This window comes from Spirillospora sp. CA-108201, from assembly GCF_050936235.1.
Taxonomy (GTDB): domain Bacteria; phylum Actinomycetota; class Actinomycetes; order Streptosporangiales; family Streptosporangiaceae; genus Spirillospora.
Window position 1 is genome coordinate 7,744,587 of sequence record NZ_JBNJNE010000001.1, and the last position, 54,166, is coordinate 7,798,752.

56 protein-coding genes, 1 tRNA gene, 1 pseudogene and 2 riboswitches (2 of these 60 only partly in view) are annotated in these 54,166 nt (G+C 72.9%); of the genes and pseudogenes, 31 read left to right on the forward strand and 27 right to left on the reverse strand.

Annotated elements, in window-relative coordinates:
* The 3 genes from ACQEU6_RS37235 to ACQEU6_RS37245 form a co-directional block, all read left to right on the forward strand.
* Positions 1-317: the 3' portion of an MBL fold metallo-hydrolase gene (locus ACQEU6_RS37235; protein ID WP_499338385.1), read on the forward strand. 433 nt of this gene lie to the left of the window's left edge; the window shows 317 of its 750 coding nt (coding positions 434-750); its start codon lies beyond the left edge, outside the window; its stop codon occupies positions 315-317.
* Between the two features lie 81 nt (positions 318-398).
* Positions 399-2,219, forward strand: coding sequence for a prenyltransferase/squalene oxidase repeat-containing protein (locus tag ACQEU6_RS37240; RefSeq protein ID WP_499338386.1), 1,821 nt, complete (start codon positions 399-401; stop codon positions 2,217-2,219).
* Positions 2,216-3,037 carry an inositol monophosphatase family protein gene (locus ACQEU6_RS37245; protein ID WP_499338387.1) on the forward strand — a complete coding sequence of 274 codons (822 nt, stop codon included), beginning with the start codon at positions 2,216-2,218 and terminating at the stop codon, positions 3,035-3,037. Before ACQEU6_RS37240 ends, ACQEU6_RS37245 begins: the two co-directional genes overlap by 4 nt.
* On the opposite strand, the gene ACQEU6_RS37250 is transcribed toward ACQEU6_RS37245, so the two are convergent.
* Both ACQEU6_RS37250 and ACQEU6_RS37255 read right to left on the reverse strand, forming a co-directional pair.
* Positions 3,038-3,754 carry a hypothetical protein gene (locus ACQEU6_RS37250; RefSeq protein WP_499338388.1) on the reverse strand — a complete coding sequence of 239 codons (717 nt, stop codon included), beginning with the start codon at positions 3,752-3,754 and terminating at the stop codon, positions 3,038-3,040.
* A 29-nt stretch (positions 3,755-3,783) separates the two neighbouring features.
* A complete protein-coding gene (locus tag ACQEU6_RS37255; RefSeq protein WP_499338389.1) occupies positions 3,784-4,272 on the reverse strand; it encodes a hypothetical protein in 489 nt (162 codons plus the stop codon).
* A 115-nt stretch (positions 4,273-4,387) separates the two neighbouring features.
* Here ACQEU6_RS37255 and rph point away from each other — a divergent pair, with 115 nt between their 5' ends.
* Complete coding sequence (gene rph / locus ACQEU6_RS37260) at positions 4,388-5,107, forward strand: ribonuclease PH (protein ID WP_499338390.1); 720 nt, start codon at positions 4,388-4,390, stop codon at positions 5,105-5,107.
* Entirely contained in the window at positions 5,104-5,718 is a 615-nt protein-coding gene (gene rdgB / locus ACQEU6_RS37265; protein ID WP_499338391.1) for an RdgB/HAM1 family non-canonical purine NTP pyrophosphatase, read from the forward strand. Before rph ends, rdgB begins: the two co-directional genes overlap by 4 nt.
* A gap of 34 nt (positions 5,719-5,752) precedes the next feature.
* Here the strand turns inward: rdgB and ACQEU6_RS37270 are convergent, their stop codons facing one another.
* The 3 genes from ACQEU6_RS37270 to ACQEU6_RS37280 form a co-directional block, all read right to left on the reverse strand.
* Positions 5,753-6,673 carry an anti-sigma factor RsbA family regulatory protein gene (locus ACQEU6_RS37270; RefSeq protein WP_499338392.1) on the reverse strand — a complete coding sequence of 307 codons (921 nt, stop codon included), beginning with the start codon at positions 6,671-6,673 and terminating at the stop codon, positions 5,753-5,755.
* Positions 6,673-7,578: an MEDS domain-containing protein gene (locus ACQEU6_RS37275; RefSeq protein WP_499338393.1), complete on the reverse strand. Its 906-nt coding sequence runs from the start codon at positions 7,576-7,578 to the stop codon at positions 6,673-6,675. Before ACQEU6_RS37275 ends, ACQEU6_RS37270 begins: the two co-directional genes overlap by 1 nt.
* A gap of 213 nt (positions 7,579-7,791) precedes the next feature.
* Positions 7,792-8,406 carry a TetR/AcrR family transcriptional regulator gene (locus ACQEU6_RS37280; RefSeq protein ID WP_499338394.1) on the reverse strand — a complete coding sequence of 205 codons (615 nt, stop codon included), beginning with the start codon at positions 8,404-8,406 and terminating at the stop codon, positions 7,792-7,794.
* A 40-nt stretch (positions 8,407-8,446) separates the two neighbouring features.
* Between ACQEU6_RS37280 and ACQEU6_RS37285 the strand changes: the two genes are divergently transcribed.
* Together ACQEU6_RS37285 and ACQEU6_RS37290 are read left to right on the forward strand one after the other, a co-directional pair.
* Positions 8,447-10,048: an MFS transporter gene (locus ACQEU6_RS37285; RefSeq protein WP_499338395.1), complete on the forward strand. Its 1,602-nt coding sequence runs from the start codon at positions 8,447-8,449 to the stop codon at positions 10,046-10,048.
* A tRNA-Leu gene (locus tag ACQEU6_RS37290) sits at positions 10,011-10,095 on the forward strand. Before ACQEU6_RS37285 ends, ACQEU6_RS37290 begins: the two co-directional genes overlap by 38 nt.
* Before the next feature lie 45 nt (positions 10,096-10,140).
* Here ACQEU6_RS37290 and bcp read toward each other — a convergent pair.
* The gene (gene bcp, locus ACQEU6_RS37295; protein WP_499338396.1) at positions 10,141-10,608 is read right to left on the reverse strand and encodes a thioredoxin-dependent thiol peroxidase; all 468 of its coding nucleotides are present in this window, start codon (positions 10,606-10,608) and stop codon (positions 10,141-10,143) included.
* Between the two features lie 153 nt (positions 10,609-10,761).
* Between bcp and ACQEU6_RS37300 the strand changes: the two genes are divergently transcribed.
* Positions 10,762-11,070 carry a DUF3618 domain-containing protein gene (locus ACQEU6_RS37300; RefSeq protein ID WP_499338397.1) on the forward strand — a complete coding sequence of 103 codons (309 nt, stop codon included), beginning with the start codon at positions 10,762-10,764 and terminating at the stop codon, positions 11,068-11,070.
* Here the strand turns inward: ACQEU6_RS37300 and ACQEU6_RS37305 are convergent.
* The 4 genes from ACQEU6_RS37305 to ACQEU6_RS37320 are packed head-to-tail and all read right to left on the reverse strand — an operon-like array spanning position 11,021 to position 14,313.
* Positions 11,021-11,380, reverse strand: coding sequence for a zf-HC2 domain-containing protein (locus ACQEU6_RS37305; protein WP_499338398.1), 360 nt, complete (start codon positions 11,378-11,380; stop codon positions 11,021-11,023). The genes ACQEU6_RS37300 and ACQEU6_RS37305 overlap by 50 nt on opposite strands.
* A 50-nt stretch (positions 11,381-11,430) precedes the next feature.
* A complete protein-coding gene (locus tag ACQEU6_RS37310; RefSeq protein WP_499338399.1) occupies positions 11,431-12,102 on the reverse strand; it encodes an SIMPL domain-containing protein in 672 nt (223 codons plus the stop codon).
* Between the two features lie 30 nt (positions 12,103-12,132).
* Positions 12,133-13,317: an amino acid deaminase/aldolase gene (locus ACQEU6_RS37315; RefSeq protein ID WP_499340485.1), complete on the reverse strand. Its 1,185-nt coding sequence runs from the start codon at positions 13,315-13,317 to the stop codon at positions 12,133-12,135.
* 42 nt (positions 13,318-13,359) lie between these two features.
* Entirely contained in the window at positions 13,360-14,313 is a 954-nt protein-coding gene (locus tag ACQEU6_RS37320; RefSeq protein ID WP_499338400.1) for a CE1 family esterase, read from the reverse strand.
* A 178-nt stretch (positions 14,314-14,491) separates the two neighbouring features.
* Here ACQEU6_RS37320 and purU point away from each other — a divergent pair, with 178 nt between their 5' ends.
* From purU to ACQEU6_RS37335, 3 genes are all read left to right on the forward strand, one after another.
* Positions 14,492-15,361, forward strand: a complete 870-nt coding sequence (gene purU / locus ACQEU6_RS37325) for a formyltetrahydrofolate deformylase (RefSeq protein WP_499338401.1) — start codon at positions 14,492-14,494, stop codon at positions 15,359-15,361.
* Positions 15,362-15,478: 117 nt separating this feature from the next.
* Positions 15,479-16,093: a DUF6286 domain-containing protein gene (locus ACQEU6_RS37330; RefSeq protein ID WP_499338402.1), complete on the forward strand. Its 615-nt coding sequence runs from the start codon at positions 15,479-15,481 to the stop codon at positions 16,091-16,093.
* Position 16,094: 1 nt separating this feature from the next.
* Positions 16,095-16,670, forward strand: a complete 576-nt coding sequence (locus tag ACQEU6_RS37335; protein WP_499338403.1) for a hypothetical protein — start codon at positions 16,095-16,097, stop codon at positions 16,668-16,670.
* Positions 16,671-16,722: 52 nt separating this feature from the next.
* Here the strand turns inward: ACQEU6_RS37335 and ACQEU6_RS37340 are convergent, their stop codons facing one another.
* On the reverse strand, positions 16,723-18,108 hold the full coding sequence (locus ACQEU6_RS37340; protein WP_499338404.1) for a cation:dicarboxylate symporter family transporter: 1,386 nt from the start codon (positions 18,106-18,108) through the stop codon (positions 16,723-16,725).
* A 283-nt stretch (positions 18,109-18,391) separates the two neighbouring features.
* Between ACQEU6_RS37340 and ACQEU6_RS37345 the strand changes: the two genes are divergently transcribed.
* The 5 genes from ACQEU6_RS37345 (at position 18,392) to ACQEU6_RS37365 (ending at position 23,123) form a co-directional block, all read left to right on the forward strand.
* Complete coding sequence (locus tag ACQEU6_RS37345) at positions 18,392-20,059, forward strand: sensor histidine kinase (protein WP_499338405.1); 1,668 nt, start codon at positions 18,392-18,394, stop codon at positions 20,057-20,059.
* A complete protein-coding gene (locus tag ACQEU6_RS37350) occupies positions 20,056-20,727 on the forward strand; it encodes a response regulator (protein WP_499338406.1) in 672 nt (223 codons plus the stop codon). Before ACQEU6_RS37345 ends, ACQEU6_RS37350 begins: the two co-directional genes overlap by 4 nt.
* A gap of 48 nt (positions 20,728-20,775) precedes the next feature.
* On the forward strand, positions 20,776-20,937 hold the full coding sequence (locus tag ACQEU6_RS37355) for a hypothetical protein (RefSeq protein WP_499338407.1): 162 nt from the start codon (positions 20,776-20,778) through the stop codon (positions 20,935-20,937).
* A gap of 380 nt (positions 20,938-21,317) precedes the next feature.
* Positions 21,318-22,481, forward strand: a complete 1,164-nt coding sequence (locus ACQEU6_RS37360; RefSeq protein WP_499338408.1) for a thiolase family protein — start codon at positions 21,318-21,320, stop codon at positions 22,479-22,481.
* Between the two features lie 198 nt (positions 22,482-22,679).
* Entirely contained in the window at positions 22,680-23,123 is a 444-nt protein-coding gene (locus ACQEU6_RS37365; protein WP_499338409.1) for a winged helix-turn-helix transcriptional regulator, read from the forward strand.
* A 44-nt stretch (positions 23,124-23,167) separates the two neighbouring features.
* Here ACQEU6_RS37365 and ACQEU6_RS37370 read toward each other — a convergent pair whose 3' ends face one another.
* From ACQEU6_RS37370 to ACQEU6_RS37380, 3 genes are read right to left on the reverse strand one after another with little or no spacing between them, the layout of a single operon-like run.
* Positions 23,168-23,569 (reverse strand): MerR family transcriptional regulator, encoded by a 402-nt coding sequence (locus ACQEU6_RS37370; RefSeq protein WP_499338410.1) that lies wholly within the window; start codon positions 23,567-23,569, stop codon positions 23,168-23,170.
* A 49-nt stretch (positions 23,570-23,618) separates the two neighbouring features.
* Positions 23,619-24,368, reverse strand: a complete 750-nt coding sequence (locus ACQEU6_RS37375) for an SDR family NAD(P)-dependent oxidoreductase (protein WP_499338411.1) — start codon at positions 24,366-24,368, stop codon at positions 23,619-23,621.
* Between the two features lie 35 nt (positions 24,369-24,403).
* Positions 24,404-24,715: a hypothetical protein gene (locus tag ACQEU6_RS37380; protein WP_499340619.1), complete on the reverse strand. Its 312-nt coding sequence runs from the start codon at positions 24,713-24,715 to the stop codon at positions 24,404-24,406.
* Positions 24,716-24,742: 27 nt separating this feature from the next.
* On the opposite strand from ACQEU6_RS37380, the pseudogene ACQEU6_RS37385 reads away from it, so the two are divergent.
* Positions 24,743-24,955: pseudogene (locus tag ACQEU6_RS37385) on the forward strand (DUF1348 family protein); the annotation flags it as partial.
* Positions 24,956-25,018: 63 nt separating this feature from the next.
* Here ACQEU6_RS37385 and ACQEU6_RS37390 read toward each other — a convergent pair.
* The 5 genes from ACQEU6_RS37390 to ACQEU6_RS37410 form a co-directional block, all read right to left on the reverse strand.
* Positions 25,019-26,392, reverse strand: a complete 1,374-nt coding sequence (locus ACQEU6_RS37390) for an L-serine ammonia-lyase (RefSeq protein WP_499338412.1) — start codon at positions 26,390-26,392, stop codon at positions 25,019-25,021.
* 55 nt (positions 26,393-26,447) lie between these two features.
* The gene (glyA, locus tag ACQEU6_RS37395) at positions 26,448-27,704 is read right to left on the reverse strand and encodes a serine hydroxymethyltransferase (protein WP_499338413.1); all 1,257 of its coding nucleotides are present in this window, start codon (positions 27,702-27,704) and stop codon (positions 26,448-26,450) included.
* Complete coding sequence (gene gcvH, locus ACQEU6_RS37400) at positions 27,701-28,090, reverse strand: glycine cleavage system protein GcvH (RefSeq protein ID WP_499338414.1); 390 nt, start codon at positions 28,088-28,090, stop codon at positions 27,701-27,703. Before gcvH ends, glyA begins: the two co-directional genes overlap by 4 nt.
* A 73-nt stretch (positions 28,091-28,163) precedes the next feature.
* On the reverse strand, positions 28,164-29,258 hold the full coding sequence (gene gcvT, locus ACQEU6_RS37405) for a glycine cleavage system aminomethyltransferase GcvT (RefSeq protein WP_499338415.1): 1,095 nt from the start codon (positions 29,256-29,258) through the stop codon (positions 28,164-28,166).
* A 73-nt stretch (positions 29,259-29,331) separates the two neighbouring features.
* A riboswitch (glycine riboswitch) is annotated at positions 29,332-29,421 on the reverse strand.
* Between the two features lie 4 nt (positions 29,422-29,425).
* Positions 29,426-29,521: riboswitch (glycine riboswitch) on the reverse strand.
* A 336-nt stretch (positions 29,522-29,857) separates the two neighbouring features.
* Positions 29,858-30,166 (reverse strand): hypothetical protein, encoded by a 309-nt coding sequence (locus ACQEU6_RS37410; protein WP_499338416.1) that lies wholly within the window; start codon positions 30,164-30,166, stop codon positions 29,858-29,860.
* A gap of 257 nt (positions 30,167-30,423) precedes the next feature.
* Here ACQEU6_RS37410 and ACQEU6_RS37415 point away from each other — a divergent pair, with 257 nt between their 5' ends.
* The gene (locus ACQEU6_RS37415; protein ID WP_499338417.1) at positions 30,424-31,722 is read left to right on the forward strand and encodes a M50 family metallopeptidase; all 1,299 of its coding nucleotides are present in this window, start codon (positions 30,424-30,426) and stop codon (positions 31,720-31,722) included.
* On the opposite strand, the gene cds1 is transcribed toward ACQEU6_RS37415, so the two are convergent.
* A complete protein-coding gene (gene cds1, locus ACQEU6_RS37420; RefSeq protein ID WP_499338418.1) occupies positions 31,712-32,812 on the reverse strand; it encodes an L-cysteine desulfhydrase Cds1 in 1,101 nt (366 codons plus the stop codon). The genes ACQEU6_RS37415 and cds1 overlap by 11 nt on opposite strands.
* On the opposite strand from cds1, the gene ACQEU6_RS37425 reads away from it, so the two are divergent.
* Positions 32,811-34,034, forward strand: a complete 1,224-nt coding sequence (locus tag ACQEU6_RS37425) for a hypothetical protein (protein ID WP_499338419.1) — start codon at positions 32,811-32,813, stop codon at positions 34,032-34,034. The two genes, cds1 and ACQEU6_RS37425, sit on opposite strands and share 2 nt — an antisense overlap.
* Here ACQEU6_RS37425 and ACQEU6_RS37430 read toward each other — a convergent pair.
* The gene (locus tag ACQEU6_RS37430) at positions 34,024-35,583 is read right to left on the reverse strand and encodes an ATP-dependent DNA ligase (RefSeq protein ID WP_499338420.1); all 1,560 of its coding nucleotides are present in this window, start codon (positions 35,581-35,583) and stop codon (positions 34,024-34,026) included. The genes ACQEU6_RS37425 and ACQEU6_RS37430 overlap by 11 nt on opposite strands.
* Before the next feature lie 124 nt (positions 35,584-35,707).
* Here ACQEU6_RS37430 and ACQEU6_RS37435 point away from each other — a divergent pair, with 124 nt between their 5' ends.
* Positions 35,708-36,445 (forward strand): hypothetical protein, encoded by a 738-nt coding sequence (locus ACQEU6_RS37435; RefSeq protein WP_499338421.1) that lies wholly within the window; start codon positions 35,708-35,710, stop codon positions 36,443-36,445.
* A 339-nt stretch (positions 36,446-36,784) separates the two neighbouring features.
* Here the strand turns inward: ACQEU6_RS37435 and ACQEU6_RS37440 are convergent, their stop codons facing one another.
* Genes ACQEU6_RS37440 through ACQEU6_RS37450 form a run of 3 tightly spaced genes read right to left on the reverse strand, consistent with a single transcriptional unit; the run spans position 36,785 to position 39,827 of the window.
* On the reverse strand, positions 36,785-37,756 hold the full coding sequence (locus ACQEU6_RS37440; protein WP_499338422.1) for an AurF N-oxygenase family protein: 972 nt from the start codon (positions 37,754-37,756) through the stop codon (positions 36,785-36,787).
* A gap of 14 nt (positions 37,757-37,770) precedes the next feature.
* Positions 37,771-38,673, reverse strand: coding sequence for an SDR family NAD(P)-dependent oxidoreductase (locus ACQEU6_RS37445; RefSeq protein ID WP_499338423.1), 903 nt, complete (start codon positions 38,671-38,673; stop codon positions 37,771-37,773).
* 44 nt (positions 38,674-38,717) lie between these two features.
* Positions 38,718-39,827 (reverse strand): ferritin-like domain-containing protein, encoded by a 1,110-nt coding sequence (locus ACQEU6_RS37450; RefSeq protein ID WP_499338424.1) that lies wholly within the window; start codon positions 39,825-39,827, stop codon positions 38,718-38,720.
* Positions 39,828-39,948: 121 nt separating this feature from the next.
* Between ACQEU6_RS37450 and ACQEU6_RS37455 the strand changes: the two genes are divergently transcribed.
* Positions 39,949-40,623 (forward strand): TetR/AcrR family transcriptional regulator, encoded by a 675-nt coding sequence (locus ACQEU6_RS37455; RefSeq protein ID WP_499338425.1) that lies wholly within the window; start codon positions 39,949-39,951, stop codon positions 40,621-40,623.
* Here ACQEU6_RS37455 and ACQEU6_RS37460 read toward each other — a convergent pair.
* Positions 40,574-41,215 (reverse strand): TetR/AcrR family transcriptional regulator, encoded by a 642-nt coding sequence (locus ACQEU6_RS37460; protein WP_499338426.1) that lies wholly within the window; start codon positions 41,213-41,215, stop codon positions 40,574-40,576. The genes ACQEU6_RS37455 and ACQEU6_RS37460 overlap by 50 nt on opposite strands.
* 83 nt (positions 41,216-41,298) lie before the next feature.
* On the opposite strand from ACQEU6_RS37460, the gene ACQEU6_RS37465 reads away from it, so the two are divergent.
* Together ACQEU6_RS37465 and ACQEU6_RS37470 are read left to right on the forward strand one after the other, a co-directional pair.
* Complete coding sequence (locus ACQEU6_RS37465) at positions 41,299-42,762, forward strand: flavin-containing monooxygenase (protein WP_499338427.1); 1,464 nt, start codon at positions 41,299-41,301, stop codon at positions 42,760-42,762.
* Positions 42,763-42,800: 38 nt separating this feature from the next.
* The gene (locus ACQEU6_RS37470; RefSeq protein ID WP_499338428.1) at positions 42,801-43,181 is read left to right on the forward strand and encodes a nitroreductase family deazaflavin-dependent oxidoreductase; all 381 of its coding nucleotides are present in this window, start codon (positions 42,801-42,803) and stop codon (positions 43,179-43,181) included.
* Between the two features lie 41 nt (positions 43,182-43,222).
* Here ACQEU6_RS37470 and ACQEU6_RS37475 read toward each other — a convergent pair whose 3' ends face one another.
* Together ACQEU6_RS37475 and ACQEU6_RS37480 are read right to left on the reverse strand one after the other, a co-directional pair.
* Positions 43,223-43,870: a TetR/AcrR family transcriptional regulator gene (locus tag ACQEU6_RS37475; protein WP_499338429.1), complete on the reverse strand. Its 648-nt coding sequence runs from the start codon at positions 43,868-43,870 to the stop codon at positions 43,223-43,225.
* 106 nt (positions 43,871-43,976) lie between these two features.
* Positions 43,977-45,185: a PucR-like N-terminal domain-containing protein gene (locus ACQEU6_RS37480; protein WP_499338430.1), complete on the reverse strand. Its 1,209-nt coding sequence runs from the start codon at positions 45,183-45,185 to the stop codon at positions 43,977-43,979.
* Between the two features lie 473 nt (positions 45,186-45,658).
* Between ACQEU6_RS37480 and ACQEU6_RS37485 the strand changes: the two genes are divergently transcribed.
* The 8 genes from ACQEU6_RS37485 to ACQEU6_RS37520 form a co-directional block, all read left to right on the forward strand.
* Positions 45,659-46,648, forward strand: a complete 990-nt coding sequence (locus tag ACQEU6_RS37485) for an ABC transporter ATP-binding protein (RefSeq protein ID WP_499338431.1) — start codon at positions 45,659-45,661, stop codon at positions 46,646-46,648.
* A gap of 68 nt (positions 46,649-46,716) precedes the next feature.
* A complete protein-coding gene (locus tag ACQEU6_RS37490) occupies positions 46,717-47,505 on the forward strand; it encodes an MlaE family ABC transporter permease (protein ID WP_499338432.1) in 789 nt (262 codons plus the stop codon).
* A gap of 1 nt (position 47,506) precedes the next feature.
* Positions 47,507-48,343 (forward strand): MlaE family ABC transporter permease, encoded by an 837-nt coding sequence (locus ACQEU6_RS37495; RefSeq protein WP_089309978.1) that lies wholly within the window; start codon positions 47,507-47,509, stop codon positions 48,341-48,343.
* 49 nt (positions 48,344-48,392) lie between these two features.
* Positions 48,393-49,670 (forward strand): MCE family protein, encoded by a 1,278-nt coding sequence (locus ACQEU6_RS37500; RefSeq protein ID WP_499338433.1) that lies wholly within the window; start codon positions 48,393-48,395, stop codon positions 49,668-49,670.
* Complete coding sequence (locus ACQEU6_RS37505) at positions 49,667-50,725, forward strand: MCE family protein (protein ID WP_499338434.1); 1,059 nt, start codon at positions 49,667-49,669, stop codon at positions 50,723-50,725. Before ACQEU6_RS37500 ends, ACQEU6_RS37505 begins: the two co-directional genes overlap by 4 nt.
* Positions 50,722-51,849, forward strand: a complete 1,128-nt coding sequence (locus ACQEU6_RS37510) for an MCE family protein (protein WP_499338435.1) — start codon at positions 50,722-50,724, stop codon at positions 51,847-51,849. The genes ACQEU6_RS37505 and ACQEU6_RS37510 overlap by 4 nt, the downstream gene beginning before the upstream one ends.
* A 1-nt stretch (position 51,850) precedes the next feature.
* Positions 51,851-53,089: an MCE family protein gene (locus ACQEU6_RS37515; RefSeq protein WP_499338436.1), complete on the forward strand. Its 1,239-nt coding sequence runs from the start codon at positions 51,851-51,853 to the stop codon at positions 53,087-53,089.
* A protein-coding gene (locus tag ACQEU6_RS37520; protein WP_499338437.1) for an MCE family protein crosses the window boundary here: on the forward strand, positions 53,089-54,166 show its 5' portion. 215 nt of this gene lie beyond the right edge of the window; only the first 1,078 of its 1,293 coding nucleotides appear in the window; its start codon is at positions 53,089-53,091; its stop codon lies beyond the right edge, outside the window. Before ACQEU6_RS37515 ends, ACQEU6_RS37520 begins: the two co-directional genes overlap by 1 nt.

Sequence of the window (54,166 nt, forward strand, 5' to 3'; positions counted from 1 at the left end):
TGCGGATCGAGCACGAGGGCAGCGCGATGACCTACTCCGGCGACACCGGCCACAGCGACGACCTGGTGCGGCTGGCCCGCGGCTCCGACCTGTTCCTGTGCGAGGCCGGGTTCGCCGACCGGCCGGACCTGCCGCCGGACATGCACCTGACGGGACGGGAGGCGGGCGAGCACGCCGAGCGGGCGGAGGTCGGCCGGCTGGTCCTGACGCACCTGCTGCCCTGGAACGACGCGTCCCAGACGCTCTCCGAGGCGAAGTCCAGCGGTTTCCGCGGCCCGATCGAACTGGCCGAGGTCGGCGCCGTCTACGACTTCTGACCACGCCGCCATGACTGTGTACGACCACACAGTCCGACATGTCGTGGCATGAAAGCATGACCCGGAAATCTCGATGGGCACATGCCTCGCGCGCGCCGGGGCGCGAGCGCGGGGGTGGCCGTGGACGACGGGGCACGCGAGACCGGGGACCGATCCGCGCGTCCCGCCGGGCGGGATCCGTGGCTGGAGCTGGTCCTCTACGCGGAGAGCAGGGCCGGCTTCCTCGTCCGGACGGAGGGGGCGGCGATCCTGCCGCTCCGGTTGCCGGTGGACCGCGACGGCCGCGGCGAGGCGGCGGGCGACGGCCTCGGCCCGCTGGTCGTGCGCGGGGCGAAGGACCGCTTCGGCCTCGACGTCGACTACCTCGGGCTGCTCGCCGCCGAGTCCGGCGAGCCCCGGCGGCGGCTGACCGTCTGCGCGGTGGCGCGCGGCCCGCAGGAGCTCTCGGGCGCGGGCGGCAGGACCCGGATCCTGTCGATGGCCGATCTGGAGGCGCGCGGCGACGAGGTCGACCGCTCCGCGCTGTTCGCGACCGCGCTCAGCTGGTACCACGCGTCCGAGGTGGCGAGGGAGCTTCCGCTCAGGGTGCGGGAGGCCGTCGACAGGTCGCTGCTCTACCTGGAGAACCACCGCTCCATCGAAGACGGCCGATGGGGCTGGAACCTGTACATGGACGGGCACTCCCTCGGGCTCCTGTCCACGGCCGAGGGGATCCTGGCGCACGTCCACGCGGGCGTGACCGGCGACCAGCTGAGCAAGCCCGTGCAGTCGCTGGAGGGCATGCAGAACTCCGACGGCGGCTGGCAGGTCCGCAAGTCTCTCGTCGGCGCGCATTCCGACCAGTCCCTCACCGAGAGCACCTGCGCCGTCCTGTGGGCGCTGCACGGCATCGGGCGGTCCGACTCCGACCCGGTCGTCGCCGCGGGCCTGAGCTGGCTCGAATCGCTGCAGAGGGACGGCGGGTGGCCGTCCGCGCTTCCGGCCGACGGCGCCGCGCCGGACCTCCAGGTCTTCCCGACCACCTGCGCCGTGCGCGTGCTCGCCCGCTACGGGCGCAGCGACGCGGCGAAGGGGGTCGCCTGGCTCCGGGCCGCGCAGCACGAGGACGGGGGCTGGGGCGCCTTCCCCGCCGGGGCCGGGCGCACGCAGAGCTCCTCGGCCGCCTACACCGCCTACACCCTCGTCGCGCTGCTCACCGCCGGAGTCGCGGCGAGCGACCCGGCCGTCCGGCGGGCCGTCGCCTACCTGCGCGGCGCCTTCGACCCCGCCAAGGACGAGCCGTGGGAGGGCACCGCCCACACCTCGCTCATCGACCCGCGCACCTCCGCCCGCCTGGACTTCCGGCACTTCGCCACGCCCTGGGCACTCGTCGCGCTGGCGATGGCGGGCGCCGACCTGCGCGACCCGATCGTCCTCGTCGGCACCGACAGGCTGCTCAAGCTCCAGGACCCCGACGGCGCCTGGCGGTGCGCGCTGACCCCCGGGTCGCGGGTCATGTGGGCGACGCACGACGCGCTCTACGCCCTCCGCGGCGTCATGGACACCACGAGAAGCGACGTGGAGCCGGTCGTCCTGGAGCCGTACCGGTCCAAGGAGCGCGCCGCCCTGGAGAGCTGCGCGAAGGAGACGGCGACCGGAGGGGGCCGCGCGCCCGCGGGCGGCCGGCGCAGCTTCGGGCAGACGGCGTGGCTGTCGGTGCTGACCGTCGTCGTGGCGCTCGTCACCCTGAACCAGCTGGACGTCTTCGACGACCTGCTGACCTCGTCCAAGGCCGACAAGATCTGGGCGTGGCTCGCGACGCTGGCCGTCACCCTCGTCGTGGCCGTGGCGCCGAACATCGTCGGGGAGGAGTATCGGATCCGAAGGAGCGGGCGCAGGAGCCGGCGTACGGAGGCTGAGTGATCGTGTCGGAGTCGGAACCGTCCCGGACCGGCGGCTGGGAGCGGGAGGCCGCGGTCGCGCTCGCCTGCGCACGGGCGGCCGGCGACTACCTGCGGGCCCAGTTCGGCCGTCCGGCGGAGAAGAAGTACCTCGGCGACCACGACGTCAAGCTCCGCGCCGACGTCGAGGCGCAGCGCCGCATCGTGGGCGCGCTGGCCGGGGAGTTCCCCGGCCACGGGATCATCGCGGAGGAGGGGCCGGCCGCCGAATGGCCCGGCGCCGAGTCCGTCTGGGTGGTCGACCCGCTCGACGGCACCAACAACTTCGGCTACGGCATCGCGCACTGCGCGGTCGCGATCACGCTGTTCCACCGGGGCCGCCCCGTCCTGGCGCTCGTCGTCGACCCGCTGCTCGGGCGCGAGTTCGTCGCGACGGAGACGGCGCCCCGCGCCGCCGCGGCCGCGCGCCCGCCCGTCCCGCTGCGACGGGCGACCGTCTCGCTCGTCACCAACTACTCGACCGCCGGACGGGTCTGGGGCGAGCGGATGCACGGGACGCTCGGCGGGCGGTGCAAACGGCTCCTGTCCCTGTGGGCGCCCGCCCTGGACCTCGCCCTGATCTCGGCGGGGCAGCTGGACGGGATGATCTGCCACGAGGGCGGCCTGCTCGACGTCGGCGGCGGGATGCTGCTGGTCGGCGCGGCCGGCGGCCACGTCCTGGACCTGTCGGGCGCCCCGCTCACCGCGCACCGCTCCCTGCACGGCGGGCCGGTGTCGTTCGTCGCGGCCGGCAGCGCGGAGCTGGCGCGCGAGCTGCTGGAGGCCGCCAGTCCGGGGTGATCAGACGGAGAGCGGGTCGGCCAGCTCGTCGACGAGGTCCTCCAGCAGCAGCCGCAGCGCCGGGCGCGAGAACCCCGGGCGCGGGAGTGTCCGGCCCGACGGCAACCGCTGCTCCGCGTACACCAGGACGGCGGAGTCCGGCTGGTGCGGCCCCTGGAGGACGAGGCTCATGGTGAGCCGTCCCGGAGGGTTCGACACCCGGTGCAGGACGTCGGACGTGAGCGTGTAGGACGTGCCCGCCCGCAGGTGCGCGTCGAAGGAGCGGGTGAGGCCCCGGCGTCCGAGAGACTCCAGGGAGTACGAGGCGGAGCCGCGCTCGGACACGTATCCGTAGGCGTGGAAGGCGCCGCCGCCGGGGTCCGGGGTGAACTCCTGGAACCGGTATCCGCCGAGCAGGATCACCGAGGAGAAGTCCCAGCGGTGGTTGTGGATGTTCTCCGCCTCCGTCTCGCGCGGGCCCTCCCGCCACACGTGCAGGCGGAACTGGTAGCCGGCCCCCGTCATGAGCACGATCTTGTCGAAGCCGTTGTCGTGCCGGTAGGAGGCGGCCCGCACGGCGTCGAGCCACTGCTCGTCGCGCAGCGTCCCGCGCAGCAGGTCGCGGACGGCCTCCGGGGTGGCGAACGGCGCGAGCGCGGCGTGCAGCGCGGTGCCCGGGTGCGCGCCCGGCGGCCGCAGCCTCTCCCCGAGCCGCGCCGCCAGTTCGTGGCGGGTCATGTTGCCTCCAGAAGAGACCGGCCGTCCCGTCAGCCGAGCGCGATCATGGCGTTGGAGAACGCGGGCTCGGTGGTGACCTCGCGGTCGATGACGAGGAAGTCCGGCAGGGTGAACCGCTGCTCCAGGCTCTCGACCTGGAGTTCCAGCAGGTGGCAGGCGCGGCTGACGGGACGGCTGATGTCGTCGAGCTCGAAGAGCTGCCCCCGCCACGCGAAGCAGCGCCGCACCTTGGCGACGATCTCGCGGCCCGGGTCCCGGCCGGCGCGGAGCCGGTCGTACTCGGCGCGGCCGAGTTCGCGTTCCTCGACCTCCCGCACGCCGTCCGACAGCCGGTGCAGCCGCGCGAGACGGTAGGCGGCGCGGCCGTCCCGCACGCCGCGGCGGATCCGGACCTGGTCGGCGCCGTCGACCTTCAGGTACACCTGCTCGTACTCGATCACGTCGGCGTCGCGGAACGCCGGATGCGACCAGTCGGGCGCCGCGCCCAGGAGGAATTTGCGTTCGATCTCTACTGGCATCGCCTCAGGCCGTCCGCTCGCCGCGACAGGACAATGCCAGAGCAACCCATCGGGGGCCGGGGTGTCAACCGGTGGTAAGCGGGGTCTGACAAAGCCCGCCCGCTAGGGTGGGCGCATGGCTCGCCCTGACAATCGCGCATCCGACCAGCTCCGCTCCGTCCGCATCCAGCGCGGATGGCTCGACCACGCGGAGGGGTCGGTGCTGGTGGAGTTCGGTGCGACCCGGGTGCTGTGCGCCGCTTCCGTCCAGGACTCGGTGCCCCGCTGGCGGCGCGACAGCGGCCTCGGCTGGGTCACCGCCGAGTACGCGATGCTGCCGCGCGCGACCAACACCCGCAACGACCGCGAGTCCGTCAAGGGCCGGATCGGCGGGCGCACCCACGAGATCTCCCGGCTGATCGGCCGGTCGATCCGGGCGTGCCTGGACCTCAAGGCGCTCGGCGAGAACACCGTCCAGCTCGACTGCGACGTGCTCCAGGCCGACGGCGGCACCCGCACCGCCGCGATCACCGGCGCCTACGTCGCGCTGGCCGACGCGGTGAGCTGGATGCGCGAGCGCCGCCTGCTCAGGGGCGACCCGCTCATCACCTCGGTGTCGGCGGTCAGCGTCGGCGTCGTGGCCGGCGAGCCGCGCCTCGACCTGTGCTACGAGGAGGACTCCGCCGCCGGGACGGACATGAACGTCGTCTGCACCGGCGACGGACGGTTCGTCGAGGTGCAGGGCACCGCGGAGGGCGCCCCGTTCGACCGGGCCGAGCTCGACGCGCTGCTCGACCTCGGCGCCGCGGGCTGCGCCGAGCTCACCCGCATCCAGAGCGAGGCCCTCGGCCGATGAGCCGGATCGTCCTCGCCACCCACAACCAGGGCAAGGTCGCCGAGCTGCACCGGATCCTCGGCGACCTCGACGTCGTCGGGCTCGACGCCTTTCCCGGCGCCCCCGACGTGGCCGAGACCGAGGCGACCTTCGAGGGCAACGCGCTGCTGAAGGCCCGCGCGATCGCCGCGTTCACCGGCCTGCCCGCCGTCGCCGACGACTCCGGCCTGTGCGTGGACGCGCTGAACGGCATGCCCGGCGTGCTGTCGGCCCGCTGGTCGGGACGGTTCGGCGCCGGCGACCGCGACGCCGCCAACCTGCGGCTCGTCCTCGACCAGCTCGCCGACGTCGCCGACGGCCGGCGCGGCGGCTCGTTCGTGTGCGCGGCCGTGCTGGTCGTCCCGGGCGGCGCCGAGCACTGCGTCGAGGGCCGGATGCACGGCACCGTGCTCCGGGAGCCGCGCGGCGCCGGCGGCTTCGGCTACGACCCGATCTTCCTTCCGCACGGCGGGACCCGCACGACCGCGGAACTGGCACCGCAGGAGAAGGACGCCATCAGCCACCGCGGCCGGGCCTTCCGCGCCCTCGCCGAGATCGTCCCCGCCGCCCTCCGGACCGCCGGCCTCGCCTGAACGACCCCGCCCGCCCTGTCGTCCGCGCGGCCGGTCACCCGCAGCGCAGGCGGACGAAGGTGCCGTCCCAGCCGGCGCGCAGCTCCATCAGGTCGACCAGGAGGCGGACGGTCCACAGGCCGAAGCCGCGCTGGAGCGCGGAGTCGGGCGGGATGAAGCCGGTCAGCGAGTCGGGGCCGGGACGCCAGAAGCCGTGGTCGCCGATCTCGCAGACCAGGTCGGCGCCGTCCTGCCACGTCCACAGCCCGATCGGCGGAGTGCCGTGCTGGAGCGCGTTCGCGGCGACCTCGTTCGCGGCGGTGACGAGGTTCTGCGCCTTCTGCCTGACCAGGCCGTGCCTGAGGGCGCGCTCGCCGACGAACACGCGCAGCGCGTGCAGGTCGTCGCCGTCGATGGAGAAGTAGTCCGCGGCGGCCGGGCGGTCGGAGCGGAACCGGCGGTCGCAGCCGGACCCGAACCTCACCGGGTCGATGTAGTCGGCGTTCGCGCCGTCGTGGCCCGGGGCGAGCAGCAGCGGGTGGGTGTGGCGCGCCTCGTCGAGGATGCGGGCCGGCAGGTCGTCGGCGTCGTAGGGGCACAGGGCGCGCGCGCCCGAGTCGCCGAAGACGACGTTGATGAGGGACTCGTAGCGGACCCATTCCAGCGTCTGGCGCTCGTCCCATCCGTGCCAGACCGGCTCGGCGAGCGCGCAGACGGTGCGCGGGGCGCTCTGCTTCACGATGGTCTGGTAGTCGCGCAGGGTGTGCACGGGATGCTGGTAGAAGGCCGCGGAGTCGAAGTAGGCGACCGCGTCGCCGTGCGGGGCGAGCTCGTCGCGCAGGGCCGCCAGGTTTGGCTCGCGGGCGACGGCGATGACGACCTGGTCGCTCTCCACGCCTGATCGCAGGTAGGGGACGGTGACGGACAGGAAGTCCTCGGTGCCCCGGTACATGAACGCCTTGTGCTCCAGTGCCATCAGGCGATGCCCTCCGTCTCCGCGAGCCGCCGCCCGCGGGCGAGGCCGGGCAGCCGGTGCCAGCCGACCATGTCGATGACGGACTCGACGTCGGGCGACAGGTGGTCCAGGACCAGCGCGGCGTCGGCGGGCAGCCGGGTGGCGTGCCTGGCCAGCAGGTGCAGCCCGCCGAGGTCGATGAACCCGAGCCGGGACAGGTCGAGGTGGATGTTGCGGCCGGGCCGCAGCCGGCGGAGCTGCTCGGCGAACACCGAGTGCCGCGCGGCGTCCAGTTCGCCCTCGACGCGGAGCCCGTCGGGCTCGAACGTGCGCACGATCTTCAGTATCCCGTCGTCGAATTCGGGGTTCACTTCCACGAGGACCTCGTGTGTGTCGCGAAGGGCGGTGAGCTCGGCGGGCGGGCACGCGTGCCGGTCGACCTGGCAGATCGCCATCGCCACGGTGCTCGGCGAGACGGTGCCGTCGACCCGGTGCTCGCAGCCCAGCATCCGGCCGACGTCGGGTCGGCCGGGACCGTTCAGCAGCCAGCTGTGGTCGGTGGTGAGGCGCGCGGCGCGGAAGCCCTGCCCGAACGCGGCGCCGACCTCGCGGTTGACGGTGTCGGCCATCTTGGCCGGTTCGAACGCGCCGTCGCGGTCGAGGCACGCCTCCCGCAGCGTGATGACCCGCAGCTGGCGCGACCTGAGGTGGGTCTCCACGTCGACCGGCTGCCCCGGGCCGAGGCCGGGCAGCCGGTCGGCCGGGAGGTCGGTGATGTACACGACCTTCTCGGTGGTCTCCAGACCTTCCCGGACGAAAGGCTCGATGACCCGGTCGCGCTCCTCCTGGCCGCCGTAGGCCAGCCAGCCGTGATCTCCGGGACGGAGTGCGCTTACGGGGCGCTTGGCGAACCAGGATGTGTCCATGGCCTGCCCATCGGTGTGAGGCGGATCTGCTCAGCGTACGCCGGTCCGGTGCCTTTGGAAGCCCAACGCATGGAGTTCCTCACGCTCCGTCCGAGCCGCCGTGGCCTGGTGGGCGCTTCGCCGTGGTCGCGCCGTGCAGGGCGATGCGCAGCCGCACGGCGGTGCCGTTCCGGCCCGTCCGGCTCCCACCGCGCGGACGTGTCCGCTACCGGGTCACCGCGTCCGGGGGCGGCGGGACGGTCCGCGGAGGGCGGCGCGGAGGCCGGGGGCGAGGTGCCGGATCAATTCATCAGGCGTCATGGAGGCGAGGGGCTCCAGCGCGAGGATGTGCCGCGCGAAGATCAGCCCGGAGAGCTGGACGCCGAACGCCCCCGCCCGCGCGGTGGCGTCGGGGCCGCCGATGTGGCCGGCGATGCGGCCGACCACCTCGCGTTCGAGGAGTTCGCGCACCAGCCGGGTCAGGTCCGGGTCCTGGACGGCCGTGCGCACCATGAGCAGCAGCGGCCCGCCGCGCTCGGGGTCGTCCCATGCGCCGAGCATCGCGCGCAGGACGCGTTCGGGCAGCTCGGCGGGGTCGCCGGGCAGCGCCTCGGCGAGCACTTCGGGCGGGTTGGCGACGAGCCCGAGCACCGCGCCGAACAGGCCCTTCTTCGAGCCGAAGAAGTAGCTGATCAGTGCGGCGTCCACGCCCGCCTCGGCGGCGACGGACCGCATCGTGACCGGCCCGTAGCCGTCGGCCAGGAACCGCCGGCGGGCCACCGCGAGGATCGCCTCGCGGGTGTCGGATCCGCCGCGCCGCCGCCCCCGCCGGCCCCCGGATTTATTCATCACAGTTGAAATATAGTGGGGCCCGGTCCACGGTCGAGGCATGAACACCACGAAGGAAGGGCCGGGCGCCGTCCACCGAGCGGTGCTGCCGGCCGTGATGCTGTCCCTCGCCACGGTGGTGTCGGCGGTGGCGTCCCTCAACACCGCGGTGCCGTCCATCGCCCGCGACACCCGCGCCGGCCTCACCGAGCTCGCGTGGATCATCGACGCCTACGCGCTGGTCTTCGCGGCCCTGCTGCTGCTCGGCGGCGCGATCGGCGACCGCTACGGGCGGCGCCGCGCGCTCGCCGCCGGGCTCGCCGTGTTCGGCGCGGGCTCGGCCGCGGCGGCCCTCGGCGGAGACCCGGAATGGCTGATCGCGATGCGCGGCGTGCTCGGCGTCGGCGCGGCCCTGGTCATGCCCGCGACGCTGTCCACGATCACCTCGACGTTCCCCGCCGCGCAGCGCACCCGCGCGGTCGGCGCCTGGGCGGGCGTCGCCGGGGCCAGCGCGATCTTCGGCCTGCTGGTGTCGGGGACCCTGCTGGAGTTCTGGACCTGGCGGTCGGTGTTCTGGATGAACGTCGTGCTCGCCGCGGTCGCGCTGGCCGCGACGCTCGCGGTCGTCCCCGAGTCCGCCGAGCCGGACGCGCCGAGGCTCGACCTGACCGGCGCGCTGATCACCGTGGTCGGGCTCGGCGCCGGCGTCTACTCGATCATCGAGGCGCCGACGCACGGCTGGGCCTCCGCGCGGACGCTGCTCGGCCTCGCCGCCGCCCTGGCCGTCCTCACCGGGTTCGTGGCGTGGGAGCTGAGGCGGCCGAACCCGCTGCTCGACCCGCGGCTGTTCCGCATCCGGGCGTTCTCGGCCGGCTCGCTCACGATCACCGTGCAGTTCTTCGCCTCCTTCGGGTTCATCTTCATCATCCTGCAGTACCTGCAGCTGGTGAAGGGCGACAGCGCGCTCGTGGGCGCCCTCGGCCTGGTGCCCATGGCGCTCGCGATGATGCCGTCCGCCCGGGTCGTCGCGCCGAGGCTGGCCGCGAGGCTCGGCCCGCGCCGCGTCATCACGTCCGGCCTGCTCCTGGTCGGCCTCGGGATGCTGGTCTTCTCGCGGCTGGACGCGGGCAGCACCTACTGGCCGCTCCTCGCGGGCCTCGTCCCGTTCGGCGCCGGCATGGGCCTCGCCATGACCCCGTCCACCGCCTCGATCACCGACGCGCTGCCCGCCGAGAAGCAGGGCGTGGGCTCGGCGATGAACGACCTGGCCCGGGAGCTCGGCGGCGCGCTCGGCATCGCCGTCCTCGGCAGCGTCCTGCAGTCGTCCTACCGCGCGAACCTCGACCTCGGGAACCTGCCGGGCCCGGCCGCCGAGCAGGCGAGGACGTCGGTCGCGGTGGCGGTGCGGCTCGGCCCGCAGGCCGCCGACCAGGCGCGGGCGGCCTTCAGCGACGGCCTCCAGACGGCGTTCCTCACCGCTTCGGTCGCGCTCGCCGTGACCGCGGTCGTCGTCGCGGCCCTGTACCGGGCGCCCCGCGGCGAGGCCGCGCGATCCGCTCCCGCGCCCGCCGATCAGGACGCTAAGCTGAACGCGCCCTCGGACGGGAGCCCGGACGAGGGCACGGGCGGGCGTGGCGAAACCAGGTATACGCGGCAGGTTTAGGTCCTGTTGGTGGTGACACCGTGGGGGTTCGAATCCCCCCGCCCGCACCCGGCCCGCACCCGGCCCGCGCCGAGCGCGGGCCGGCGCGGCACCTACAGGCCGAGGTCGCGGCGGAGGCGCTCCACGTGGCCCGTCGCCTTCACGTTGTAGTACGCCTTCTCGATCTTTCCGTCGGCGTCGATGAGGAACGTCGACCGGATGACGCCGACGACGACCTTGCCGTACAGCTTCTTCTCCCCGTAGGCGCCGTAGGCCTGCAGGACCTGCGCGTCCGGGTCGGACAGGAGCGGGAACGTGAGCCCCTCCTTGTCCCGGAACCTGGCGAGCTTGGCCGGCTTGTCGGGGGAGACGCCGATGACGGCGACGCCGGCGGCCTCCAGCTCGGGCAGGCTTCCCTCGAAGTCGACCGACTCCTTGGTGCAGCCGGGGGTCATGGCCGCCGGGTAGAAGTAGAGGATCACGCGCTTGCCGCGCAGCGAGGCCAGCGACACCGCGGTCTCGTCGGCGTCGGGTAGCTCGAACTCGGGGGCGACATCGCCCGGCTGCAGCCGCTCGGACACCCTGTCCCGCCTTTCGCTTGGATGGTCGGTCCAACGGTACCGGCTGGGGTGCGGCGGGCATCCGCCGGGAAGACCTGCAAGACTGTGCGGATCATCGCTCGGCTCGTCACGGTCCCGGCCCGCGCGAGTACGCCCGACACGATAGGACACGGCATGGCTGACAAGAGCCGCGACCCGGAGGCGCTGGAACGGGAGATAGAGCGCAGCCGGCAGCAACTGGCCCGCACCATCGACGAGCTCGCCGAGCGGGTCAGCCCGAAGAACGTCGCGCAGCGGGGCGCGGAGCGGCTGAAGGAGGAGGCCGACCAGGTCGCCAAGGCCCTCGGCGCGATGGTGCGGCCCTCCGAGGACGACGACGGCGAGGGCGCTCAGATCGACAAGCGGCTGGTGCTCGCGGGCGTCGGCGCGGCGGTCATCGTGACCGCCCTGGTCCTGCGGCGCCGTAGGCGCAGGCGCCGCTGAGCCCCGTCCCCGAGGCGCCGGTCCGCGGTCCGCGGCCGGCGCTTCCGCGTTTCCGGGCGGCGCCCGGGCGCCGGGGAGCGGCGTCGGCTCGCGGCGCGGCGGAGCTCGCCTGCGGCGGGGCGGCGGCGTTCCACAGCCGGGCGGAGCGGGCGAGGAGCCCGGCGACGTCGCGCAGGCGGGCGAGCTCGTCCCGGCACGGCGGGCAGCCGGTCAGGTGCGCCGCCAGCGCGTCCGCCTCGGCGCCGGCGAGCCGCCCGATGGCGTGGACGCCGAGGCCGGTCCGGTACACCCCGCAGTCCGTTCCTCCCACGTCCTGGAGTACGGGCACGGCGGCCCTGCCGTTCAGTGCGGACGGGCCGTTCAGCCGAGGTCGGGGGCCGTCGCGGTGAACCGGGCCTCGACGGTGGCGCGGACGATCTGCGTCTCGGGCTCCAGGTCGATCGGCTCGGGCTCCTCGGCGGCCCCGCCCGGCGCGCGGCCGTAGGCGGCGGCGAGCGCGACCGGCCCGCCCGCGACGGTGTCGCGGCCGAGTCCCTCGTCCGACAGCTCCACCAGGCCGGTGAGGCGGGCCCCGAGCGCCTCGGCGTAGCCGCGGGCCCGCTCGACGGCCTCGTTCGCCGCCTGCCGCGCGGCCCGCCGGTACACCTCGCTGTCGCGCCGCAGCTCCCAGTCGGGCCCGGAGACGTAGGTGCGCTCCAGGTCGCCGAGCCGGGTGACCAGCTCGCCCAGCACCGCGAAGTCGCTGACCGTGATCTTGATCCAGACGGTGCCGCGGTAGGCGCGCACGTCGCCCTCGCGCCGCCGGTACTTCAGCAGCGGCGTGATCGACAGGCCGCCGGTCTCCAGCTTCTCCACGGCCTCGCCGTAGGACTTGACCAGGTCGAGGCACTGCTGGTTCCGCTCGGTGAGCCGGTCGAGGGCCGCGCGCCGGTCGGACTCCTGCGACTGGACGTGCACCGACAGCCGCGCGATCTCCGGCTCGGCCTCCAGCACCGCCTCGCCGCGCACACTGATCATGGGAGCGTCGCTCATGCCCTCCAACCTAGACGGTCGGGCGGGCGCTCACAGGAACGTGCGGCCCTCGCCCCGGTAGGTGGGGACGGTGCGGACGCGCCGGCCGTCCTCGATGAGGTGCAGGGCGTCGAAGCGTTCGCACAGCTCGCCGGCCTTGGTGTGGCGGAACCAGACGCGGTCGCCCACCGCCAGCAGGTCGGCGGCGCGTCCGAGCAGCGGCGTCTGCACCTCGCCCGCGCCCTCGTTGCCGTCGTAGGTCAGGCCCGTCGGCAGGTAGGGCTGGGGGAGGCGGACGGCGTCGGCCGGCCCGGAGGCGAGGTAGCCGCCGCCGAGGCACGTCACGACGCCGGGCGCGGGGCGCCGGACGACGGGCAGCGCGAACAGCGCGGCGGGGCGCCCGCTGAAGTTGGAGTACTGGTCGAACAGGTGCGGCTGGTAGAGGCCGGAGCCGGCCGCGACCTCGGTGACGGCGCGCTCGGCCGCCGTCTTCTCGACGCTGCCGGTGCCGCCGCCGTTGACGAACTCCAGTTCGGTCAGCTCCCGGACGGCGCGGACGATCGCCGCGCGGCGCCGGGCCAGCTCCGCCCGGGACTGCCGCTGCATGGCGCGGATGACGCGGCCCCGGCCGGGCCGGCCGGGCGGCACGTCGCCGACGCCCGCGATCTGCGACTCGTAGGCCATCAGCCCGACGAGGTCGAGCGAGGGCCGCTTGAGGACCAGTTCGGCGAACGCCCGGACGTCGGCCGCGGTGTACAGCGGTGAGCGCAGCGCGCCGATCCGGACCCGGCCGCCGAGCGTGCGGTACGAGGCGTCGATGTCGATGCAGACCCGCACGCGCCGGTCGCCCGCGGCGGACTCGATCAGGTCGAGGTGCTCGGCGGAGTCGACCATCAGCGTGACGGCGCGGGCCGCGCGGGCGTCGCCCGCGAGCGCGGCGATCGCGGTGCGGTCGGCCGTGGGGTAGGCGACGAGGATGTCGTCGCTGACGCCCTCGGCGGCCAGCCAGAGCGCCTCGGGGAGGGTGAACGCCATGATCCCGGCGAAGCCGTCCGTCGCGAGGACGTCCTCCAGGAGGGCCCGGCAGCGCACCGACTTGCTGGCGACCCGGATGGGCTTGCCCGCGGCGCGGCGCACGAGGTCGGCGGCGTTGGCGCGGAAGGCCGCGAGGTCGACGACGGCGAACGGCGCCTCCAACCCGGCGGTCGCGGCGTCATAGCGGTCCCGGAGGTTCATGCTCGTCACGATGCCACACTACCGGGAGAATATGAAAAGCTCTCATGTCCCACCGCGCGGATGCGCGGCGAAGAAGCTCCACAGCATCGGGCTCGCCTCCTTGGGCCACCGGTGCCGCCCGCCGTCGATCCTGCAGAAGGCCACGGCGACGCCCTGCCCGCCCTTGCCCGTGCTCTCGCACCGGGTGTCGGCGCTGAGCGCCTTCACCCGCTCGCGCGGCCGGGGGAGCCCCGCGAGCCTGCGCCAGAAGTCCACCGCGTCCGAGACTGGCGGGAAGGGCCGCTTGTCGTTGAAGTCGCGGTTGCCGCCCCCGTTGAAGGGCACGTTCCCGTCCGCCGTCCCGTGGAAGATCATCGCCGACACCGGGCGGCCCGGATCGCACTTGGTCACCAGGGCGCCCTCGACCACCCCGATCGCCGCCACCTTGCCCGGCTTCTCGCAGGCCATCCGGTACGCCATCCCGGCGCCGTTGGAGAACCCGGTGACGTAGACGCGCCTCGGGTCGGCCAGCCCGGCGCCGGTGAGCTCGTCGATGAGCTTGCCGAGGAACCCGACGTCGTCGACGTTTCCGACCTTCGCCGCGCCGCAGCAGTCGCCCGCGTTCCACGTCGTCATGAAGCCGTCGGGGTAGGCGACCAGGAAGCCGTGCTCGTCCGACAGCTTGTCGAAGCCGGTCAGGTCCCGCATCTTCGCCATGGTGGCCAGGCCGCCGTGCAGGGCTATGACCAGCGCGGGCTTGTCGGCCGGCTCGCCGTTCCTCCACTTCCCGTCCGCGACCTTGGACGGGACGTGCAGCAGGTACTCGCGGTGCCCGACCGTCCCCACGTCGAGCTTCTGCTTGTGCGTCCCCTCGGAGGTCGGCACGCCGCCGACCGTCGCGGGACGGCGGCCGCCCTTCCCGCCATCGCCGCCCTTCCCGCCCTTCCCGCCGGTCTTGTCGGTGCAGCCCGCCAAGGCCAGGGTGAGCGCCAGCGCCACGAGCGCGATTCGCCGCATGCGGGCAAAGGTAACCCCAAGGCGGGCCTTCGAACTACTCACCGGTAGACAAGGCGGCGGCGGACACGGCGGCGCGCGGACCCCGCCCGACCGGCCGGTAGGGCGGCGGGACGGGAACGCCGCCGCGTAAGCTCGGGAGGGACCGTCCTGAGCTGGCGCGACCCGCGCCGAGGCAAGAATGAGATCCGTGAGCGAACCCGTGAACGAGTACGTGCTGACCCTGTCCTGCCCCGACCGGCCCGGCATCGTGGCCGCCGTCTCGGGGCTGCTGGCCGAGCGCGGGTGCAACATCGTCGAGAGCCAGCAGTTCGGCGACGGCGAGACCGGCACCTACTTCATGCGGGTGCAGTTCACGGCTCTCGGCGACACCGACCCCGACGAGCTGCGCGGCGCGCTGGCGTCCCTGGCGCCCGAACTCGGGCTGGAGTGGCGGCTGCACCCGCTGGCCGAGCGCCCGCGCGTGCTGATCATGGTGTCGAAGGGCGGGCACTGCCTCAACGACCTGCTCTACCGGACGCGGTCCGGGCTGCTCGACATCGACATCGTCGCGGTCGCGTCCAACCACCCCGACCTGCGGCCGCTGACCCAGTCGTACGGGATCGACTACCACCACCTGCCGGCCGGGCCGGGCGGCAAGGCCGCGCAGGAGGCCGAGATCCTGACGCTGGTCGAGCACTACCGCGCCGACCTCGTCGTCCTCGCCCGGTACATGCAGATCCTGTCCGACGACTTCTGCGCCAAGCTGCCCGGCGCGATCATCAACATCCACCACTCCTTCCTGCCGAGCTTCAAGGGCGCCCGCCCCTACCACCAGGCGCACGCGCGCGGCGTCAAGCTGATCGGCGCCACCGCGCACTACGTCACCGCCGACCTGGACGAGGGGCCGATCATCGAGCAGGAGGTCGCGCGCGTCGACCACACCCACAGCCCGGAGGAGCTGGTGGCCGTGGGACGCGACGTGGAGTGCCTCGCGCTCGCCCGCGCCGTCCGCTGGCATGCCGAGCACCGCGTGCTGCTCAACGGCGACAGGACCGTCGTCTTCCGCTGACCTGCGGTTTCCCGGCGGCGAACGCGTGAGATGTCGGCATGGCGTGTTTCACTCCGCGTGACTTTCGCGCACCATGGGTGACGAAGGCGGATGTGCCGAGGGCTCACGGGGGTGGCTATGGCCGAGACGCTGGTCAAGGAGCTGATCGAGGAGGCGCAGGGCAGGCGGCTGGCACGCCGGCTCGCCGTCCGCGAACTGCGGCCCCGCCGCGCGCTCGCCGGACTCGCCGCGGCGCTGCTGGTGACCGCGCTCGGCGGGGCGGCCGCGATCGAGCTGCTCGCCGGGGCGCTCGGGTCGGCCGTCCACCCGGTGCCGGGCGTCGCCCCGGTCGTGGAGGCCCTGCGGCGGCACGCCTGGGACGACCCCGACGTGCTGGTGGCGTCGGGCGCGGTGGCCGCCCTCGGGATCGTCTTCTTGGCGGCCGCGCTGCCCGGGCGGCTGCGCGGGGTGCCGCTGGCGGGCGCCGATCCGCGGCTCGCGGGCGTCATCGGCCGCGCCGCGCTGCGCCGCACTCTCGCGGACGCCGCGCTGGAGGTCCCCGGCATCGAGCGCGCCCGCGTCCGGGGCCTCGGGTTCTTCCGCCGGGGCCTGCTCGTGCGGGCCGCCACCCACTACCGCAACCCGGCGAACCTCGCCGACCTCGTCCACGACGCGGTCGACGCGCGCCTGGACCGGATCGAGCCGATGCACCGGCCGCCGGTCGACGTCCGGCTCGGCTGGCGGAAGGACTGAGATGAGGATCGCGATCGCGGTGACGGGGGCGGTGCTGCTGCTGGCCGGCGCGTCCGGCCTCGCCCTCGGCCTCGGCGCCTTCGACGCGTTCGGCGCGCTGTCGGAGCGGCCGCTGCTCGACCCCGCGCTGGCGCGCTTCACCCGGGAGACCGGCTGGTTCCTGCCGGCCGCGGCGGGCGCCGCCGAGGTGCTGGCGCTCGCCGGCCAGCTGTGGCTGGTCCTCCAGGGGCGGGCCGTCGTCCACCAGTGGTGGCCCGACCTCGACCCCGAGACCCGCGCCCGCGCCCACGTGGCCGCCGACGTCCTGCACCGGGACGCGCGCGACCTGCCCGGCGTGCAGGAGGCCCGCTCGCGCCTCACCGGGACGGCCGACCGGCCCCGCCTCCGGCTGACCGTGGCCTGCGCGGGCGACGCCCTCGTGAGCGAGGTGCACGGGGAACTGGGCGCGGGCCCGGTCGAGCGGTACCGCCGCGCGGTCGGCATGCCCGACCTCCCGGTGGTGATCCGCTTCCGGCCGGTGGTCGAGCGGCCCCGGAGGCGCCCGCGCGGGCGCCGCCCGCAGCCCGAGTCCGCGTGAAACGGCCGCCCGGCGCCGGAGCGGGGACACGCGGCGCCAGGCGGCCGGGTCCCTAGGCGGGCACCCCGCCGGGCGCGGGGAGCGGGCCCTCGCCCGTCCCGGACGGCTCGGCGGTGGGGCCGTGGTCGTCCAGCAGGGCGTCCTCGTTGAACGGGTCCTCGCCCGAGAGGACGCGCCGGGCGCGCCCGGCGTCGAACTCCCCCGTCCACGTGCCGATGACCACGGTGGCGACGGCGTTGCCCGCGAAGTTCGTCAGCGCGCGGGCCTCGGACATGAACCGGTCGATGCCGACGATGAAGCCCACCCCGTCCACCAGCGCGGGCCGGTGCGACTGGAGCCCGCCCGCGAGGGTCGCGAGCCCGGCGCCGGTGACGCCCGCCGCGCCCTTCGACGCGATGATCATGAAGAGCAGCAGCGGGATCTGCGCGCCGACCGACAGCGGCCGGTCCTGCGCGGACGCGATGAACAGCGTCGCCATCGTCAGGTAGATCGCGGTGCCGTCGAGGTTGAAGGAGTACCCGGTCGGGACGGTGATGCCGACGACCGGGCGGCTCACCCCGAGGTGCTCCATCTTCGCGATCAGCCGCGGCAGCGCCGACTCCGACGACGACGTCGACAGGATCAGCAGGAACTCGCGGGCCAGGTAGCGCAGCAGGGAGAACACGCTGATCCGGCTGACCGCCCACAGCACCGCGCCGAGCACCGCGAACACGAACACCGCGCACGTCGCGTAGAAGCCCAGCATGATGACCGCGAGGCTCTTCAGCGCGTCCCAGCCGCTCGACCCGACGACCGCCGCGATCGCGCCGAACGCCCCCACCGGCGCCGCCCACATGATCATCCAGAGGATCCGGAACACCAGCCGCTGCAGGTGCTCGACGCCCCGCAGGATCGGCGCGCCCGCCGGGCCGAGCCCCTGGAGCGCGAACCCGGTGAGCAGCGCGACCAGCAGCGCCTGCAGCACCTGCCCCTGCGTCAGCGCCGACACCAGCGTGTCCGGGATGATCCCGAGCAGGAAGTCGGTGGTGCCCTCCCCGCCCTCGGCCTGCGACTTCGCCTCGGCGACCGACGACGGGTCCAGGTGCAGCCCGGCGCCCGGGTGCAGCAGGTTCCCCACCGCCAGCCCGATGGCGAGGGCCAGCGTCGACATCACCAGGAAGTAGGCGATCGTGACCAGGCCGATCCGGCCGACCTCGGCGGCCCTCGCCACCGAGCCGATGCCGAGCACGATCGTGCAGAAGATGACCGGCGAGATCATCATTTTGATCAGGTCGACGAACGCGGTGCCGACCGGCTTCAGCTCCTGCGCGAAGTCCGGCGCGACCAGCCCGACCACGGCCCCCGCCATCACGGCGGCGACGACGGCGAGGTAGAGGAGGTGCACGCGGCTCTGGGCCGGCGCGGAGGCCGCCGGGGGCGGGGAGGCGGGCGGGGGCACGGGGGACCTCCTCGGCTGAGGACCCCGGCCTCGGTGCGAGGGGCGGCGCCCGCCCGGTCCGGTCGGATCCGCGGGCGGGCCGCCGCCCCGCGGCGGCGCCCATCCTCCGGCTGGAGCCGGAGCATGCACACCGTGGGCGCCGCGCTGGAGGTGAGCTAGCAGCTCAGGCGGGGGCTCTGGGTCTGTCCACACGTGACTATGCGCGGTCGGGTGACGGGGGTCACCCTTGTGTACATTTCGTTCACGGAAAGTGCGGCGCGGTGGCGCCGGAAGGAGGGGCGGAGTGCGTCCTCGATGGGCGGCGCCGGGGCGCTGGAGCCTGGCCCGGCAGCTCCTCGTGCTCCAGGCGGCGATCGTCGGGCTCCTCGTGGCGGCCGGCGCGTCGCTGGCCTTCCTGGACTCCGGCCGCGCCGTCGACGACGGCGCGACCCAGACGGTCTCGGCGGTCGCGGCGAGCATCGCCGACGCCCCGACCGTCCGGGCCGCGCTCGCCGACCCGGCCCCGAGCCGCCTCCTCCAGCCGTACGCCGAACGCGTCCGGCACGACACCGGCGTCGACTTCATCACGATCATGAGCCCGGCCGGGATCCGCTACACGCATCCGAACCCGGCGCGCATCGGCGGGACGTTCGTCGGCAACACCGCCCCCGCGCTCGCCGGGCGGACGTTCACCGAGACCTACACCGGCACGCTCGGGCCGTCCGTGCGCACCGTCGCCCCCGTCTTCGGCGACGACCACCGCGTGGTCGCCCTGGTCGCGGTCGGCATCACGGTCAAGGCGATCTCGGCCGAGCTCCGCCGGCGCCTGCTGGCCCTCGGCGCCGTCGCCGCGGGCGTCCTCGCCGTCGGGATGGCCGGCAGCTACCTCGTCTCCGCGCGCCTCCGCCGCCAGACCCGCGGCGCCGCCCCCGACGAGCTGCGCGGCATGTTCGAGTACTACGAGGCGATCCTGCACGCCGTCCGCGAGGGCCTCCTCATCCTCGACCGCACGGGCCGCGTCGTCCTCTGCAACGACGCCGCCAGGCACCTCCTCGACCTCGACGCGCCCGAGGCCGCACCCCCGCCCCGCCGGTCGTCCGCGGGGGAGCTGCGGGGGGTGGACGTCGCGGAGCTCGGGTTGCCGGAGGAGCTGGTGGCGACGCTGGTGTCGGGCGAGCGGCGGGCGGACGAGATCCATGTGGGGGACACGCGGGTGCTCGTGGTGAACACCTCGCCCGTCCGGTCCCGGGGCCGGGTGATGGGCAACGTCGTCACGCTCCGGGACCACACCGAGCTCCAGGCGCTGACCGGCGAGCTGGACACGGTGCGCGGGTTCGCCGAGTCGCTGCGCTCGCAGGCGCACGAGGCCGCGAACCGCCTGCACACGGTGGTGTCGCTGGTGGAGCTGGGCCGTCCCGGGCAGGCCGTGGAGTTCGCGACCGCCGAGCTGGCGAGCGCGCAGCGGCTCACCGACCGGGTCGTCGGCTCGGTCGGGGAGCCGGTGCTGGCCGCGCTGCTGCTCGGCAAGTCCGCCGAGGCGGCGGAGCGCGGCGTGGAGCTCGTGATCGGCGAGGACACCGTCATCGGGGGCGGGGTCGAGCCGCGCGACCTGGTCACGATCCTCGGGAACCTCATCGACAACGCGGTCGACGCCGCCATCGAGGGCGCCGCCGACCGGCCGCCGCGCGTCGGCGTCGGCGCCCGCGTGGAGGACGGGGCGCTCGTGCTGGAGGTGTCCGACAGCGGGCGGGGCGTGGACCCGTCCGCCGTGCCCGCGATGTTCCGGCGCGGCTGGACGACGAAGACCTCCGGCGGCCCGGTCGGCCACGGCCTCGGCCTCGCCCTGGTCGGCCAGGCCGTCCGCCGCAACGGCGGCGACGTGCGGGTGAGCGCGGGGGGCGCCGGCGGCGGTGCGCTCTTCACCGTGCGGTTGCCCGTGCGGGGGACCGGGGCCGGGGGCGGTGAGCTGTGATCAGGGTGCTGGTGGTCGAGGACGACCCGGTGGCGGCGGAGGCGCACCGGACCTATGTCGAGCGGGTCGCCGGGTTCAGCGTCGCCGGGGTCGTGCACTCGGGGGCGGACGCGCTGCGGTTCTGCGAGCGCACGCAGGTCGACGTCGTCCTGCTGGACTTCTACCTGCCGGACACGCACGGCCTCACCGTCTGCCGCGCGCTGCGCGCCGGGGGACGGGACGTGGACGTCATCGCCGTGACGTCCGCGCGGGACCTGGCGGTGATCCGCACCGCCGTGGCGGTCGGCATCGTCCAGTACCTGCTGAAGCCGTTCACGTTCGCGTCGCTGCGCGACAAGCTCGTCCGGTATGCGCGGTTCCGGGAGCAGGCGGTGGGCTCGGGGGAGGTCAGCGGCCAGGCGGACGTGGACGGGATGCTCGCCACCCTGCGGACCCCCGACCACCACGCGCTGCCCAAGGGAATGAGCGGGGAGACGCTCCAGGCCGTGACCGGCGTGCTGGCGTCGGCCGCCGACGGCCTGTCCGCCGCCGCTGCCGCCGATCTCACGGGGGTCTCGCGGGTCACCGCGCGCCGGTACCTGGAGTACCTGGCGGAGAACGGGCTGGCCGACCGCCGGCCCCACTACGGCCAGGTCGGCCGTCCTGAGGTGCGCTTCTATCCCCTCTAGACGGGGTAGTTATGGACCGACAGTTGGAACGACATCGGGGGAGTTGTCGTGAACGACAAGCCTGGCAAGCCCGGGAAGCCCACGGGCAAGGCGGAGTCCGAACCGGAGCGCGAGAAGAGGCCGCGCCGCGGCGAGGAGGACACGGGCAAGGGGCCGAAGCGCAAACCGGGCGACGCCGCGCGCAAGATGCGGGAGATGTACAAGGGGTAGACGGTCGCGCCGGGACGGCGGCCCCGATGCTTGACGGCGGTTTGGGCTCCCATTTTGGGTCTATGTCGGCTTTTGGGGCTAACGTCCAAAGAGAACGTGACGTCGAGGAGATCGAGGAGGCACGCTTGTCCGACCGACGACATTCGGGCGGCTCCACCGAGGGGCTCTTCGACGCATGGAGGGTAAAGACGGACCACGGCATGGGCCCCTCCCGCTGAGCGGCCCGAAGACCCGGGGGCAGTGGTGATCGGCCACGGCCCCCGGGTTTTTCGCGTGCTTGGTTGTGTAATCCAACTCACTGCGGCCGCGGATTGTGCCCACCGGCTCGCCGTGCCGATACTGGCCGGAGTGAGTTGGAAAACACAACGGAGGTGGGGTCCATGCGGGACGCGGTGATCGTGGAGGCGGTGCGCACGCCGCTGGGCAAGGGCAGGGCGAACGGGGCCCTGCACGGCGACCACCCGGCCGACCTGCTGGCGCGGACGCTGGCGGTCCTGGTCGAGCGGGCGGGCGTCGACCCGGCGGCCGTGGACGACGTGATCGGCGGCGTCGTCACCCAGGCCGGCGACCAGGCGCTCAACATCACCCGCACCGCCGTCCTCGCCGCGGGGTTCCCCGAGAGCGTCCCGGCCATGACGGTCGACCGCCAGTGCGGCTCGTCCCAGCAGGCCCTGCACATCGCGGCGCAGGGCGTGCAGAGCGGCGCCTACGACATCGCCGTCGCGTGCGGCGTCGAGTCGATGTCGCGGGTGCCGATGGGGTCGAGCGTCCTGCCGGGCAGCGACCCGTTCGGGACGCTGCTCCCCGAGCGCTACCCGGGCGGCCTCGTCGGCCAGGGCATCAGCGCCGAGCTGATCGCCGCCCGCTGGGACCTGCCGCGGGAGGAGCTCGACGCCTACGCCGGCGAGTCCCACCGCCGCGCCGCCGAGGCGTGGAAGAACGGCGAGTTCGACCGGGAGGTCGCCTGGACGGGGCAGCGGGACGAGACCGTCCGCCCGGGGACGTCGCCGGAGATCCTCGCCGGTCTGAGGCCCGCCTACCACGACGAGCGCATGGCCGAGCGGTTCCCCGAGATCGGCTGGAAGATCACCGCGGGCAACGCCTCCCCGGTCAACGACGGCGCCGCGGCCGTCCTGGTCATGGGCGCCGACGTCGCCGCGCGGCTCGGCCTGCGCCCGCGCGCCCGCTTCCACGCCTTCGCCGTCACCGGCGACGACCCCCTGCTGATGCTCACCGCGATCATCCCCGCGACGGCGAAGGTGCTGGAGCGCGCCGGCCTGACCCTGGACGACATCGACCTGTTCGAGGTGAACGAGGCGTTCGCCCCGGTCGTCCTCGCATGGGCGCGCGAGACCGGCGCCGACCTCGCGCGCGTCAACGTGCGGGGCGGCGCGATCGCGATCGGCCACCCGCTCGGCGCGAGCGGCGCCCGCCTGATGACGACGCTGCTGCACGCCCTGGAGGACCGCGGCGGCCGGTACGGCCTGCAGACCATGTGCGAGGCGGGCGGCCTGGCCAACGCCACCGTCGTGGAGCGGCTCTGACGGGCGGTCCGGCTGTGTTTCAGAGTCCCGGCCCACTTCGCTCGCCTGGCGGCTCGCTACGCGACCGGGCCTGGGCGAACGCGGCATCGCTTCGCGATCCGCCCGGCTCCGCTCGCCTCCGGCTTCGCTCCACCGGCCAGGTCACGCGTTCGCGTGCCTTGCCCAGGCCACTTCGAGACAGGCTTTAGGCTTCCCGGTATGCCGAAGGACGCCGACCCGCGCGAGTGCTCGATCGCCGACACCCTGGACCTGGTCGGCGAGCGCTGGAGCCTGCTGGCGATCCGGGAGCTGAGCTACGGCGTGCGGCGCTTCGACCAGATCGTCCGCAACACGGGCGCGTCCCGCGACATCCTCACCGTCCGCCTCCGCAAGCTGGAGGCGAACGGCATCATCCGCCGCGAGCGCTACAGCGACCACCCGGCGCGCTACGAGTACCGCCTCACACCGGCGGGCGTGGAGCTGTGCGACGTCCTGCTCGTGCTGATGGCCTGGGGCGACCGGCACCTGCACCCGGACGACCCGCCCGTCCGCTGGCGCCACTCCTGCGGCGAGGCGGTCGCCCCCCAGGTCGTCTGCCGCCACTGCGGCGACGAGGCCCGTCAGGGCGCCCACTCCCCGACCGGCCGAGGCGCCCGCCCCTGACCCTGCCCGCCGACCCGGCCCGCAACGCGCGGCCGGGGGAGCGGTCAGCGCTCGGATTCGCCGGAAAATTCGCGTCGGCGGGCCCGTGCGGAACGGTCCTCGGCCGCCCGCGCCAGGGCGGTGGCCAGGCGGTCGCGGGCGTCGGTCTGGGCGGCGATGCGGGCGTCGAGGACGGCGAGGCGGTCGTGGGCTATCCGGAGGCCCCGCTCGGACGGCGGCGAGGCCGCCACGTCGCCGTCCAGGCAGACGGAGAAGGCGCGCACGTCGTCGAGGGTGAGGCCGACGGCGAGCAGTTCGCGGATGTTGCGGACCCGGACGGCCGCGCCCTCGTCGTAGACCCGGTACCCGTTCGCCGCCCGGCGGGACGCGATCAGGCCCGCCTCCTCGTAGTGCCGCAGCGCGCGCGGCGTCGTCCCGGTGATCCGCGCCAGCTCGCCGATCCGCACCGCCACCACCTCCGCCCCCAGTCCTACCAGGCGCCGGGTGCGCCGGCGCTCAGGCGACCACCGCGCCCCCGTCCACCGCGAGGACGACCCCGGTGACGAACGCGGCTTCGGGCGAGGCCAGCCGCGTGATCGCCCACGCGACCTCCTCGGGGCGCCCGACGCGCCCGAGCGGGGTGTGCTCGATCTGCCACCGCCGGAGCGCCGCCAGGCGCTCGGGGGACAGGCCCTGGTGCTCGCCGATCGGGGTGGCGATCGCGCCGGGCGCCACCGCGGCCACCCGGATGCCGCGGGGCGCGAGCTCCACCGCCCAGCCGCGGGTGAGCGTCTCCAGCGCCGACTTCGTGGCGGCGTAGAACGCGTTTCCCGGCCAGCCCCGCTGCCCGACGGACGTGCTGACGTTGACGACCACCCCGCCGCCGTCCAGCGCGGGCAGCGCCGCCTGGGTCAGCAGGACGGGCGCCACCAGGTTCGTCGCGAGCTGCGGGGCGATCGAGTCCGGAGCGAGGGCCTCCAGCGTTCCGCTCCGGACGACCGCCGCGTTGTTGACCAGCACGTCCAGCCGTCCGTGCGCCTCCGTCACCCTGCGCACGATCTCGGCGGCGGCGCCGTCGCCGGTGACGTCGGCGGCGAGCGGCTCGATGCCGGGACGGCCCCGCGCGGTCTCGGCCAGCGGCCCGGGTCGCCGTCCGACGGCCACCACCCGGGCCCCCTCGGCCGCGAACATGCGCGCCGTCGCGCGTCCGATGCCGGTTCCCGCGCCGGTGACCAGAACGACCCTGTCCGGTGAGTTCGTCTCCATGGCGCAAGCTTGGAACCCTGCCGCCAACGGCAGGGTCAAACCCGGCCGGTCCTGTCCAGGAGGAGCCGGGCGCCGGTCCGGGCGCGGTCGGCGGCGGTGGGGTCGCCGTGGATGCCGGCGAGGACGATGGCGCCCTCGGCGAGCAGGTGGACGGGTTCGGCGGCGGACGCGTCGACGGGGGAGACCAGGGCGACGACCTGGTCGTGGAAGGCCTGCTTGTGGGCGCGGACCGCGTCCGCGACCGCCGGGGAGGACGAGCCGAGCTCCCCGTGGACGTTGACCCAGGCGCAGCCGCGGAAGCCGGGCTCGGCGAACCACGCGCCGAGCCAGTCGAACAGGGCGAGCACGCGCCGCCGGGGGTCGGGCTCCGCGAGAACCGCATGGCCGTCCGGTTCCAGTACGAGTGGCACGACGCAGGCGGGCAGTGGTGGCGCAGCTACGGCAACGAGCTGTGGGAGTTCGACGAGCGCGGCCTGATGCGGCGGCGGGAGGCGAGCATCGACGACGTCGCGATCGGCGAGGCCGACCGGCGCATCCACGGCCCGCGCCCCGAAGACGAGCACGGCCTCGACATCCCGCTCCGCTGACCTCCCCGCCGCCCGGAAGGACGGAGGCCGGCGACCCTGCCGACGCAGGCCCGAGCGTGGTGCTCAGCACTCGATGACGTTGACGGCGAGGCCGCCGCGGGAGGTCTCCTTGTACTTGTCGAGCATGTCGCGGCCGGTGTCGCGCATGGTCTTGATGGCCTTGTCGAGAGAGACGAAGTGGCGGCCGTCGCCGCGCAGGGAGATCCGGGCGGCGCTGATCGCCTTCACGGCGCCGACGGCGTTGCGCTCGATACAGGGGACCTGGACCAGGCCGCCGACGGGATCGCAGGTCAGGCCGAGATTGTGCTCGATGCCGATCTCGGCGGCGTTCTCCACCTGCTCGGGCGTGCCGCCGAGGACCTCGGTGAGCCCGGCGGCGGCCATCGAGCAGGCCGAGCCGACCTCGCCCTGGCAGCCGACCTCGGCGCCGGAGATGGAGGCGTTCTGCTTGAACAGCACGCCGATCGCCCCGGCGGTCAGCAGGAACCGCACGACGCCCTCGTCGTCCCGGCCGGGGATGAACCGGTCGTAGTAGTGCAGGACAGCCGGGATGATGCCCGCGGCGCCGTTCGTCGGGGCGGTGACGATGCGCCCGCCCGCGGCGTTCTCCTCGTTGACGGCGAGGGCGAACAGGGTGATCCAGTCCATCGCGTGGAGCGGGTCGGACGCCTTCTCGGCGGAGAGCTGGCGGTGCAGCTGGGGGGCGCGGCGGCGCACCTTGAGCCCGCCCGGCAGGAGGCCCTCGCGGGTGCAGCCCCGGGTGACGCAGGCCCGCATGACCTGCCAGAGTTCGAGCAGGCCGTCGTGGATCTCCGCGGAGCCGCGGCCGAACGCCTTCTCGTTCTCCAGCATCAGCGCGGAGATCGACAGGCCCGTCTCCCGGCAGCGTTCGAGCAGCTCGGCGGCCGTGTCGAACGGGTACGGCAGGACGGTGTCGTCGGGCTTGATGCGGTCGGCGCCGGTGGCGTTCTCGTCCAGGATGAAGCCGCCGCCCACCGAGTAGTACACCTTGGCGCGCAGCTCCTCGCCGGAGGCGTCCAGGGCGGTGAAGCGCATCCCGTTGGGGTGGCCGGGCAGCGACACCTTGCGTTCGAAGACCAGGTGCTCGTTGACGACGAACGGCACGTCGTGGTCGCCGAACAGGCGCAGGGCCCCGCGCTCGCGGACGGCGGCGAGCCGCTCGTCCACCCGGTCGACGTCCACGAGCTCGGGCTTGTCGCCCTCAAGGCCGAGGATGACGGCCTTGTCGGAGCCGTGGCCCTTGCCGGTGAGACCGAGCGACCCGTAGAGGGTCACGGTGACGGACGCGGTCTTCTCCAGCAGGCCGTCGTGCCGCAGGCCCCGGGCGAACCGGTGCGCCGCGGCCATCGGCCCGCCCGTGTGGGACGACGACGGACCGATGCCGATCTTGAAAAGGTCGAAAACGCTGATGGCCATGGCTACCTCGTTGCGGCCGCGCTCCCTCCCCGCGAGGGGAGGGAGCGCCGGAACGTCACAGGTTCGGGTACAGGGGATGCCTGTCGGCCAGCGCCTTCACCCGGGCGGCGAGCGCGTCCCGGTCGAAGGACGGCTGCAGTGCGAGCGCGATCACGTCCGCGACCTCGGCGAAGTCCGCGGCGGTGAAGCCGCGGGTCGCGAGGGCCGGGGTGCCGATCCGCAGGCCGGAGGTGACCATCGGCGGGCGCGGGTCGTTCGGCACCGCGTTGCGGTTCACCGTGATGCCGATGTCGTGCAGGCGGTCCTCGGCGTCCCGGCCGGTGAGCTCGGAGTCCACCAGGTCGACCAGCACGAGGTGGACGTCCGTCCCGCCGGTCAGCACCCTGACGCCGGCCTTGGCGGAGTCCTCGGCGAGCAGGCGCTCGGCGAGCAGCTTCGCGCCTTCCACGGTCGCCGCCTGCCGGGCCCGGAACTCCTCCGACGCGGCGATCTTCAGGGCGACGGCCTTGGCGGCGATCACGTGCTCCAGCGGGCCGCCCTGCATGCCGGGGAACACCGCGGAGTTGATCTTCTTGCCGTACTCCTCGCGGGCGAGGATCAGCCCGCCGCGCGGGCCGCCGAGCGTCTTGTGCGTCGTGGTCGTCACGATGTCGGCGTGCGGGACGGGCGAGGGGTGCAGCCCCGCCGCGACCAGGCCCGCGAAGTGCGCCATGTCGACCATGAGCAGCGCCCCGACCGAGTCGGCGACCCGCCGGAACGCCGCGAAGTCGAGCTGCCGCGGGTACGCCGACCAGCCCGCGACGATCATCTTCGGCCGGTGCTCGGCCGCGAGCGAGGCCACCTCGTCCATGTCGACCAGGCCGTCCTCGGCGCGGACGTGGTACGGCACCACGTTCAGCACCTTGCCGGAATAGTTGAGCCGCATCCCGTGCGTGAGGTGCCCGCCGTGCGCGAGGTCGAGGCCGAGGATCGTGTCGCCGTGCTGGAGCAGCGCGAAGTAGACCGCCGTGTTCGCCTGCGCGCCGCTGTGCGGCTGGACGTTCGCGTGCTCGGCGCCGAACAGGGCCTTGGCCCGGTCGATGGCGAGCTGCTCGGTGACGTCCACGAACTCGCAGCCGCCGTAGTACCGGCGGCCCGGGTACCCCTCGGCGTACTTGTTCGTCAGGACCGAGCCCTGCGCCTCCAGCACCGAGACGGGCGCGAAGTTCTCCGACGCGATCATCTCCAGGGTGCCCTGCTGGCGGCGCAGCTCCGCGGCGACGGCCTCGGCGACCTCCGGATCGGCCGTCGCGAGGGAGTCGTTCAGGCTCATGATTCCTCGATCAGCTTGTCGTAGGCGGCGGAGTCGAGCAGGTCGCCCGGCTCCTGCGAGATCCGCACCTTGAAGATCCAGCCCTCGCCGTACGGGTCGTCGTTGATGACCTTCGGCTCGTCCACCACCGCGCTGTTGATCGCGGTGATCTCGCCGCTGACGGGGGAGTAGAGGTCGCTGACCGACTTGGTCGACTCCACCTCGCCGCACGGCTCGCCCGCCTCGACGGCGTCGCCCTCCGACGGCTGCAGCTCGATGTAGACGATCTCACCGAGGGCGTCGGCGGCGTGCGCGGTGATGCCGACCGTGACGATGCCGTCCTCGCCGCCGAGGCCCGACACCCACTCGTGCTCCTCGCTGTAGCGGAGCTCCTCCGGAACGCTCACGATCACTTCTCTCTTTCCACCGTGGGGGCGCGCCCCCACACCGCCGGACAACTTGTTCAGGAACGCTTGCAGATCAGGGACGCTTGTAGAACGGCAGGGCCACCACGTCCACCGGCTCCCGCCGGCCGCGGACGTCCACCGCGAGGCCGGCCTCCTCGACGCCGCTGTCGAGGTACGCCATCGCGATCGGCGTGCCCAGTGTGGGCGACGGGGCGCCGCTCGTCACGATTCCGCACGGCGCGCCGCCGGACGTGACGACCTGGTACCCCTTGCGAGGCGCGCGACGCCCCCGCGCGACCAGTCCCACGAGCCTACGGCCCGGCGGGGTCTGCGCCTGAGCCGCCAGGGCCGACTTCCCCACGAAATCGACAGCTTTGTCCAGCTTGACCACCCGGCCGAGGCCCGCCTCGAACGGCGTCGTCTCGGCCGTCAACTCGTTCCCGTACAGCGGCATCCCCGCCTCCAGGCGCAGCGTGTCGCGAGCCGACAGCCCCGCCGGGACGACCCCCTCCACCGCGGCGAGCGCCCCCCACAACCGGACCGCGTCGGACGCGTCCACGAACAGCTCGAACCCGTCCTCGCCCGTGTACCCCGTGCGGGCGACCAGCGCGTCCACGCCCGCGACCCGCCCCGCCAGGATCGCGTAGTACTTCAGACCGGCCAGCGGCGCGTCCGTGAACCCCTCGAGAATCCCCTGGGAACGCGGGCCCTGCAGCGCGATCAGCGCGTAGGAGCCGGACCGGTCGTCCACCGCGGCCTCGAACCCCGCGGCCCGCTCGACCAGCGCCTCCCGGACCACCGCCGCGTTCGCGGCGTTCGCCACCACCATCCACGTCTCGTCCGCGAGCCGGTAGACGATCAGGTCGTCCAGGACGCCGCCGTCCGGCCCGCAGATCATCGTGTAGCGGGCCTTGCCCACCGGCATCGGCGACAGGTTGCCGACCAGCGCGAAGTCCAGCGCCGCCCCCGCCCCCGGACCCGAAAGGAAGATCTCCCCCATGTGCGACAGGTCGAACAGCCCCGCGCCCGTGCGGACCGCCCGGTGCTCGGCGGTCTCGCTCGCGTAGCGCAGCGGCATCAGATGGCCGGCGAAGTCGACGAGGTTCGCGCCGAGGTCCTCATGGACGTCGTGCAGCGGCGTCTTCTTCGCGGTCGGATCGGCGGACATGGGCTCGGCTCCTTCGTCACGGGCGCGCATGGTCCATCGTCCCACTCGCGCACCGGGCGTATCGGTGCCTCCCCCTCTGTCATCGGCGCCTGAGAGCTTCACCCGCCGCGGCACGGCGGGCTTTCACCTTCGGCGGGGGACAGGAGTCCCCGCTTTCCAGAGGTCGCCTGGCCCGTGCGGTCCGTGGGCCTGAGAGGTTCCGGGGAGGATTTGCTCCTTCGGCGCCCCCCACCGGCTGCGAGGGACTCTCCCGCACGGGATCATCAGCTGTCGCAGAAGGCTAGCAGTGTTCATTGCGTTTCCCCAGGGTCGAGGCCTTGGGGGCCTCGACCCTGGGGAAACGCGTGCGATCGCTGCATCGCTCCGGCTCGCCTTGCGGCTCGCTTCGCGATCAGATCCTTGCTTCGCTCGGATCTGCCTTCGGACGCGATCGCGGCCCCCGCGTTGTCACGGGGCTTAGGCGGCGGCTGAGGTGGCTTCGTCAGACGGTTGCTGCTGGGGGTCCTGTTTCCGTCCATCCGCATGCGGCTGGTCCCGGCCGTTGCGCTCCGTGTTCGTGTGGCGGTGTCCCGCGCTCGGCTCTGCGCTGGCGGAGGCTGTCAGTTGGGGGGTGCGGACATGGACTTCACGCAGGTTTGCAGGGCCGCCCTGATTTTCTGCAGTTCGTCGGGGGCGGGGGTTCTCGTGGGGTTGGGGGTCGGCATCTGGACGCCCTGCTTGTGCATGCAGTCGTTGAAGGCCTTGACCGCCTTCGACTGGGCCGGGGGGAGCGGCGGCGTCTCGGTGGTCCTGCCGGGCCTGGGGGTGGACGGGGCCGTCGTCGCGGCGGTCGGGGCCTGGGGTGACGACGCGCTCGCCGGCTTGCCGTCGTCGCAGCCGGCCAGGGCCAGGGGCAGGATCAGCGCCATTGCCGCTATGTGACCGCGCTTCAAGGGAACCTCCGTGGGGCGGGTGGGGGCCATGATGCGGCGTCGGCCCTCCCCTTGGATACGGGTTCTCGTGCCAAGGAAGCGCGGCCGGGTTAGCACCGCGCATCAAAGTGGCTTAAGGCGTGTGCCGCTTCTCCGTTCGCCTCAACCGGATCGCGGGCCGTAACGTACTCTGAACTGGTTGTCGGAGATCACCCCCGGGCTCGCGGGGTGCACGGACCCGGAGGGCACGCCGCATGGTCTACTACCTGGCTGGAGCGTTGATCCTCTTCTTCGGCCTGCTGGTCTCCATCGCACTGCACGAGCTCGGGCACTTCTCCTTCGCCAAGCTGTTCAAGGTGCGGACCACGCAGTTCATGGTCGGGTTCGGGCCCACCATGTGGTCGAGGCGCAAGGGCGAGACCGAGTACGGCGTCAAGTGGATCCCGCTCGGCGGCTACATCCGCATGATCGGCATGCTGCCGCCGCGCAAGGGCGACGCGCCCGGGCAGGTGCGGCGGATCAGCACCGGGCCGTGGCAGGGGCTGATCGAGTCCGCGCGCGGGGCCTCGCTGGAGGAGGTCGGGCCCGGCGACGGCGACCGCGTGTTCTACGCCAAGAAGTGGTGGCAGAAGCTGCTCATCATGTTCGGCGGGCCCGCGATGAACCTGCTGCTGTCGGTGATGTTCTTCGCGATCCTGCTGATGGGCATCGGCACCAGCCAGCCGCAGCCGGTGATCAAGGAGGTGGCCGAGTGCATGGTGCCGGCCAGCGCCAAGGTCGCCGCGTGCCCGGCGAACGCGGCGCCGACGCCCGCGCGGCAGGTCGGGCTCCAGGCCGGCGACCGGATCACGGCGTTCGACGGCAAGAAGATCGACGACTACGGGCAGCTGCAGGTGCTGATCCGCGAGGACGGCGGCAGGACCGTCCCGATGACCGTCCGGCGGGACGGCAGGGACGTGCGGCTGAACGTGCCCATCACCCGCAACCAGATGTACGACCTCAAGGACGAGGAAAAGGTCGTCAACGTCGGGTTCCTCGGCATCACGCCGTCCAGCGCGATCGAGCGGCAGGGGCCGGGCGCGGTCGCGAGCACGATGGGCGACCTGACCGGGCGCACCGTCGGCGCGCTGGTGCGGATGCCGCAGAAGATGGTCGGCGTGTGGAACGCGGCCTTCGGCGGCGACGAGCGCGACCCGAACGGGCCGATCGGCGTCGTCGGCGTCAGCCGGATCGGCGGCGAGGTCGCCGCGTCCGACGACTTCACCGGCACGCAGAAGGTCTCCTTCTTCGTGATGCTGCTCGGCTCGCTGAACCTCGCGGTCGGGCTGTTCAACCTCATCCCGCTGCTGCCGCTGGACGGCGGGCACATCGCCGGCGCGCTGCTGGAAGCGGTCAAGAAGGCGTTCGCCCGGATCTTCCGCAGGCCCGACCCGGGCTACGTGGACGTCGCCAAGGCGCTGCCGGTGACGTACGTGATGGCGGTCGTCCTGATCGTCATGGGCGGCCTGCTGATCTACGCCGACCTGTTCAACCCGATCCGCGTCACGGGGTGACGTCCGGCATCGCGCCGGTCTTCAGGAAGCCGTCCAGCGCGGCCACGTAGGGGCCGATGTCGAGGCCCTGGTCCGCCAGCCACGCGTCCGACCCGTAGGTGCCCGCGTAGCGCTCGGCGCCGTCGCAGATGAGCGTGACGACGCTGCCGCGCTCCCCGCGGGCCCGCATCTGGGCGATCAGTTCGGCGGCGCCCCACATGTTCGTGCCGGTCGAGCCGCCGACGCTGCGGCCGCTGACCCCGCTCGTCCAGCGCATCGCCGCGACGGACGCCGCGTCCGGCACCCGGATCATCCGGTCGATCACCGTGGGCAGGAACGACGGCTCGACGCGGGGGCGGCCGATGCCCTCGATCCGCGAGCCCGCCGCGGTGCGGGCGGGGTCACCGTCGGCGAACGAGCCGTGGAACGCCGACCCCTCCGGGTCGACGACCGCGAGCCGCGTCTGGAACCGCTGGTAGCGGGCGTACCGGCCGATGGTCGCGGACGTCCCGCCGGTGCCGGCGCCGACCACGATCCAGGACGGCTCGGGGAACCGCTCCAGCCGCATCTGCTCGAAGATCGACTCGGCGATGTTGTTGTTGCCGCGCCAGTCCGTCGCCCGCTCGGCGAAGGTGAACTGGTCCATGAAGTGGCCGCCGCACTCGGCCGCGAGCCGCCGCGACTCCTCGTAGATCGCCGACGGGTCGGCCACCAGATGGCAGCGGCCGCCGTGGAACTCGATGAGCTGGATCTTCTCCGGGCTGGTGGTGGCCGGCATGACCGCGACGAACGGCAGGCCGAGCAGCCGCGCGAAGTACGCCTCCGACACCGCGGTCGACCCGCTGGACGCCTCGATGATCGTCGTGTCCCGGCGGATCCAGCCGTTGGCCAGCCCGTAGAGGAACAGCGACCGCGCGAGCCGGTGCTTCAGTGAACCCGTGGGGTGGACCGACTCGTCCTTCAGGTAGAGGTCGATGCCCCACTCGGGCGGCAGCGGGAACACGTGCAGGTGCGTGTCGGCGCTGCGGTTGGCGTCGGCGTCCACGAGCCGGATCGCCTCGGCGATCCATGCCCGGTATCCGGGATCGCAGCGGTCCACGATGCGGCTCATGACGGATCTCTCCTTGATCGTCGGCAGGGGTCCCACGATATCCGCGCATGTCACGGTGCATCATTGGGAGGGCGGGGGGCAGATGATCCAGATGTTCGACGAACGCATCGTGGCCACCGGGCGGCTGCCGCTGTTCGGCTTCTTCGTCGCGTTCATGATCACTTTCGTGCTGACGCGGGTGAACGTCCGGCTGATCCGCGCGGACGTGCGCTGGTGGTTCCGGAACGTGAAGGCCGGCGACGTGCACATCCACCACGTCGTGTTCGGCGTGGTGCTGATGCTGATGGGCGGCGTGGCGAGCCTCGCCGTCCCGGACGCCTACGTCGGCCTCGACCTCGCGGCGGCGGCGGTGTTCGGGATGGGCTCGGCCCTCGTCCTGGACGAGTTCGCGCTGATCCTGCACCTCAGCGACGTCTACTGGACGGAGAAGGGCCGCGCGTCCGTCGACGCCGTGTTCGTCGCCATGGCGGTGACCGGGCTGCTGCTGCTCGGCATCCGCCCCCTCGGCTACGAGGGCATCGCGCCCGACCCGGGCACCGGGCTGATCACCCGCGTCTACATCGCCTCCCTCGCGGTCAACCTCGTCCTCGCCGTGGTCACGCTGCTCAAGGGCAAGATCTGGACGGGCCTGCTCGGGCTGTTCATGCCCGCGCTGCTGATCGTCGGCGCGATCCGGGTGGCGCGGCCCGGCTCGCCCTGGTCGCGCTGGCGCTACGACCCCGGCTCGCGCCGCTACCAGCGGGCCGTCCGGCGCGAGACGCGGCTCAGGCGGCCGCTGATCCGCGCCAAGATCTGGGTGCAGGAGTTCATCGCGGGACGGCACGACCTCATCCCGCCCGAGCTGCTCCAGCGCCGCGCCGATTCCGCCGAGCGGGCCCGCCGCCGCAGGCTGGCCCGCGCCGCCGCCCGCGCCGAGCGGCGGGCCGAACGCCGGGCCGAGCGCGGCCGGGCGCGCCGGGCCGAGCGGCGGGCGGCGCGCCGCGCCGCGTTCCGGGCCGAGCGGGAGGCCGTCGAGCGCGCCGAGCGCAACGCCGCGGCCCGCGCCCACCGGGAGGCCGCGGCCCGGGCGCGCCGCCGCACCCTGTCGCGCGTGCGGGGGCAGACCGGGTCGCGGCTCCGGACCCGCGCCGCGTCCGCCCGGCGGGCCCGCGGCCGTGCGCACGGGGACGAGCCGCCGTCCGGGGAACTGCCGCCGGCGGAGGCGCCCGAGCTCAGTCCATGACGGGGGCGACGGCCCGGACGGTGTCGATCGTGTCGGCCTCGGCGGCGGACTTGTCGGGCCGGTACCGCAGGACGCGGGCGAACCTCAGCGCGATGCCGCCGGGGTAGCGGGGGCTGTGCTGGACGCCGTCGAACGCGATCTCGACGACCAGTTCGGGCCGGACGTGCACCGTCCAGGAGTCCTCGCGCACGGCCAGCGCGCGGAGCCGCTCCGTCTGCCAGGCGAGCAGCTCGTCGGTGAGCCCCTTGAAGGTCTTGCCGAGCATGACGAAGCCGCCGGTCTCGGGATCGCGGGCGCCGAGGTGCAGGTTGGACAGCAGGCCCTGCCGGCGGCCGTGCCCCCACTCGACGGCGAGGACGACGAGGTCGAGGGTGTGCCGGGGCTTGACCTTGATCCAGCCCGCGCCGCGCCGCCCGGCCGTGTACGGGGTGTCGAGGGCCTTGACCACGACGCCCTCGTGGCCCCGCGCGACGGCCTCGTCGAAGACCTCCTTGGCCCGGGCGGGATCGCCGGTGACCACGCGGGGCATCCGCAGCTCCTCGGGGACCACACGCGCGAGCGCCGCGTACCGCTCGGCCCCGGGCGCGTCGAGCAGGTCCTCGCCGCGCGCGCCCTGCGGAGGGGCGTCGCCGGCCTCCACGAGGTACAGGGCGTCGAACAGGAAGACGGCCAGCGGCACCGGCTCGACGCCCTTGGCCGTGCGGGTCGCGGTGCGGGCGGAGGTGACCTGGAACGGGTGGGGGCGCCCGTCCGGCCGCAGGGCGATCAGTTCCCCGTCGAACACGGCCGCGCGGACGGGCAGCCCCCGCACCGCCTCCACCACCTCGGGCAGCCGGGAGGTGATCTCGTCCAGCGTCCGGGTGAAGACCCGGACCTCTCCGCCGGACACGTGCACCTGGGCGCGGATGCCGTCGAGCTTCCACTCGACGGCCGCCTCGCCCCCGAGCTTGGCGAACGCCTCGTCGACCGACGGCGCGGCGGCCGCCAGCATCGGCTTGACCGGCCGCCCGACCTCCAGCGTGAACGCGCGCAGCCCGTCCACGCCCTCCGCGAGGGCGGTGGTCGCGACCGGGCCGAGCGATCCGCGCAGCATGAAGGCGCGCCGCACCTCGGCGGAGGGCACCCGCGCCGCCGCCGCGATCGCCTCGGCCATCACCCCGTCCAGCGCGCCCTGCCGCAGCTCGCCCGCCAGCAGCCTGATGAGGAAGCCCTGCTCGGGGGCGGTGGCGCGGCCGAAGAGCGCCGCGAGCAGCTCGCGCCGCCGGGCGACCGAGCCGGGCCCGGACACGGCGCCGATCTCGCCGAACGCCGCGTCGACCTCGGGGACGGTCAGGGACGGCTCCGCGGCGGGCGGCGGGACGTCGCGCAGCGCGGCGTACCCCACCCCGATCTGGCGCTGCGGCAGCTCGCCGGACAGGTAGGCGACCACGGTCGCGGCCTCGCCCGGGTCGGCCGCGCGCAGGCACTCCGCGAGCGCGGCGATCTTGGCCTTGCGGCCCGAGGTGCCCGCGACCGCCGCCGAGGTCCGTGCGATGTCGGCTGTCAGCATCTCCTCATTGTGACCACCGGGTCCGACGAACGGCACCGCCAGGGTCCCTGGCCAGGCGCCGCGGCCCTGGTTACGTTGGCAGATGGCGGGAACGGGTCGGCGAGTCGGGAGTGAGGAGCGCGGCGTGGGCCTTCAGCGTCCGGTCGAGCCGTTCCACCGGCCGTACTCCGGGCCGGAGCCGCCGGCCCCGGGGCGCCGTCCCCGCAGGCTCGCCGCACTGGTCGCGCTGGTCGCGGCGGCCGTGGCGCTCGCCGCGGCGGGGGTCGCGGTCGTCGTGGTGATGTCCGGGGGAGGCGAGCGGGAGGCGGCGCCGCGCCGGACGCCGCCCGGCCGGCCGTCCGGGTCGCCGGGCACGCCGCAGAATGTGATCAACGCGCTTCCGGCGCCGTGCGGGACGGTCGCGGCGGGCACGGTCGAGCGGGCCGTGCCGAAGGCGACGCGGCGGCAGAGCGCGAACTCGACGCTCACCACGTGCACGTACTCCTCGACCGGCTCGGCGTTCCGCTGGCTGCGGGTGGAGGCGCACCTGTACGCGCCGGGCGATTCCGCGACGCCCGTCCAGGACGCCGAGGGCTACTTCGACGCGCAGTGGGCGCAGGCGCACGACGCGCCGCTCGTGCGGACCGTCTCCCTGGAGCGCCGGGGCGGGATCGGGGACGCGGCGTTCCTCTGGTTCAAGACCGACAGGGGGCAGCCGACCGTGGTCGGTCAGGTCACGGCCCGGACCCGCAACGCGGTCTTCACGGTCGGCTACAGCGAGCAGGCGCCGCGCGGGGGGCGTGCGGACGCCAGGGAGCGCGCCTGCCTCCGGACCGCCACCGCCGTCGCCCGCGAAGTCCTCGCCGCACTGAGTCGTTCCTGACCTGAATCGGCCGATCACGGCTTCACTTCTGCCGGCACCTTCTAGGGTGAACCGGTAAAGGGGAGGGAGCGCGCCGATCGGGCTTTCGCGCCAGGCGGGATGATCGGTGCGCAGCGAGGCCTGGGGAGGAGGGGATCGACGTCGTGACCATGCCATCGTTCGGAGTGTCCTGGGTGCGTGACATCCGGGGCTAGCAGCCCTTACTCGCCCGAGGGCCGCGGAGTGGTCCCTGCTCCGCGGCCCTTTCGCCTGTCCGGGCCGGGCCAGCGCCCGGCCATTACCGAACCATTTTCTAATAATCGGTTCGAGGGTGATGCGAATGGCGGCCCGGCGTATCGGTCACCGCTCCAGCAGTCCCGCCCGGATCCATACGTCGCGCGCGCGGCCGTCCAGCAGACCGACCTCGTCCAGGAACGCGGTGCATTTGCGGAACGACCACGCCATCGTCGCGCGCCGGTGCGGGCTGCGCGCCGCCACGCGCCGCGCCAGCCCCGGGTCCAGCCCCACCGCCGCGTAGCAGGACGGGTGCACGAGCTGCGCGGCCATCAGCCGCGTGGCATGCGCCATCCCGTAGGCGATCGCGCGCCGCCGCACCGCCGGGGTCCGCGCGACCAGCCGCTTCATCTCCTCCCGCGCGTACCTGATGTGCCGGGCCTCCTCGACCACGTGGATCCGGGTGACCTGTCGGATCATCGGCTGGACGTCCTCGTCCGGGAACGTCAGCCGCTGGAACGCGTCGGTGAACTCCTCCACGATCAGCGTCCCGGCGAACATCGGCACCGGGTCGTACACGGCGCCGAACAGCTTGGCGAAGTGGAACTCCAGCGCTCGCGGCCGGTGCGTGCGCAGCCCGCAGGTGCGCACCATCCGGCCGAACATCGCCGAGTGGCGGCACTCGTCGGCGATCTCCGTCAGCGCGTACGCCACGTGGTCGCTGTCGTAGCGGTGCCGGTAGGCGTGCATCACCAGCGACTGCATCAGCAGCATCTCCGACCAGATGCCGAACGAGGCGATGCTGCACATCTCCCGCTTGGTCAGCTCCACCCGCCGCCGGTGCGTCAGCCCGTCCCACAGCGGCGTCTCGTAGATCGACGTGAGCCGGGGCGGGAAGTAGAACACGTCCGGGTCCTGCGGGGCGTCCCAGTCGACGTCCGCGTCCGGGTCGAAGGAGTGCCTGCGGGACGCGCGCAGCAGCCGCTCGGCGATCACCTCCCGATGGGTCAGCTCCAGCGTGTGGTCGCCGTCGCCGCACCGGATCCGGGCCGTCCAGTTCCGGGGACGGCCGTCGTTCATCAGGACGTCGGGGGGCATCGATCCATCTCCTCTCACCGCGGGGAGAGTCGGGGGCCGCGCCCGTCGGGCGGGCGCTGGCCCCGGGCGGGAATCCTGGCCAGCAGGCGCAGGGATGCGGGGGACACCCGGGAAAGGGCGTGCATGATGTGCCCCTCGGCGTTGACGGGCACGACGGGCTTGTTCTTGATGATGGCGTTGACGACCCGCTCGGCGACCTTCTCCGGCGGGTAGTTGCGCAGCCTGACGGCCTTCTGGCCGCGCTCGTGCAGGCGTGCGCGGGTTGCCTCGTCGCGCTCCAGGTGGATCGCGTTGTCGACGATGCTGGTGCTGACGAACCCGGGGCAGACGGCGGTGACGCCGATGCGCGAGCCGGCCAGCTCGGCGCGCAGGCATTCGCTGAGCATGAGGACGGCGGACTTCGTCGTGCAGTAGGCGGGCATGGCGCGCCACGGCGCGAACGCGGCGGCCGACGCGATGTTGACGATGTGGCCGCCGAGGTTCGGCTTGTCGGGCTTGTTGGGCAGCGCGTTCACGCGGTCGCTCATCTGGCGGCCGAACAGCCGGCAGCCGTGGATCACGCCCCAGAGGTTCACGCCGAGGATGCGCTCCCAGTCCTCGACGCCCGTGTCCAGGAAGGGGCCGGTGACCGCGATGCCGGCGTTGTTGACGACGATGTCGGGGACGCGGTGGGTCTCCTTCACCCGCGCGGCGAAGTCCTCCATCGCGGCCTCGTCGGCCACGTCGACCTGGTAGGCGGCGCCGCCGGCGCCGAGCGTCTTGGCGAGGGCGACCGTGCGCTCGGCGGCGGGCAGGTCGATGTCCGCCGCGACGACCGTGGCGCCGTTCCCGGCCAGGGCGAGGGCGACGGCCCGGCCGATGCCGCTGCCGGCTCCGGTGACGACGGCGAGCGCTCCGTCGAAGTGCGCGAGGGGCATCCAGACCTCCGAGGTGTGCGGCGGATCGAATGATCCGAACTTACTCAGCCCGCCGCCTCCGCGTCGGCGATGACGGCGTCCACCTCCGCTCGGCGTTCGGTCTCCTCCGCGGCGAACCGCTCGGCGTCGACCCGCTCGGCGATCTCCTCGTCCTGGTGCATGAGGGCGTCGAGGTCGGCCTTGGACATGTCCAGGACGCCCATGTCGTCATAGGCGCGCCGGATGCGGTCGCTCCACAGCCCGATGTCCTTCACGCACGGCACGATGCGGCTGAACAGCAGGCTCTGGAACATCCGCATGTAGGGCGAGTTCTCGACCATCTCGTCGACCTCCTTCGGGTCGATGCCGAAGTTGGTCCAGATCTCCCGGCCGCGGATGCGGTCGCGCATCAGGTAGCAGCCCTCGATGACGAAGTCCTCGCGCTCGCGGAGCTCCGCCGGGGAGAGCTGCTTGTAGTAGTCGCGCAGCGCGAGCCGCCCGAACGCGACGTGGCGCGCCTCGTCCTGCATCACGTAGGCGAGGATCTGCTTGGGCAGCGGCTTGGTGGTGATGTCGCGGATGACGCCGAACGCGGCGAGCGCGAGGCCCTCGATGAGCACCTGCATGCCGAGGTAGGGCATGTCCCACCGCGCGTCGGTGAGGGTCTCGTTCAGCAGGTCCTGCAGCTTGGTGTTGATCGGGTAGACCATCCCGACCTTCTCGTGCAGGAACCGCGTGAACAGCTCGACGTGGCGGGCCTCGTCCATCGTCTGGGTGGCGGAGTAGAACTTGGAGTCGAGGTCGGGCACGGACTCGACGATGCGGGCGGCGGTGACCATCGCGCCCTGCTCGCCGTGCACGAACTGGGAGAACTGCCAGGACGTGGAGTGCCGCCGCAGCTCACCGCGCTCCTTCTCCGACAGCCTGTCCCAGTACTTCGTCCCGTAGATGGCGAGGGACTGGTCGGGGACGCCGAGGACGTCGTGCGGATCGACCTCCAGGTCCCAGTCGATGCGCTTGACCGAGTCCCACTGCTTGTCCTTGCCCTTCTGGTAGAGGGCGAGGAGACGGTCGCGCCCGTCGTCGTACTCCCAGGTGAACCTGGCGTCGCCGGTCATCGGCACGGTCCAGGCCTCGGACGGGACGGAGTCGGTGTACAGGTCGTGGGTCGACATGGGCGTCCTCCCCGAACGCGGACGTACTGCGCCGCGATACGTACGCTGTACGTCTTACGTACAATGTACGTACCGTGTCATGGGACACTTGCGGTGTCAACGGCGAGGAGGAGCGGAAGCGATGGCGAGGCGTGTGACCTCCGACACTCCGCGACCGGGCCTGACCCGCGCGCGCATCGTGGAGGCGGCGGTCGGGCTGGTCGAGCGGGAGGGCGCGGACGCGCTGTCGATGCGCCGGGTCGCCGCCGACCTGGACGTCGCCGTGATGTCGCTCTACAACCACGTGCCGAACAAGGGCGCGCTGCTGGAGGGCGTCGCCGAGCATGTCGTCGCCGGCCTGGAACTGCCCGACGACCCGTCAGAGCCGTGGCAGGAGCGCGCGCGGGCGCTCGTCCGGGCGTTCCGGAAGGTCGCCCACGACAACCCGCGCTGCATGTCGATCGTCCTCACCCACAAGGTCGACACGCCGGTGGGGCTGCGCCCGGCCGAGCGCGCCCTGGCCCTCGCCGACGCGGCCGGGTTCGACGGCGAGACGGCCGTGCGCATCATGCGGGCGCTCATCGCCTACGCGCTCGGCGCCCAGATGCGCGAGGTCGGCATGGCGAAGATGCTGGGGCACCTCGCCGAGACGGGGGCCGAGTCGTGGACGCGCCTGGACCCGGACGAGTTCCCGCACGTGCTCGCCTACGGCCCGGCGCTGGTCGACGTCGATCCCGAGACCGACTTCGAGTTCGGCCTCGACCTGCTCATCGGGGCGCTGGACGCGCTTCCCCGGCGGGGGCCAGATAGGGGCTGAGGCCGTTCCAGCAGAAGTCGGTCATGTAGCGGGCCGCGTCCTCCGCCGACACGTCGGGCCGGCTCGTCTGCCACAGCGCCATCCGCTCGCTCGCGCCCATGATGATCTGCGTGTAGGCCTCGACCGCGCCGGCCGGGGCGGACGGCGCGAACGTGCCGAGCACTCCCGCGATGAGCTCGCTCTGCTGCCGCCGGGTGTCGTCGATCGCCTGGACGGCCTCCGGCGTGGCGGCCGTCGGCTCGCGCAGCAGCATCGCGAACGACCGGCTGTGCTCGTCGATGAAGCGGAAGTAGGCGACCATCCCGCGCGACAGGATGTCCTCGGGGGTGGTGGCGCCCGCCATCGCCTTCTGGGTGGCGTCGAACAGCTCGGCCTTGGAGCGGCTCACGCACGCGACGAGCAGCCCGTCCTTGGAGCCGAAGTACTCGTAGAGCATCGGCTTGGAGACCCCGCAGCGCTCGGCGATCTCGTCCATGGAGGCGGCCTGGTAGCCGCGCTCGCCGAAGACGAGCTCCGCCACGTCCAGCATCTGCCGCTCGCGCTCGGCGCGCGCCATCCGGCGGCGGCGGGGCGGGGGTGTGGCGGCGCTCACAGGAGATTCCCCTCTGTTGGACCTACCGTCAGTAACCTACTCCCGGTAACTTACTGCGAGTAGGGTATCTGAGAGGAGGGGTCATGAGCGAGCGCGCCCCCGCGATCGTCGTCATCGGCTCCGGCTTCGCCGGCCTCGGCATGGCGATCCGGCTCAAGTGGTCCGGCTTCCACGACTTCGTCGTGCTGGAGAAGAGCGAGGCGCTGGGCGGGACCTGGCACGACAACACCTATCCGGGCTGCGCCTGCGACGTACCGTCGCACATGTACTCCTTCTCCTTCGAGCTGAACCCGGGCTGGACGCGGATGTTCGCGCCGCAGCCGGAGATCCGCGCCTACATGGAGCGCACCGCCGCCAAGTACCGGGTGCGCGAGCACATCCGCTTCGGCGCGGCGGTCGACTCGATGGAGTACGACGACGACGCCCGCCGCTGGCGGGTGACGCTCGCCGACGGGACGGTCCTCACCCCGAAGGCCGTCGTGTCCGGCATCGGCGCGCTGCACGTCCCGTCCTACCCGGACCTGCCGGGCGTCGAGCGGTTCCAGGGGACGGCGTTCCACTCCGCCGACTGGGACCACACCTACGACCTCGCCGGCAAGCGCGTCGCCGTCATCGGGACGGGCGCGTCCGCGATCCAGTTCGTGCCGAAGGTCGCGAAGCAGGCGGGCGAGCTCGTCGTCTTCCAGCGGACGCCGCCGTGGATCCAGCCCAAGCCCGACGTGCCCATCCCCGCGCCGGTCCGCGCGCTGTTCGGGAAGGCGCCGGCCGCCGCCCGCGCGTTCCGCGGCGGCATCTACTGGGCGCTGGAGGCCCGCGCGGTCGGCTTCACGATCGACCCGCGGCTGTCCGCCCCGCAGGAGAAGATCGCCCGGCGGCACATCGCCCACCAGGTCGCCGACCCCGGGCTGCGCGCCAAGGTGACGCCGGACTACACGATCGGCTGCAAGCGGATCCTGCTGTCCAACGACTACTATCCGGCGCTCTCGCGTCCCAACGTGGAGGTGGAGACCTCCGGGATCGCCGAGGTGCGGGAGCACTCGGTCGTCACCGAGGACGGGCGCGAGTACGAGGTCGACTGCATCATCTACGGCACCGGCTTCAAGGTGACCGACGCCCTCGCCGACCTGCGCGTCACCGGCCGGGGCGGCGTCAAGCTCCAGGAGATCTGGGCGGACGGCATCGAGGCGCACCGCGGCACGACGATCCCCGGGCTGCCGAACTTCTTCATGCTGCTCGGCCCGAACACCGGCCTCGGCCACAACTCCGTCGTCTTCATGATCGAGGTGCAGATCCAGCACGTGCTGAGCTGCCTTCGCCTGATGCAGGAGGCCGGCGCCGACGCCATCGAGCCGAAGCCGGAGGCCGCGCGCCGCTTCAACGACCGCCTGCAGCGGCGGCTGCGCCGCGCCGTCTGGAACGAGGGCGGCTGCAACAGCTGGTACCTCGACGACCAGGGCGTCAACCGCACCCTCTGGCCGGGCCACACCTTCGAGTTCTGGGCCGGCTCCCGCAAGGCCAGGCCGGAGGAGTTCGTCCTCACCCGTTGACCGCGTGCCCGGCGGGGAGACCGTGTTAGCTGGGAGGCATGGTGAAACCGCTGATGCCGAGATCGGTCGCCCGGTTCAACAAGGCCGTCACGAACCGGGTGCAGGGCGTCTACGCGCCCTTCCTCCCGCCCCTCGCGGTGATCGTCCATCGGGGGCGCAGGTCGGGGCGGGAGTACCGGACGCCGGTGACCGCGTTCCGCAGCGGCGACCGGCTCATCGTCGGGCTGCCGTACGGGCGGGACGCCGACTGGGTCCGCAACCTGCTCGCCGAGGGCCGCGGCGGCGTGGAACGGCTCGGCCGCGTCCGCCGCCTCGGCCGCCCGCGCGTGCTGACGGCCGCCGACGCCGCCGAACTCCCGCCACCCGCCCGCCTGGCCGCCCGCCGCATGGACCTCCTGGTCGCCGAGATCGAGGACTGAGGGCCCCGGGAGCGGGGACGCGGGTCACGCCCCCGGCGGGGTCACTTGGCGGGGGCGAACATCGGGCGGAAGCCCGCGACGAGCTGGCGGATCACCGCGCGCTGCTGGGCCGGGGCGCGGCCGCGCAGGTCGTGGATCGGGTCGAGGCCGTCGTAGTAGGGGGCGAGCGCGAGGAACGGCAGGATCATCATCAGCCAGGTGGCGAGGACCTCCAGGTCGGCGTCCTCCCGGATGGCGCCCTGCGCCTTCCACAGCTCCAGCGTCGGGTGGATGACCAGCAGGTAGTGCTGGTTGGCCGTGTCGCGGACGACGGACCGGACGCCGTTGTCGAGCTCGAAGTTCGTGGCCGCGGTGACGCCCCGCTCCAGCGGGTGGTCGGCCATGTACTCGGTCCAGTCGCACAGGACGTCGACCAGCCACTCGTCGAAGGACTGGTCGAAGTCGATCCGCTCGATGCGGCGCTCCATCTCCTCGCGGATGCGGCGCGACGCCTCGTCGCACACGAACGCGAAGAACTCCAGCTTGTCGCTGAAGTACTGGAACAGCGAGCCCTTGGCGATGCCGGCCTCGCGCGCGATCGTGTTGAGGCTGCCGGTCGAGTACCCGTGTTCCCCGAACTCGCGCATTGCCACTTCGAGCACGCGTTCGCGCTTGGCGACATTGAGGCGGAACCAGGTCGACGTCGGCATGGACCCCTTCGACTTTCCGTCAGGAACCGGTAACCAGGAGGTCAGGATAACGGTCCGCCGCACCCCCTGTGACCCGAACGTCACCCGCGCCCCTGGCGGGTCCCGGTCACCGTGCGCCGGGCTGGCCCCGGCGGGCGCGCCGGCGGCGGTACAGACTCGCGGCGCGGAGGGTGGCGTCGAGGGAGAACCGGGCGTCGGCGTTCTCGAGGCTGTCGCCGAGGTAGCCCTCCAACTGGCGGAGCCGGTACCGGACGGTCTGCGGGTGGATCCTCAGGCGCTCCCCGATGTCCACGGCGGTCGCCCGGGTGGTGACGGATTCGGTGAGCGTCTCGACGAGGCGCTTGCGCTGTCCGTCCGACACGTCCCGCAGTGGTTCCAGGTGCCGACGGGTGAGCTCCTCGACCAGCGGCGGATCGGACAGCAGCCACATGGTCATCAGGTGGTCCTCGCAGGGGATGAGGGAGCCGTCCGGGATGACGCCCTCCTCGGCGAGGTCGAGGACGCGGCGGGCCCAGCGCAGCGAGTGGGCGGCACGTTCCAGCGGCAGGGTGAGGCCGAGGACGCAGCTGGCGTCCGGCAGCGCGGCGCGCAGCATGGTCCGCCGGTCGGCGGTGAGCGGCCCGGGGACGAGCAGGCACGGTTCCGCCGAGTCGAAGTCGATGAGGATGTCGGTGTCGAGCGCGGAGCGGGTGCAGGGCGCCTCGGGGTGGACGGCGACGAGGGTGGCCTCGGCCGGCAGCGGCCACCAGCCGGTGGACTTGGCGAGATCCTCGATGGCCTCGGGGACGACGGCGGGCCGTTGCAGGATCAGATGCAGCAGCCGGCGCCGCTCCTCGCGGCGGCGCAGGTCGGCGTGCCCGGTGGCCTGCTGGTAGCCGAGGCGGGCCTGTGCGACGGATTCCTCGAGGTAGACGAGCATGGCGTCGACGGCGGCGGACACGACGAAGGTGGGGACCTGCGCGCGCTCGGCGAGGACGGCCGTCCGGCGCCACGCGACGTGGAAGGCGATCCGGGCCGCGGCCTGGAGGTGGTCGAGGCTGCGCCCCTCGATGGCCTCGAAGCGGCCGAGGGCGCGGCAGGTCTCGTCGCGCTGGTCGGTGGAGGCGTCCGGATCGGAGATCCGGTCCAGGAAGGTCGGCAGCAGGATGTCGGCGCAGAGCCGGAGAGTCTGGTCGTAGGCGGGATCCGTCCGGTCGTACTCCGGGATGCTCCGCTTGATCTCGGTGACGACCTCGTTCGTGACGTCGGACAGTTCCGCGCGCAGCAGGCCGAGGAATTCTTGGAAGTCAGTCTGACTCCGATCTTGTTCAGACAATTCTAATGCCTGCGACATGGGAAAGCGAACCTCCACATCGAGTCGGCCGCGCGCCGTGGCGCCGTCCTGGCGGCGGCGCTGGACGGGGTGTGTCGGACGGGAGGCGAACACCCTGGAATGAGATCGATAACACCGTGAACATAAAGTCGCCAGTCGGCGGTGGCAAGGGTCTTCGGTTCGATCGGCCGCACGGCGGCGCATCTTTGCGCGTGATGTGACAAGAACGACGTTCGGTTGCTGGGTCGGTGACAAAACTGCTTGCCTGTAAGGGCGAGCGTGGCGCCGGCCCGCCCCATGTTACCGACTGGTAGTCACCTGGTGACGGTTTCGGGGAAGGGGAGGGCTAAGTCGGTGACAAATTCCTGAAGCCATTTACCGAATTGTGCCGAAGAGTCTGCGATCCCCTATTGAATACTGTGTCTAGTGCGCCGTAACGTCCTCGAAACCTCCTTCCGAGCGCGAGCGGTGGTGTCGTGGGAATTGAAGTGGTCGTCGAGGGGCTGACGAAAGTCTTCGGCCGGCAGACGATCTGGCGTGATGTCACGCTCACTCTTCCGCCCGGTGAGGTGAGCGTGCTGCTGGGCCCCTCCGGCACCGGCAAGACGGTCTTCCTCAAGTCGCTCGTCGGGCTGCTCAAGCCGGAGGAGGGCCGCGTCCTCATCGGCGGGGTCGACATGGTCAACGACCGCGACCGCGACGTGTTCGAGGCGCGCAAGCGGTTCGGGCTGATGTTCCAGGACGGCGCGCTCTTCGGCTCGCTGCCGCTGTTCGACAACATCGCGTTCCCGCTCCGCGAGCACACCCGCAAGAAGGAGCCCGAGATCCGGCGGATCGTGATGGAGCGGATGGAGATGGTCGGCCTCACCGGCGAGGAGCGCAAACTGCCCGGCCAGATCTCCGGCGGCATGCGCAAGCGCGCCGGCCTCGCCCGCGCGCTCGTCCTCGACCCGGAGATCATTCTGTGCGACGAGCCCGACTCCGGCCTGGACCCCGTCCGCACGGCGCACATCTCCCAGTTGCTGATCGACGTCAACGCGCGGATCGACGCGACGATGCTGATCGTCACGCACAACATCGACATCGCCGCGACCGTCCCGGACAACATCGGCATGCTGTACCGCCGCGACCTCATCGCGTTCGGCCCCCGCGAGGCGCTGCTGACCAGCGACGAGCCGGCCGTCCTGCAGTTCCTGCACGGCGACACGCGCGGACCGATCGGCATGTCGGAGGAGAAGGACGCCGCGCTGCTCGCCGCCGAGGCCGCCTTCCCCGCGCCCCTCCAACGCACCCTGGAGATCCCGCCGCAGCTGCGTCCCACGCCCGGGGCGCCGCCGCGGCAGGGCGAGCTGCGGCACGCGCGGCGCCTCGACGAGATGATGCCGCGCCTCTCCCGCCGGGCGCAGGAGGCGATCTACGCCAACCGCAGGCACGCGCCGGAGGGCGGCGTCCCCGATGCGAACTGACCGTCCTCGAACCGACGAGCCGACCGCACCGCGCGCCGACGCGCGCGTGCCCGAGGAAGGAGACGCGCGTGGCGGCACCTGATTCCGCCGTTCCCGGCGCCGGCGCGCTGCGCCAGACCGGGCGGCTCTTCGCGCTCGCCGCGACGGTGCTGGCGCTGTCGTTCCGGCGCCCGTTCCAGCTCCGCGAGCTGGTCCAGCAGTTCTGGTTCATCGCGTCGGTGTCGATCCTGCCGACCGCGCTCGTGTCCATCCCGTTCGGCGCGGTCATCTCGCTCCAGGTCGGGTCGCTGGCCAAGCAGCTCGGCGCGCAGTCGCTCACCGGTGGGGCGAGCGTCCTCGCCGTCGTGCAGCAGGCCAGCCCGCTGATCGTGGCGCTGCTGATCTCCGGCGCGGCCGGGTCGGCGATCTGCGCGGACCTCGGCTCCCGGACGATCCGCGAGGAGATGGACGCGATGGAGGTCATGGGCGTCTCGCCCATCCAGCGCCTCGTGGTCCCGCGCGTCCTCGCCTGCATGGCGGTCGCGGTGCTGCTGAACGGCCTGGTGTCCGTCGTCGGGGTCGCGGGCGGCTACTTCTTCAACGTGCTGCTGCAGGACGGGACGCCCGGCGCCTACCTCGCCTCGTTCTCCGCGCTCGCGCAGCTGCCCGACCTGTACATCGGCGAGTTCAAAGCGCTGATCTTCGGATTCATCGCCGGCGTGGTGGCCGCCTACCGCGGCCTGAACCCGAGCCCCGGCCCGAAGGGCGTCGGGGACGCGGTCAACCAGTCGGTCGTCATCACGTTCCTGATGCTGTTCTTCGTCAACCTCGTGCTGACCGCCATCTACCTGCAGGTCGTCCCCCCGAAGGGAGCGTGACATGGCGGTCCCCGGGGTTCGCCGCCTCCGCCCGGTGAAACTGGTCTCCTGGCTGGACCAGCCCGGCGACCAGCTCGGCTTCTACGTCCGGGCGCTGCTGTGGACGCCGCGCGCGTTGCGCCGCTACCTGCGCGAGTCGCTGCGGCTGCTCGGCGAGGTCGCGTTCGGCAGCGGCGCGCTCGCCGTCATCGGCGGCACCGTCGGCGTGATGATCGGCATGACGGTGTTCACGGGCGTCGTCGTCGGCCTGTCCGGCTACGCCGCGCTCGACCAGATCGGCTCGGCGGCGTTCACCGGCTTCGTGTCCGCGTACTTCAACACCCGCGAGATCGCCCCCCTGGTGTCCGGGCTGGCGCTGTCGGCGACGGTCGGCGCCGGGTTCACCGCGCAGCTCGGCGCGATGCGGATCAACGAGGAGATCGACGCGCTGGAGGGCATGGGCATCCAGTCGGTGCCCTACCTGGTCACCACCCGGATCATCGCGGGGACCGTCGCGATCGTCCCGCTGTACGGCATCGGGCTGCTCAGCTCCTATCTGGCCTCCAGACAGGTGACGCTCTGGTTCAACGGGCAGTCGGCCGGCACCTACGACCACTACTTCAACATCTTCCTCGCCCCGGAGGACGTGCTGCTCTCGTTCGCCAAGGTGCTGATCTTCAGCGTGATGGTGGTGCTCGCGCACTGCTACTACGGCTACCGCGCGGTCGGCGGCCCCGCCGGCGTGGGCGTCGCCGTCGGGCGCGCGGTCCGCACCGCGATCGTGCTGATCAGCGTGACGGACTTCTTCGCCAGCCTCGCCATCTGGGGTGCCACGACCACCGTGAAGGTGACGGGCTGACATGGGGCCGAACTGACATGGGGTGGATCTGACATGGGGTGGATCTGACATGGCGCGGCGAACCACCCGGCACGTGGTCGGGCAGCGCCTGACCGGGGTGGCGTTCCTGCTCGTCCCGGCGCTGCTGGTCTGGTTGTCGATCGCGATCTACGACAAGCAGTTCACCGACGCGACGATGGTGACGCTGCGCACCTCGACGGCCGGGCACGAGATGCACGCGATGGCGGACGTGAAGGTCCGCGGCGTCGTCGTCGGCGAGGTCCGGTCCATCACGGCGGACGGGGCCGGCGCGAAGCTGGAGTTGGCGCTGAAACCGGGGGTGACCGACCGGATCCCGGCGGACGTCCAGGCGCGGCTGCTGCCGACGACGGTGTTCGGCGCCCGGTTCGTCTCGCTCGTCCCGCCGCCCGGGTCGGCGGGACGGCCGATCGCCGACGGCGACGTGATCTCCGAGGACCGCAGCCGGAACGCGGTGGAGCTGTCGGAGGTCCTCAACCACACGATGGACCTGCTCGACACCATCCAGCCGGCGAAGCTCTCGGCGACGCTGAACGCCATGGCGCGGGCGCTGGAAGGGCGCGGCGACCAGATCGGCCGCAACTTCGAGCAGCTCGACGCGTTCCTGACCAGGCTCAACCCGGAGGTGCCGGCGCTCGCCCGCAACCTGCAGGAGCTGGCGACGTTCACCCAGCACGCCTCCGACGCGGCGCCGGACCTGCTTCAGGCGCTCACGGACTTCACGGTCACCAGCCGGACGATCGTCGACCAGCGCACCGCCCTCGCGACCCTGTACGACGCGGTGTCGGGATCGTCCGCCGACCTCGAGGACTTCCTGCGCGCCAACTCCGGCAACATCATCGCGCTGGCGACCGAGAGCCGGGGGAGCCTGGACCTGATGCGCCGCTACGCCCCGGCCGCGCCCTGCACGTTCCGCGCGCTCGCCGGCTTCATCCCGACGATGAACAAGGTCCTCGGCAAGGGCACGGACGAGCACGGCGTCCACGGCCTGGTCGTGCCGGTCACGAGCAAGGGCCGCTACGTCCCGGGCAAGGACGCCCCCCGCTACGACGGCGGCGGCGGGCCGCGCTGCCCGGGCGTCCCCTACCTCGGGACCGGGGACGGGGTGCGGGTGCTGCCCGCCGGCGGCGCGCCGGGCCAGGGCGGCGCGGCCGGCAGCGGCCTCGGCCCGGCGAACTCGGCGGCGGAGAACGACCTGGTCAACGAGCTTGCCGGGGCGCCGCTGGACGAGGTCCCCGAGGAGCTGCCGGACTGGTCCAGCGTGCTGGTCGGGCCGATCTACCGGGGCACGGAGGTGACGGTGAAGTGAGGCTCACCGGTCAGGGGATCAAGGGCATGGGCTTCCCGCTCGTCAGCTCGCTGATCTTTATCGTGGTCACGGTGCTGGCGACCGCGCTGCTGGCGTCCAGCATCACCGGCGCCACCAGCGGCGACCGCGCCACCTACTACGCCAAGTTCACCGACGTGGCCGGGCTCCATCCGGGGCACGGCGTGCGGATCGCGGGCGTCGAGGTCGGCCAGGTCGAGGAGATCAAGGTCAGCGACCGCCGGCTCGCCCGGGTGAAGATCTCCGTCGACCGGGACCGGCGGATCCCCGCGTCGGCGACCGCCGCCGTCAAGTACCTGAACCTGGTCGGCGGACGGTACGTCTCCCTCGGCCAGGGCACCGGCTCGCCCGGCCAGGTGCTGAAGCCCGGCGGGACGATCCCGGTCGAGCACACCACCGGGACGCTCAACCTCACCCAGCTGTTCCAGGGGTTCCAGCCGCTCATGCAGGCGCTGTCGCCCGGGGACGCCAACAAGCTCTCGGAGTCGGTCGTCAAGGTGCTCCAGGGCGAGAGCGGCACCGTGGAGAGCCTGCTGCGCACCGTCGGAGAGCTGACGAGCACGCTCGCCGCCAAGGACAAGGTGATCGGCCAGCTCATCGCGAACCTCGACAGCGTCGTCCAGACCCTCAACGGGCGGGACCGGCAGCTCGTCGACCTGGTCACCACGCTGCGCCGGTTCACCTCCGGCCTCGCCACCGACCGCGTCCCGATCGGCCAGGCGCTCGGGTCGGTCGCCGACCTGACCACCGCCACCGCCGGGCTGCTCCAGGTCACGCGGGACCCGCTGAAGGACGACATCGTCCAGCTCGGCCGGCTCAGCGACAACCTCAACCGCGACGAGCCGCTGCTGACGCGCTTCCTCCAGCGCTCGCCCGGGAAGATGGCGACCTTCGGCCGCCTGGCCTCCTACGGCTCGTGGGTGAACTTCTACCAGTGCGAGGTGAAGTTGATCGGCGTCAGCTACGCGGGCTCCGACCTGTCGAACCAGCCGCCGCCGACCGGCCTGCCCATCAAGGACGCGAGGTGCCGCGGATGACGCCCCCGACCCCGCCCCCCGTCCCCCCGGCGGGCGGGCCGCCTCCGCCGCCTCCGCCGCTGCCGCGCGCCCTGCCGCGCCCGAAGCGGGACCGGCCGCGGCTGAAGCCGCTGCGCGACCGCAACCCGATCGGGGTGGCGGCCGTCGGCATCGTGATCCTGCTCGTCCTCGGCACGCTCGCCTACCGCGCCGACCGGCTGCCGCTCATCGGCGGCGGGACGACCTACAGCGCGTACTTCTCCGAGGCCGCCGGGTTGGACCCCGGCCAGGAGGTCCGTGTCGCCGGGGTGAAGGTCGGCAAGGTCACCGGCGTCTCGCTCAAGGGGAACAAGGTCGAGGTCACGTTCCGGGTGAAGGACACCTGGGTCGGGAACGCGACCCGCGCCACCATCATGATCAAGACGCTGCTGGGGTCGAAGTACCTCCAGCTGGACCCGCTCGGCTACCGCAGGCAGGACCCGAAGAAGCCGATCCCGCTCGACCGGACCGTGGCCCCCTACGACGTCACGACGGCGTTCCAGGACCTCGGCCGGACGTTCGAGCAGCTCGACACGACCAAGCTCGCGCAGAGCCTGGAGACGATCTCCACGACGTTCGAGGACACCCCGGCCAGCGTCCGGGTCGCGCTGCACGGCCTGTCGGCGCTGTCCACCACGATCGCGTCGCGGGACGCCGAGCTGTCCCGGCTGCTCGCCGGGACCAAGCAGCTGTCCGGCACGATCGCCGCGCAGAACTCCCAGTTCGAGACGCTCTTCAAGGACGGCAACCTGCTGCTCGGCGAGCTGCGCCGGCGGCGCGACGCCATCCATGCGCTGCTCGTCGGCACGCAGCGGCTCGGCACGGAGCTGGTCGGCCTCGTCGACGACAACCGCCGCACGCTGGGCCCGACGCTCGCGTCCCTGGAGCGGGTCGTCGGCGTCCTCCAACGCAACCAGAAGAACCTGGAGCGCGTGCTGACGACGGCCACGCCCTACATCCGCGTCCTCGGCAACGCGACGGGCAACGGCCGCTGGGTGGACGGCTACCTGTGCGGGACCGTCCCCGAGGAGTACCTGGCGAACGGCAGGTGGCAACCGGAGGACCCGGACCGCTGCAAGCCGCCGCACCTGACGGGAGGACGGTGACATGGCGTCCCCCTCGACGCGCCCGGTGAAGCTGCCGAAGCTCGGCTCGCCGATCCGCGACCACCGGACGCGGGTGCTGCAAGCGCTCATCACGGTCTTCGTCCTGCTGGTCGCGATCGCGCTGGTCCCCTTCCTGAGCGGCGGGCCGACGCACCGGATCACCGCGTACTTCGCCACCGCGATCGGCGTCTACCCCGGCTCCGACATCCGCGTCCTCGGCGTGAAGGTCGGCTCGATCGACTCCGTCGAACCGCTCGGCGACAAGGTCAAGGTCGAGATGCGGGTGGACGACGACGTCGACGTCCCCGCCGGCGCCCGCGCCATCGTCATCGCGCCGAACCTGGTGTCGGACCGGTACGTCCAGCTCGACCCCGCCTACAACGGCGGCCCGAAGATGGCCGACGGCGCGTCGATCGATGTGAGCAAAACCGCGACCCCGCTGGAACTCGACCAGCTCTACGCCGCGGTCCGGAAGATCTCGGGCGACCTCGGCCCGCGGGGGCTGAACGCGCAGGGCGCCCTGTCGGACGTCATCCGGGTGGGCGCCGCCAACCTCGGCGGCAACGGACAGGCGCTCAACACCATGATCTCCAACCTCGGCAAGGCGTCGCAGACCCTCGCCGACAACAGCGGCGACCTGTACGCGACCGTCGCCAACCTCAACAAGTTCAGCGAGATGCTCCGCGCCAACGACGGGCAGATCCGCCTCGCCGAGAACCAGCTCGCCGAGGTGAGCGGGTTCCTCGCCGCCGACCGCGACGAGCTCGGCGCGGCCCTGCGCAACCTCGCGCGGGCGCTCGCCGAGGTGAAGGGGTTCATCCAGGACAACCGGGCGGCGCTGAAACGGAACGTCGGCAAGCTCACGGACGTCACCCAGGTCCTGGTCGACCAGCGGGCGTCCCTCGCCGAGCTCATCGACACCGCGCCGCTGGTGACGCAGAACGCCCTGAGCGCCTACGACCCGAAGACCCGGACGCTGATGGCGCGCGGCAACCTCCTGGAGATCACCAAGGCGTTCGGCAGCCTGGACCAGCCGGGCGTCGACCCGATCGCCGCCGACCAGCGGCCGGTGTGCGCCGCGGCGGCGTCCGCCACGCAGACGCTCCGCGAGCAGTGCGACCGGCTGAAGAGGGGCGGGCTGGTCGCGGTGGCGCCGGCCCGGGAGACCGGCCTGCCGGCGCTGCCGCTGCCGCCCGCGGGCAAGATCTACGCCGGCACCGGCGGGAAGGCGGACCGCTGATGCGCACGCCCAAGCTCGTTGCGGCCCTCGCCGCCGGTGTCGTCCTGACGGCGGGCTGCTCGGTGCGGCTGGAGGACGTCCCGCTGCCCGGCGGCGCCGACCTCGGCGACCACCCCTACACGGTGAAGGTGCGGTTCGAGGACGTGCTGAACCTGGTCCCGCAGGCCGCCGTCCGTGTCAACGACGTCCCGGTCGGGCGGGTGAAGAAGGTGTCGCTGCCGACGGGGGCGTGGCAGGCGGAGGTGACGCTCGTCGTGAACGGCGACGTGCACCTGCCCGCGAACGCGACCGCCAACCTGGAGCAGTCGAGCCTGCTGGGGGAGAAGTACGTCAAGCTCGCCGCGCCGACGACGGCGCCGTCCCCGCAGCGGCTCTCCGACGGCGCCGTGATCCCGGCGTCCCGGACGACGCGCAACGCCGACACCGAAGAGGTGTTCGGCGCGCTGTCGCTGCTGCTGTCGGGCGGCGGGCTCCCGCAGATCCGGACCATCAACCGGGAACTGAACCAGGCGCTGGGCGGGCGCGAGGACAAGGTCCGGTCCGCGCTGCGGAACCTCGACACCTTCACGAGCACGCTCAACCGGAACCGGCAGTCGATCGTGAACGCGCTTGACGGGCTGAACCGGCTGTCGTCCACGGTCAGAGCCCGCAACGGGCAGGTCGGGACCGTCCTGGACGACCTGTCGCCCGGCCTGAAGGTGCTGGAAGAGCAGCGCGGCCGGCTCGTCGAGATGCTGCGCCGGCTGGAGAGGCTCTCGGACGTCGCCGTCAAGACGATCAACGCCAGCAAGGAGGACACGGCCGCGAACCTGCGCTCTCTGGCGGTCGTCCTGCGCAAGCTCGCCGACTCCGGCCGCGACCTGCCGAAGTCCCTGGAGATCCTGCTGACCTACCCGTTCACCGACGAGGCGCTCAAGGCGATCAAGGGCGACTACCTCAACGGCTACGTCACCGTCATCGCCGCCGAGGGCTTCGACTGCGTCGTCCCGCCGGTGAAGGAGGAGGGCCCGTTCGACGACATCGAAGGCGAGGGGGAGAAGCCGGAGGCACGCGCCCTCGCCGCGAATCCCACGGTCG

Excerpts from the sequence above, each read along its gene's own strand:
- ACQEU6_RS37275 (WP_499338393.1), bottom strand. The coding sequence starts at position 7,578 with ATGGACACATCCTGGTTCGCCAAGCGCCCCGTAAGCGCACTCCGTCCC.
- ACQEU6_RS37500 (WP_499338433.1), top strand. The coding sequence starts at position 48,393 with ATGGCGCGGCGAACCACCCGGCACGTGGTCGGGCAGCGCCTGACCGGG.
- rdgB (WP_499338391.1), top strand. The coding sequence starts at position 5,104 with ATGAGCCGGATCGTCCTCGCCACCCACAACCAGGGCAAGGTCGCCGAG.
- ACQEU6_RS37335 (WP_499338403.1), top strand. The coding sequence starts at position 16,095 with ATGAGGATCGCGATCGCGGTGACGGGGGCGGTGCTGCTGCTGGCCGGC.
- ACQEU6_RS37440 (WP_499338422.1), bottom strand. The coding sequence starts at position 37,756 with ATGCCCCCCGACGTCCTGATGAACGACGGCCGTCCCCGGAACTGGACG.
- glyA (WP_499338413.1), bottom strand. The coding sequence starts at position 27,704 with ATGAGCCTGAACGACTCCCTCGCGACGGCCGATCCGGAGGTCGCCGAG.
- ACQEU6_RS37255 (WP_499338389.1), bottom strand. The coding sequence starts at position 4,272 with ATGCCAGTAGAGATCGAACGCAAATTCCTCCTGGGCGCGGCGCCCGAC.
- ACQEU6_RS37410 (WP_499338416.1), bottom strand. The coding sequence starts at position 30,166 with ATGGCGCTGATCCTGCCCCTGGCCCTGGCCGGCTGCGACGACGGCAAG.
- ACQEU6_RS37465 (WP_499338427.1), top strand. The coding sequence starts at position 41,299 with ATGAGCGAGCGCGCCCCCGCGATCGTCGTCATCGGCTCCGGCTTCGCC.
- ACQEU6_RS37445 (WP_499338423.1), bottom strand. The coding sequence starts at position 38,673 with ATGCCCCTCGCGCACTTCGACGGAGCGCTCGCCGTCGTCACCGGAGCC.
- ACQEU6_RS37250 (WP_499338388.1), bottom strand. The coding sequence starts at position 3,754 with ATGACCCGCCACGAACTGGCGGCGCGGCTCGGGGAGAGGCTGCGGCCG.
- ACQEU6_RS37360 (WP_499338408.1), top strand. The coding sequence starts at position 21,318 with ATGCGGGACGCGGTGATCGTGGAGGCGGTGCGCACGCCGCTGGGCAAG.
- ACQEU6_RS37320 (WP_499338400.1), bottom strand. The coding sequence starts at position 14,313 with ATGCGGCGAATCGCGCTCGTGGCGCTGGCGCTCACCCTGGCCTTGGCG.
- ACQEU6_RS37515 (WP_499338436.1), top strand. The coding sequence starts at position 51,851 with ATGGCGTCCCCCTCGACGCGCCCGGTGAAGCTGCCGAAGCTCGGCTCG.
- ACQEU6_RS37240 (WP_499338386.1), top strand. The coding sequence starts at position 399 with ATGCCTCGCGCGCGCCGGGGCGCGAGCGCGGGGGTGGCCGTGGACGAC.
- ACQEU6_RS37285 (WP_499338395.1), top strand. The coding sequence starts at position 8,447 with ATGAACACCACGAAGGAAGGGCCGGGCGCCGTCCACCGAGCGGTGCTG.
- ACQEU6_RS37510 (WP_499338435.1), top strand. The coding sequence starts at position 50,722 with ATGACGCCCCCGACCCCGCCCCCCGTCCCCCCGGCGGGCGGGCCGCCT.
- ACQEU6_RS37475 (WP_499338429.1), bottom strand. The coding sequence starts at position 43,870 with ATGCCGACGTCGACCTGGTTCCGCCTCAATGTCGCCAAGCGCGAACGC.
- ACQEU6_RS37415 (WP_499338417.1), top strand. The coding sequence starts at position 30,424 with ATGGTCTACTACCTGGCTGGAGCGTTGATCCTCTTCTTCGGCCTGCTG.
- ACQEU6_RS37315 (WP_499340485.1), bottom strand. The coding sequence starts at position 13,317 with ATGAACCTCCGGGACCGCTATGACGCCGCGACCGCCGGGTTGGAGGCG.
- ACQEU6_RS37365 (WP_499338409.1), top strand. The coding sequence starts at position 22,680 with ATGCCGAAGGACGCCGACCCGCGCGAGTGCTCGATCGCCGACACCCTG.
- cds1 (WP_499338418.1), bottom strand. The coding sequence starts at position 32,812 with ATGAGCCGCATCGTGGACCGCTGCGATCCCGGATACCGGGCATGGATC.
- ACQEU6_RS37390 (WP_499338412.1), bottom strand. The coding sequence starts at position 26,392 with ATGGCCATCAGCGTTTTCGACCTTTTCAAGATCGGCATCGGTCCGTCG.
- ACQEU6_RS37375 (WP_499338411.1), bottom strand. The coding sequence starts at position 24,368 with ATGGAGACGAACTCACCGGACAGGGTCGTTCTGGTCACCGGCGCGGGA.
- purU (WP_499338401.1), top strand. The coding sequence starts at position 14,492 with ATGAGATCCGTGAGCGAACCCGTGAACGAGTACGTGCTGACCCTGTCC.
- gcvT (WP_499338415.1), bottom strand. The coding sequence starts at position 29,258 with ATGTCCGCCGATCCGACCGCGAAGAAGACGCCGCTGCACGACGTCCAT.
- ACQEU6_RS37470 (WP_499338428.1), top strand. The coding sequence starts at position 42,801 with ATGGTGAAACCGCTGATGCCGAGATCGGTCGCCCGGTTCAACAAGGCC.
- ACQEU6_RS37270 (WP_499338392.1), bottom strand. The coding sequence starts at position 6,673 with ATGGCACTGGAGCACAAGGCGTTCATGTACCGGGGCACCGAGGACTTC.
- ACQEU6_RS37455 (WP_499338425.1), top strand. The coding sequence starts at position 39,949 with ATGGCGAGGCGTGTGACCTCCGACACTCCGCGACCGGGCCTGACCCGC.
- ACQEU6_RS37450 (WP_499338424.1), bottom strand. The coding sequence starts at position 39,827 with ATGTCGACCCACGACCTGTACACCGACTCCGTCCCGTCCGAGGCCTGG.
- ACQEU6_RS37430 (WP_499338420.1), bottom strand. The coding sequence starts at position 35,583 with ATGCTGACAGCCGACATCGCACGGACCTCGGCGGCGGTCGCGGGCACC.
- ACQEU6_RS37495 (WP_089309978.1), top strand. The coding sequence starts at position 47,507 with ATGGCGGTCCCCGGGGTTCGCCGCCTCCGCCCGGTGAAACTGGTCTCC.
- ACQEU6_RS37425 (WP_499338419.1), top strand. The coding sequence starts at position 32,811 with ATGACGGATCTCTCCTTGATCGTCGGCAGGGGTCCCACGATATCCGCG.
- rph (WP_499338390.1), top strand. The coding sequence starts at position 4,388 with ATGGCTCGCCCTGACAATCGCGCATCCGACCAGCTCCGCTCCGTCCGC.
- ACQEU6_RS37280 (WP_499338394.1), bottom strand. The coding sequence starts at position 8,406 with ATGAATAAATCCGGGGGCCGGCGGGGGCGGCGGCGCGGCGGATCCGAC.
- ACQEU6_RS37300 (WP_499338397.1), top strand. The coding sequence starts at position 10,762 with ATGGCTGACAAGAGCCGCGACCCGGAGGCGCTGGAACGGGAGATAGAG.
- ACQEU6_RS37330 (WP_499338402.1), top strand. The coding sequence starts at position 15,479 with ATGGCCGAGACGCTGGTCAAGGAGCTGATCGAGGAGGCGCAGGGCAGG.
- ACQEU6_RS37310 (WP_499338399.1), bottom strand. The coding sequence starts at position 12,102 with ATGAGCGACGCTCCCATGATCAGTGTGCGCGGCGAGGCGGTGCTGGAG.